Raw genomic sequence first — 55,536 nt, 5'->3', positions numbered from 1 at the left:
CGCTGTCGCTGATGTTCGCCCAGGGCCGCAACCGCTTCGACGCCACCATGCTGAATGCCTTCATCCGCATGATGGGCGTCTACCCGCCGGGCTCCACGGTGCAGCTCACGGATGACCGCTATGCGCTGGTCGTGTCCGTCAACTCGGCACGGCCGCTCAAGCCCCGCGTCATGGTGCATGACCCCAAGGTGCCCAAGGAAGAGGCACTCATCCTCAATCTGGAAGAGATGCCCGACCTCGGCATCCGCCGCAGCCTGAAGCCGCAGTTCCTGCCCCGTGCCGCGCTGGACTACCTCAGCCCGCGTGCGCGCATCGCCTACTTCTTCGACGCCGTCAGCACCGGCCCCGGGGAGCTGACCGCGTGAATGCCAGCCGCGAGGCGAACCCGGCCTTGCCTCGCGTCCCCGAGGCGCCGTCCCTGATCGGCGCGCTGCTCGAAGGCTTGCCCGAACCCGCCTGGCTCGTCGACGGCGCCAGCCTGACCGTCTGCGCGATCAACCGCGCCGCGCTGCGCCTGCTGGGCCTCAAGCCAGAGCGCGCGCTGGGCCAGGCGCCCGCGCTGCTGTGCGGTTCGCTGGAGGATGAAGCCTTCTGGCAGGGGGCCGCGCGCGACCCCTTCGCCCGTATCCGCTCCGACACCGTGCTGACGCACAGCGACGGCCAGCCGCGCTGGGTGAGCCGCGCCATCAGCCCCATCCACACGCCCGAGGGCGACCGCTACTGGCTGGTGCTGCTGCACGACCAGACGCGCCGCCGCCGCGCCGAGGCCGAGCGCGAGACGCTGCTGGCCGAGCTGCGCGCCACGCTCGAATCCACCGCCGACGGCATCCTCGTCGTCGACCTTGCTGGCCGCGTGCGCAGCTTCAACCGCCGCTTCGCCAAGCTGTGGGGCCTGCCCGGTGGCCTGCTGCACGAACCGGGCGACGCTGGCCTGTGGCTGAGCCTGCAGCGTGTCATGCGCGATGGCGAGCAGTACCGGCTGCGCATCGAGGCGCTGCTGGACGCACCGCTGATGCGCTCCAGCGACATGCTGCGCCTGGCCGACGGCCGCGTGCTGGAGCAGGTCTCGCTGCCGCAGATGAGCCGTGGCGAGCCCATCGGCCGCGTGTTCTCGTTCCGCGACCTGTCCGAGAAGCTCGCCGCCCACCAGCGCATCGAGGAACTGGGCCGCTCCGACGCATTGACCGGCGCGCCCAACCGCCGCGCGCTGGCCGACCGCATCGTGCAGCAGATGGCCGTCGTCGGCGGCGGCGAACCGCAGCCCTCGTTCGCGCTGCTGCACCTGGATCTGGACCGCTTCAAGCAGATCAACGACACGCTGGGCAACAGCTACGGCGACCGCGTGCTGCGCGAGGTCGTCGAGCGGCTGCGTGGTGCCGTCGGTGCCAACGACACCCTGGCCCGTGTCGGCGGCGACGAGTTTGCGCTGCTCATCGACGGCGCCCAGATGTTCGAGGCCGAGGCCGCCGCGCGCCGCGTGCAGCAGCTGCTGGCCCAGCCGTTCAGCTTCGACACGCTGAGCTTCACCGTCACGGCCAGCTGCGGCATCGCGCTGTACCCCGGCGACGGCGGCACGCCCGACGAGCTGCTGGCCAGCGCCGAGCGCGCCATGCACTGGGTCAAGGAGAGCGGCCGTGCGGGCTTCCGCTTCCACGTGCCACGCAAGGAAGTCGACCTGCTGTCGCGCATGCGGCTGGACCATGCCATGCGCCAGGCGCTGGCCGAAGGGCGCTTCCGGCTGCACTACCAGCCGCAGGTCGAGTTGGGCAGCGACCGCGTCATCGGCGCCGAGGCGCTGATCCGCTGGCGCGACCCGCAGCGCGGCGACATCTCGCCAGCCGAATTCATTCCGCTGGCCGAGGAGAGCGGCTTCGTCGTCGCCATCGGCGAGTGGGTGCTGCGCGAGGCCATCGACCAGGCGGCCCACTGGCTCAGCCGCGGCCTGCGCATGCCGGTGGCCGTCAACGTGTCGGCGCTGCAGTTCCAGCAGGCCCACTTCGTCGACAGCGTCGCCGCTGCATTGCGCGACGCCGCGCTGCCCGCCAGCATGCTGGAGCTGGAACTCACCGAAGGCGTGCTGCTGGGCGACGCCGACGAAGGCCTCAAGCGCATGCAGGCGCTGGCGGCGCTGGGCGTCACGCTGTCCATCGACGACTTCGGCACCGGCTACTCGTCGCTGGGCTATCTGAAGCGCTTCCCCATCCAGCGCCTCAAGATCGACCGCAGCTTCGTGCAGGGCCTGCCCAACGACCCCAGTGACGTCGGCATCGCCAACGCCATCGTGCAGATGGGGCGGGCGCTGGGCCTGCAGGTCATCGCCGAGGGCGTCGAGACCGAGGCGCAGCGCGACTTCCTGGCCCAGGCCGGCTGCCACGAGTTCCAGGGCTATCTGTTCGCACCGGCGCTGCGGCCCGAAGAATTCGAGCAGCGCGTGCGCCCGCGCCGCCACGTCGTCGATGCTGCGGTGTCCGGCTGGCTGGGTCTGGCCAGCACCGGCTGAGTCGGACGGGCGCGCACAATGCGCCCATGCTCTACCGCTTCAAATCCAAGGCCGGCGCCGACGTCGTCATGCTGGGCGATTCCGGCAACGACGTGCTGCGCCTGCTGGGCCGCGCGCCCGCGCCGCAAGGCATCCTCGAATCGGCCCAGCTGCCCGCGCTGATCCAGGCGCTGGAGGCCGGGGTCGCGGCTGACGAGGCCCAGTTCCAGCAGGCCGTCGACGCCGCCAAGGCCGCAGGCGACGCCGTGCCGCGCCGCCAGGGCGTGTCGCTGCGCCAGCGCGCCTGGCCGCTGCGCGAGCTGATGGTGCGCAGCCAGAAGGAAGGCGCCGACGTCGTCTGGGGCGTCTGATGCTGGAAGAGGCGACGCGCGTCATCCTCATCCGCCACGGCGAGACCGCCTGGAACCGCGCGACGCGCATCCAGGGCCACACGGACATCCCGCTCAGCCCGCTGGGCCTGGCCCAGGCGCACCGCCTGGCCGAGGCGCTGGCCGATGAACCGCTGGCCGCCATCTACGCCAGCGACCTCAGCCGCGCCCGCCAGACCGCCGAGGCGCTGGCCGGTGTGCACAGGCTGCCCGTGCAACTGGACGGCGGCCTGCGCGAACGCGCCTTCGGCCGCTTCGAGGGGCTGAGCTGGGAGGAGATCGCGCAGGCCTATCCCGACGACGCCACCCGCTGGCGCCGCCGCGAACCGGACTTCCCGGTGGGCGGCGGCGAGAGCCTGACCGTCTTCAGCGCCCGCTGCCTGCAGGCGGCCACCCGCGCCGTGGCGGCCCATCCGGGGCAGAGCATCGCCCTCGTCGCCCATGGTGGCGTTCTGGACTGCCTCTACCGCGCCGCCACCCGCACCGCGCTGGACGCGCCGCGCAGCTGGCAACTCGGCAACGCCACCATCAACCGCCTGCTGGCCAGCTCCGAGGGCTTCACGCTGGTGGGCTGGAACGACGACCGCCACCTCGCAGGGCTGGCTGCCGACGACGTTGCCGCTTGACCGGACCCCTAGGCCAACTGTTGCATCGGCACATCGCCGGTGTCGGTTGTGCCAAAAGTCGCTCCTATACTCGTTTCCACTTGTTCTCCAAGGTAGGTCCCCCGACCCGCCGCAACTCAATTGCAAAGGCTCACGATGAAGAAGATCGCCCTCGTTGCCGCCCTGGCCGCCGTCACGGCTGCTCCGGCTTTCGCCCAAAGCTCCGTCACGCTGTGGGGCCGCATCAACACCACCGTTGAAAGCCAGAAGGTGGGCAACCAGGACCGCAAGGTCGCCGTCGAGAACAACAATTCGCGTCTGGGCTTCCGTGGCACGGAAGACCTGGGTGGTGGCCTGAAGGCGTCGTTCAATCTGGAGCACGGCCTGCAGTCCGACACCGGCGCCGCTTCCGGTGGCACGCAATTCTGGAACCGCCAGGCCAACGTCGAGCTGTCCGGTTCGTTCGGTACCGTCCGTCTGGGCACCTGGTTCCCGGATTCGTACTTCTCCACCGTTGATCGCGTCAGCAACCACAACCACGACACCGGCACGTCTTCCGACGCGCTGTTCTCGTCGTTCGCCTTCGGCTTCCGCTCCAACAAGGTCGGCTACTTCTCGCCGAACATGGACGGCTTCAGCTTCATCGCCAGCGCACACGCCGGCGAAGGCGCTGCTGGTGACGCCCGTGCATTCGACCTGTCGGGCAACTACGAAGCCAACGGCCTGCACATCGGCGTGACCTACGCCCAGGCTGACACCGTCGCCAAGCGCAAGAACTACACCGTCGAAGCCGACTACGCCTTCGGCCCGTTCCTGCTGGCCGGCTACTACCAGCGCGAAGAGATCAGCGGCGCCCGCTCGCGTGACATCGGCCGCGTGTCGGCCATGTACACGATGGGCCAGTCGGAGTTCCACTTCAACATCGGCGGCACCAAGTCCGGTGGCGACGGCACGTTCAAGAACGCCGGCGCTTCGCAGTGGACGCTGGGCTACAACTACAACCTGAGCAAGCGCACCAAGCTCTACGGTTTCTACACCCAGATCGACCAGAAGCTGTCCAACAAGGTGGGCGACTTCAACTCGCTGGCCGCTGGCATTCGCCACAACTTCTGATCCTGCGGGACCAGAAACAAGAAAGCGCCCCTCGGGGCGCTTTTTTCATTCTCCGAACAGATCGGGCGAGCCCTTGCTGCCCGGCGGTGGCGCGACGCCCAGATGACGGTAGGCAGCCAGCGTCGCGACACGGCCGCGCGGCGTGCGCTGCAGAAAGCCCTGCTGGATCAGGTAGGGCTCGATGACGTCCTCGATGGTGCCGGCCTCCTCACCGATGGCGGCCGCGACGTTCTCCAGGCCCACGGGCCCGCCGTCGAAGCGGTGCACGACGGCTTCCAGGAACTTGCGGTCCATCAGGTCGAAGCCTTGCGGGTCGACGTCCAGCATGGCCAGCGCCTTGTCGGCGACGCCGGCGACGATGCGGCCGTCACTTTTCACCTCGGCGTAGTCGCGCACGCGGCGCAGCAGGCGGTTGGCGATGCGCGGGGTGCCGCGCGAGCGGCGGGCGATCTCCAGCGCGCCGTCGGCATCGATGGGCGCGTTGAGCAGCCCGGCGGAGCGCGTCACGATGCGCTGCAGCTCGGCGGGCGTGTAGAACTCCAGCCGCGCGACGATGCCGAAACGATCACGAAGAGGATTGGTCAGCATGCCGGCGCGGGTCGTCGCGCCGACCAGCGTGAACGGCTGCAGGTCCAGCTTGATGGAGCGGGCGGCCGGGCCCTCGCCGATCATGATGTCGATCTGGTAGTCCTCCAGCGCCGGATACAGGATTTCCTCGACGACCGGGCTGAGCCGGTGGATCTCGTCGATGAAGAGGACGTCGTTCTTCTCCAGTCCGGTGAGGATGGCCGCGAGGTCCTTGGGTTTCTCCAGTACCGGCCCGGACGTCTGCCGCAGGTTGACGCCCAGCTCGGCCGCGATGATGTGCGAGAGCGTCGTCTTGCCCAGGCCCGGCGGGCCGAACAGCAGCACGTGGTCCAGCGCTTCGCGGCGCTTGCGGGCCGCGCCGATGAAGATCTCCAACTGCTCGCGGGCCTTGCTCTGGCCGACGTAGTCGTCCAGCAGCTTGGGCCGCAGCGCACGCTCCAGCGCTTCCTCGCGGCTGGACTCGGGCGCCGCGCTAACGATGCGTGGCGCCGGGGCGAAATCGTCGGTCTGGATGCTCATGACCGACCTTTCGCCGGGCCGCCCCAAGAAAGGCGGACGCCCCCTCGGGGGGCAGCGAACGAAGTGAGCGTGGGGGCGAACGTCATGAGAGTTTCTTGAGGGCCAGCTTGATGCCGTCGCTGACGCCCACGTCAGGCGGCAGCGCCTTCAGCGCGGCGCTGGCGTCCTTCTCGCTGTAGCCCAGCGCGACCAGCGCCTGCAGGATGTCGGCCTGGTTGTCGTTGGCGACGGTGGCGGGCAGTGCCAGGTCGGGGCCCAGCTTGCCCTTGAGCTCCAGCAGCAGCCGCTCGGCGGTCTTCTTGCCGATGCCGGGCACCTTGGTCAGCCGGCCGACTTCCTGGCGGGAGACGGCCTGCGCCAGCTCCGGCACGGACAGCCCGGACAGCAGGCCCAGTGCCATCTTGGGGCCGACGCCGCTGATCTTGATGAGCTGGCGGAAGGTGGCGCGCTCCTCGTGCGTGAGGAAGCCGAACAGCTGATGCGCGTCCTCGCGCACGGTCAGGTGGGTCAGCAGCACGGCACGCTCGCCGAGGCCGCCCAGGTTGAAGAACGTGCTCATCGGCACGTCCACTTCGTAGCCCACGCCCGCGACGTCGATGACGACCTGCGGGGGCGTCTTTTCGGCGATGACGCCGGTCAGTCTTCCAATCATGCCCGGATTATCCGGGCCACCTCGGCCTCAGTTGCGACCGAACAAACCCAGGCGCTGCGCTTCCAGCGCGGCCTCGGCGCGCGAGCTCACGTTGAGCTTGCGGTAGATCTGCTTCACGTAGTCGGCAATGGTGTGGCGCGACAGGCCCAGCTGCACGCCGATCTCCGGCAGCGTGAAGCCCTTGGCCACGCGCAGCAGCACCTCGGTCTCGCGGTCGGTCAGCGACACCTCGTGCAGCAGCGAGGCGGCCGGCTTCTTCACCTGGGCGGCGAAGTACGCGATGACCTTGCGCGCGATCGAAGGCGACAGCGGTGGCTCGCCCTGGCTCATGCGCTGCAGCTGCTCCACCAGCAGCTCGCGCGATTGTTCCTTCAGCAGGTAGCCGAAGGCGCCGGCCTGCAGCGCGGGGAAGAGATGTTCGTCGTCGTCGTGGATGGTGACGATGACGGACTGCACCTCCGGCTGCTTCTCGCGCAGCGCGGCGATCACTTCCACGCCCGAGCCGTCCGGCAGCCCCAGGTCCAGCAGCGCCAGCGTGAAGCGCTGGCCGTTGACCAGCGACAGCGCATCCTGCACGCGCGAGCACTCGGTGATCTGCGCGTTGGCGAAGACCTGTTTGACCAGGGCCTTCAGCCAGGCGCGTATCTCCGGGATGTCTTCGAGCAGCAGGATGTGATTCATGGGAGCCTCGGGAGAGCGAAAACTAGAGCGGGATCGTCAGACGGATGACGGTACCCCAGCCAGGGCCGGATTCCACCAGGCATTGGCCGTGCATTTGCTTGGCGCGTGATTTCATGCTCGCCATGCCGTGGCCGCGGTCCAGGCGGCCGTCCAATTCGGTGGGGATGCCCTGGCCGTTGTCCTGGATGGTCAGGATGAAGTCGCCGTCCTGCACGGCGCTGGAGATCGTCGCGTTGGTGGCGCCGCTGTGCTTGATGATGTTGCTGACCGACTCGCGCAGGATGCGCGTCGTCTGCACGTAGGAGCGGGCCTGGAAGGTGTGTTCGATGTCCTCCGCGGGGCTCTTCCACTCGGCCAGGATGTTGGCCTGACCCAGCCGCGAGACGACCTCGGCCCGCCAGTCGCCCAGCGCGTCGATGAGGTGCACCGGCTTGCCGGTCAGGCCGCGCACGGACAGCCGCATCTCTTCCAGCGCCTCGCGGGCCAGCGTCGAGATGCGGTCCGACTCGCTGGTGTGCACGATGGTCAGCAGCTTGGCGCCCAGGTCATCGTGCAGGTCGGCCGCGATGCGCTTGCGCTCGCGCTCGGTCACCTGCTCCAGCTTCTGCTCGGCCAGTTGGCTGTGGGTGCGCTCCACGTCGGCGATGCGGTCGGCCATGCGCTGTTCCACGGCAGCAACCCGCTTCTCGGCGTCCACGCGCGCATGCGCGACGTTGTTCACCACCTGCAGGCCCAGGCCCAGCATCAGCACCGGCAGTGCCAGGCTCAGCCAGGGCGAGGCGGTCAGCCACAGTGATTCGCTGACGGGGGCCAGCGCCAGCTCGGCCAGCAACGCCAGCATGGTGGGCAGCAGCAGCAGCGTCATCAGGCGGAACTCGCGCGCCTGCGCCTCGTCGGGGCCGGCCTGCAGGCGCAGCCGGCGCAGCCACAGCGCCCATCCCATTGCCACCACCAACTCCAGGCTCAGCACGACGTTCCACACGGCCGGCAGCACGCCCACCTGACCGCCCGTCAGCAGCAGGCTGGCCGGCACGATGAGGCACTGGATCAGCAGCGCGTGGTCTATCCAGCTGCGCTTCCAGTTCATCTGGCGCAGCAGGTACTGCACGCCGCACAGCACCAGCAGTGTCATCAGCAGTGGCCGCAGCCCGGCGGCGGCCGGCGCGCCGGCGGCGCGCAGCACTACCCAGCTCAGCATCATGCCGACGAGGAAGTTGGCCGCACGCTCGCGGTGGTGCAGGCCGGCCACGAGGCCGACGATGGTGGCCATCAGCGCCAGCATGGCGGCGACCCAGCCGCGCAGGATGGCGGCCCAATCCGGGCCGGCCAGGGTCTGGGCGTGGGCCACGGCGGGCCAGCACAGCGCCGCGGCGAGGAACAGGGCAGGGGGCAGGCGACGAGGCTGGCGGACCCTCGACGCGGTGAAGGCAATCATGGGCCGGCATTGTGAGGGAGGCCCGGTGCCTGCCGCGCCGGGGAATGCACCAGCGACAATCCGCGTTCACTTCTTTCTGCCGTCACCTTGTGATCCTGCGCTTCGCCTTCGAACCCGTCGACAACACCCGCCTGGCCCGCGTCTGCGGCAGCCTGGACTCGCATCTGCGGGACATCGAGGCCGCGCTGGGCGTGAAGATCACGCGCCGCGACGCCGAGTTCCGCGTCAACGGCGTCAAGGCCGCCGCCGAGCGGACGCAATCGCTGCTGGAGGCGCTGTACGAGCGCGCCCGCCGGCCGTTGACCGCCGAGACGCTGCAGCTGGCGCTGGTGGAGGCCCAGGCGCCCGAGCCTGCCAAGTCGGGTGCCGATGGCCAACTGGTGCTGCGCACGCGCCGTGCCGACCTGTCCGCCCGCACGCCGCGCCAGCACCAGTACCTGCAGCAGATCCTGTCGCACGACATCACCTTCGGCCTCGGCCCGGCGGGCACCGGCAAGACGTTCCTGGCCGTGGCCTGTGCGGTGGACGCGCTCGAGCGCGCCGCGGTGCAGCGCATCATCCTGACCCGCCCGGCTGTGGAAGCCGGCGAGCGCCTGGGCTTCCTGCCGGGTGACCTGACGCAGAAGGTCGACCCCTACCTGCGCCCGCTGTACGACGCGCTGTACGACCTGCTGGGCTTCGACCGCGTGACCAAGGCCTTCGAGAAGGGCCAGCTCGAAGTGGCGCCGCTGGCCTTCATGCGCGGCCGCACGCTGAACCACGCGTTCGTCATCCTCGACGAGGCGCAGAACACCACGCCCGAGCAGATGAAGATGTTCCTGACCCGCATCGGCTTCGGCAGCCGCTGCGTCGTCACCGGCGACACCAGCCAGATCGACCTGCCGCGCGGCGTCATGTCGGGCCTCATCGACGCGGAGCGTGTGCTGGCCAAGGTCAAGGGCATCGCGATGACGCGCTTCACCAGCGCGGACGTCGTGCGTCACCCGCTGGTGGCCCGCATCGTCGAGGCCTATGAAGCGCGCGCCAAGCGCGAAGCGAGAGAAGCATGAGCCCCCGTCCCGAACTGAGCCTGTCCCTGCAATTCGCCGATCCGCGCCACCGCGCGCTGCTGCCGCGCCACAAGGTGCAGCGCTTCATCCGCGCGGCGCTGGAGCTGCCGGGCGAGATCGCCGTGCGCATCGTCGACGCCGAGGAAGGCCGCGCGCTGAACCGCGAGTACCGCGGCAAGGACTACGCGACCAACGTGCTGACCTTCGACTACGCGCACGAGCCCGTCGTCGGCGCGGACCTCGTCATCTGCGCCGAGGTGGTGGAGAAGGAAGCCGCCGAGATGGGCATCCCGCTGCTGGACCACTACGCCCACCTGCTGGTGCACGGCACGCTGCATGCGCAGGGCTATGACCATGAGGAAGACGACGAGGCCGCGTGCATGGAGGCGCGCGAGACCGAGATCCTCGCCGGCCTGGGCGTGGCCGACCCCTACCAGCGCTGATCGCCGGCTAGCGGCTGCTCAGGTAGCGCTTGCTGCGGAACAGCAGCCACAGCCCCATGGCCAGCGCGCCGATCAGCGCGATGGACTCCCAGAAGCCGTTCGGGTTCTTGATCAGCGGCATCCACTCGAAGTTCATGCCGAAGATGCCGGTGACGAGGTTCAGCGGCAGGAAGATGGCGGTCAGCACCGTCAGCGTGCGCATGATGCTGTTGGTGCGGTGGCCCAGCGCGCTGAAGTGCATCTGCACGGCCGATTCGGCCGACGACTCCAGCCGCCGCACATGCGTCAGCACACGCTCCACATGCTCCAGCACGTCGCGCGAGCGCACGCGCAGCAGCTCGCGTTCGCGCGTGACCTGCGGGTCGCCGTCGACGGGCCATTCGTCCAGCGCGTCTATCCATTCCTGGATGGCGCTGCGCTGGTCCTCGCAGGTGTCTTCCAGCCGGTGCAGCGCGTCGCGGCTCTCCAGCAGCAGCGGCCAGTCGTCGAACTCGCTGCTCTGGTCCAGCAGCACGCGCTGCAGCGTGCCGAGCTGCCGCGTCAGCAGCCGGCGCAGCTCCAGGTAGCTGTCCACCATGTGGTTGACCATGCGCAGCATCAGGTCGGCCGGGCTGGCGGGCAGCCGGGCGCTGCCACGCGCTGGCGCCTTGTCGCGGCCTTCGACGAGGCGGTCCAGCTTCTGCGCGAAGAACTCGCGCACCTGGCAGTCGGTGGGGTGCACGGTCACCAGCACGCGGTCGAAGACGGCGAAGCCCACCGGGCTGGTGTCGATGGCGCGCAGCGCGCGCTGCGCCGACGCCAGCGTGCCGTGCTCGTCGTCGACGAACAGGTCCTGGCTGCCCGGCGCCGCGGCCAGGCGGCGGAACACCAGCATGTCGTACCAGGACGTGTAGTCGAAGTGCGAGGGCAGCTGGTTGTTGATCAGGTCGGACACATGCAGGTCGACGATGTTGCCGCAGCCCCAGCGCGACAGCGCCTGCTGCACCGCGGCCTCGCCCACCTCGAACTCGCGCCGCCCGTAGCCCAGCCACAGGAAGCCGCGCTCGGGCAGCGTGTCGGGCAGCGCCGGCAGCTCCGTGAAGCTGTCGGCCTGGATGTGGAACACCCGCATGGGGCTCAGGCCTGCTTCAGCAGCCGGGCCGCGTCCAGCGCGAAATAGGTCAGCACGCCGTCGGCGCCGGCCCGCTTGAAGGCCAGCAGCGACTCCATCATCACGGTGTCGTGGTCCAGCCAGCCGTTGGCTGCGGCGGCCTTCAGCATCGCGTATTCGCCGCTGACCTGGTAGGCGAAGGTCGGCACGCCGAACTCGTCCTTCACGCGGCGCACGACGTCCAGGTACGGCATGCCGGGCTTGACCATCACCATGTCCGCGCCCTCGGCCAGGTCGGCCGCCACTTCGCGCAGCGCCTCGTTGCTGTTGCCGGGGTCGACGTAGTAGGTCTTCTTGTCGGCCTTGCCCAGCGCGCTCTTGGAGCCGACCGCGTCGCGGAACGGGCCGTAGAAGCCGCTGGCGTACTTCACGCTGTAGGCCATGATGCGCGTGTGGATGTGCCCGGCGCGCTCGAAGGCCTGGCGGATGGCGCCGATGCGGCCGTCCATCATGTCGCTGGGGCCCACCATGTCGGCGCCGGCCTCGGCCTGGGTCAGCGCCTGGCGCACCAGCAGCTCGACGGTCGCGTCGTTCATCAGGTAGCCGCTCTCGTCGGGCAGACCGTCCTGGCCGTGGCTGGTGTAGGGGTCCAGCGCCACGTCGGTCAGCACGCCCAGCTGCGGGAAGCGCGACTTCAGCGCCCGCACGGCGCGCGGAATCAGGCCGTCAGGGTTGAAGGCTTCCGAGCCGTCCACGGTCTTCAGATGCGGCTCGATGGCCGGAAACAGCGCGATGACCGGGATGCCCAGCCGCACGGCTTCGTCGGCGGTGCGCAGCAGCAGGTCCAGGCTCAGGCGCGACACGCCCGGCATCGACGTGATGGGCGCGGCCACGTTGTCGCCCTCGTGCACGAACACCGGCAGGATCAGGTCGCTGGCCTGCAGCGAATGCTCGCGGACCAGTGCGCGGGTGAAGGCGTCGCGGCGCAGGCGGCGGGGCCGGGCGGCGGGGAAGGCGGCGGGTGTCAGAAGTGAGCGGGCCAAGGCGGATCCTCAAACGGCGGGGGATGCGGCCCGGTGCGTGATGGACAACACATCCCGGCATCATTTATTCGTGACGCCACCGCTCAAGCGCGCTAAACTTGCCCGCGAATGATAGCCGCAAGGTCGTCGTTCCCTGCTTTTCCTCCCTGAGCAGGAGCCTTAGCGTGATGACAGCGATAAGGCTTTCTCGGCCCCGGTTTCTACCGGGGCCTTTTTTATTGCCGGCGCCTTTTCGGTGGCTCGGCATGGGCAGTGGAAACCCTGCCCATAATCGCCGCCATGCTCTGGGTCAAAGCCTTTCACATCGTCTTTGTCGCCGCGTGGTTTGCGGGCCTGTTCTACCTGCCGCGCATCTTCGTGAACCTGGCCATGGTGCCGGCCGACAGCCATGCCGAGCGCGAGCGCCTGCTGCTGATGGCGCACAAGCTGCACCGCTTCAGCAGCATCCTGATGGGCGTGGCGCTGCTGCTGGGTGTCTGGGTGCTGGTGGGCTGGGGCGCCAGCCGCTTCGCCGGCGGCTACTGGCTGCACGCCAAGATGCTGCTGGTGCTCGGCGCCATCGGCTACCACCACATGAACCGCCGCCTGCTGCGGGGCTTCGAGGAACTGGCCAACCGGCGCAGCCACAAGTGGTTCCGCGTCTACAACGAGACGGCGGTGCTGCTGTTCGCCGCCATCGTCGTGCTGGTGACGGTCAAACCTTTCTGACCCCCCGATGCCGCGACGGCAGAGTTCCGCCACCTGGCTGCTGCTGGCCCACATCGGGCTGGTTGTCTACGCCAGCCTCTACCCGTTCTTCCCGTGGCGCTGGCCGCCGGGCATGGGGTGGCCGTGGCTGTTCAGCCTGCCGTGGCCGCGGCGGTTCTTTGCGTACGACCTTGAAGCCAACCTGATCGGCTACATCCCGCTGGGCCTGCTGGGTTTCGCGGCGGCGATGCGCTCGGGCTGGGGGCTGCGGGGCGGGCTGCTGCTGGGTTTCCTGCCCGGGCCGCTGCTGTCGCTGGCGATGGAGACGCTGCAGTTCTTCCTGCCGGGGCGCGTGCCGTCGCTGTCAGACTGGGCGCTGAATTCGGCGGGCAGCAGCGCGGGCGCCGTGCTGGGGCTGCTGCTGCACGCGGTGGGCGGCCTGCGGCGCTGGGAGGACATGCGCGACCACTGGTTCGGCAGCAGCAGCGCACCGGCGCTGGCCCTGCTGGCGCTGTGGCCGGTGGCGCTGCTGTACCCCACGCCGCTGCCGTTCGGCCTGGGGCAGTGGCTGCCCTGGTGGCGCGAGACGCTGCTGGAGGCGCTGGACGGCACGCCCTGGGCGCTGGATTGGGGCGACGCGGTCACGGTGGAGCATGAACTGCCGCCGGGCCTGCAGGCGCTGGCCATCGGGCTGGGGCTGGTGGCGCCGGTGCTGCTGATGATCGCGGTCGCGCACCCCGGGCTGCGCCGCGTGGTGCTGGCCGGCGGCGCGGTGTTGCTGGGGCTGCTGGCCACCGCCACCGCCACGGCGATGGCCTTCGGGCCCGATCACGCCTGGGCCTGGCTCAGCGACGCCACCCGGCCCGGCGTGGGCCTGGGGCTGGTGCTGTCGGTGCTGGCCTGCCTGCTGCCGTCGCGCGTTGCGGCGGCGCTGGGGCTGTTCGTGCTGTGCGCGCTGGTGGGCCTCATCAGCGTGGCGCCCAGTGACCCCTACCTGGCGCTGAACCTGCAGGCCTGGGAGCATGGCCGCTTCGTCAACCTGTACGGGCTGACGCGCTGGGTGGCCTGGACCTGGCCCTTCGTCGCCCTGATCTGGCTCGCCGCGCGGCTCGTGCAGAAATCACAGTGAGAGAGAATCGATCGCGATGAGTTACTACCAGCGCCACGTCTTCTTCTGCCTGAACCAGCGCGCCAATGGCGAGGCCAGCTGTGCCGACCATGACGCGCAAGGCGCCTTCGACCACTGCAAGTCCCGCGTGAAGCAACTGGGCCTGGCCGGCAAGGACGGCGTCCGCGTCAACAAGGCCGGCTGCCTGGACCGCTGTGCGGGCGGCCCCGTCGCCGTCGTGTATCCCGAGGCCGTCTGGTACTCGTGGGTGGACCAGAGCGACATCGACGAGATCGTCGAGAGCCATCTGCGCGACGGCAAGGTCGTCGAGCGCCTGGTGCTGCCGGAATCCGTCGGCCGATGAACGCGCAGACCGAGAAACGCCTCGTGCCCGGCCCGGCCGGCCAGATCGAGGTCGCCATCGACCTGCCGCCGGGCGGCGCCGCGCCGCTGGGCACCGCGCTGATCTGCCACCCCAACCCGACGCAGGGCGGCACGATGGACAACAAGGTCGTGCAGACGCTGGCCCGTGCCTTTCTGCAGCTGGGCTGGCGTGCCGTGCGCTTCAACTTCCGTGGCATCGGCAAGTCGGAAGGCGGCTGGGACGAGGGCCGTGGCGAGGTGGACGATGCGCTGGCCGTGCTGGCCGCCGTGCATGCGCCCGGCGACGCACTGATCCTGTCGGGCTTCTCCTTCGGCGGCTTTGTCGCGTCGCGCGCCGCGCAGCGCGTGGAGCCGGCCGCGCAGCGGCTCGTGCTGGTGGGCCCCGCCACCAGTCGCTTCGACACCGCGCCCGTGCCGGCCGACACCGTGGTCATCCACGGCGAGGTCGACGACGTGGTGCCGCTGTCGTCCGTGCTCGACTGGGCGCGGCCGCAGAGCCTGCCCGTCACCGTCGTCCCCGGCGTGGGCCATTTCTTCCATGGGCAGCTGCCGCTGCTCAAGTCCCTGGTGGTGCGCGCGTTCGACCCGGCGCGTGCCTGAACTGAATTGATGAAACGACTGCTGGCTTCCTTTCTCGCCGCGGTGCTGGCGACGTCCTCGCTGACCGTTTGGGCCCAAGCCCCGCAACCCCCCGAGATCGCCGCGCGCAACTACGTGCTGATCGATCTCTCGGCCCACAAGACACTGGCCGAGCGCGATGCCGACACGCCGCAGGACCCGGCGTCGCTGACCAAGCTGATGACGGCCTATGTCGTCTTCAACGCGCTGCGCGACAAGAAGCTCACGCTGGACCAGACGCTGCCCGTCTCCAAGCGCGCCTGGGACGAGCGCAAGGGCGATCCGTCGCTGATGTTCATCGACACGACGATGACGCCCAAGGTCGATGAGCTGCTGCGCGGCCTGATCATCCAGAGCGGCAACGATGCTGCCGTGGCGCTGGCGGAGGGCGTGGCCGGCAGCGTCGAGGGCTTCGTGCAGCTGATGAACCGCCAGGCCCAGGCCTGGGGCCTGAAGAACACCGAGTTCAAGAACGTGACCGGCATGAGCGAGCCGGGCCACAAGTCCAGTGCGCGCGACATCGCCACCATCGCCGCCCGCATCATTGCGGACTTCCCCGAGCACTACGGCTACTACTCGCAGCGCGACTACACCTTCAACAAGATCCGCCAGGACAACCGCAACCTGCTGCTGCGCCGCGACCCCACCGTGGACGGCATGAAGACCGGCTACACCGAAGCCGCCGGCTACTGCCTGGTGGCCAGCGCCAACCGCGAGTTCCCGAACGGCAAGCGCCGGCTGCTGAGCGTCGTCATGGGCACCAGCTCCAAGGACGCGCGCGCCAGCGAAAGCCAGAAGCTGCTGAACTGGGGCTACACCGCCTACGACGCCGTCAAGATCTTCGATGCCGGCAAAGCCATCAAGACCGTGCCGGTCTGGAAGGGCGAGTCCAAGGAGGTCAAGCTGGGCGCTGCTGATGCCGTCTTCGTCGCCGTGCCGCGCGGCGATGGCAGCAAGCTGCAGACCCAGGTCGAGCACACCGACCCGCTGGTCGCGCCGCTGAACAAGGGCCAGCGCGTGGGCACGCTGCGCGTGACGACGACGGCCGGCGCGCCGGTGGCCGAGGTGCCGCTGATCGTGCAGGAGGCCGTGCCCGTGTCCGGCCTCTTCGGCCGCGCGTTCGATTCCATCCGCCTGTGGATCAAGTGAGGCCCAGGAACGGCGGTTGACCGCTTGCCAGCGCATGCAACAACTTCATTCATCCGCTGTTCGCCCCACGGCATCGTTCACCACCGGTGTGAGAACGCTGCACGCCCGCCTGGCCTGCGATGGCGCACGCTGGCGGCGTTGCTCCTCCTCGCGGGCACGAGCCCGCAGCGTCGTCGCGCCTTGCCAGCGCACGCCATCGCAGCCCCTGCGGCCGCGCTCAACCACCGTTCCTAGGCCCGAGCCATGAACCTGCCCCCCGACATCCCGCCCGAGCAGTCGCTCATCGAGTACCCGTCGCAGTTCCCCATCAAGGTGATGGGCGCGCACGTCGAGGGGTTCATCGAGGCCATCACCCACGTCGCGCGCCAGTTCGACCCCGGCTTCGACGCGGCCACCATCGAGCAGCGCCCCAGCAAGGGCGGCAACTACCTGGGCCTGACCATCACCATCACCGCTACCAGCCGCGAGCAGCTGGACGAGATCTACCGGACGCTGACGACGCATCCGATGGTCAAGGTGGTGCTCTGATCAGCTGGCCGCGTCGGCGTCCTGCAGCGCCTTGAGCTTGGCCTTGGCGGCCACATCCCCGTTCTTCGCCGCCACCTCGTACCAGTAGCGCGCCAGCCGCGCGTCCGCGTCCACGCCCAGCCCGGTCTCGAACATCGACGCGACGAGGTACTGCGCGCCGACGTCACCGGCCTTGGCGGCGTCCAGGTACCAGCGATGCGCTTGGGTCATGTCCTGCGGCCGGCCGCGGCCCAGGTAGAAGCAGGTGGCGATGTCCTGGGCGGCGTCGGCATGGCCATGCCCGGCGGCGCGCTCGAACCAGTCGCACGCCGCCGCGGTGTCGGGCTTGCCATGGCGGCCCTGCTCGATCATTTCGCCGAGCGCGTTCTCGGCCAGTGCGAACTTCTGCGCCGCGGCGCGCTGCAGCCAGCGCCAGGCCTGCGCATCGGTCGCGCCGGGCAGCTCGCGGCGCAGATGCATCATGGCCAGGTTGAACTGGCCCAGCGCCTCGCCGCGCCGGGCGGCTGCGGTGAAGCCCTTCGCGGCGACGCTCAACCGGCCGTCTTCATACGCGGCGATGGCGTCGTCGATCGGCGCGGCCTGGGCCAGCGAGGTGGTGAGCAGCAGGGCAATCAGCGGGATCTTCATCGGCGTGAGTCGGCCAGCGACGGCAAAGGCTTACGGGGCGTCCCTATGATGCCGCGCATGATCGTCAAGACCCTGGGGCCGGTGGAATACCTGCCCACGCTGGAGGCCATGCGCGCCTTCACGGCGACGCGGAATGCGGACACGCCGGATGAACTCTGGCTCTGCGAGCACCCGCCCACCTTCACGCAAGGCATCGCGGGCAGGCCCGAGCACCTGCTGCTGCCGGGCGACATCCCGGTCGTGCCCACCGAGCGCGGGGGCCAGGTCACGTACCACGGCCCCGGCCAGGTGACGGCCTACCCGCTCATCGACCTGCGGCGGCTGGGCATCTACGTGAAGGAGTACGTGTTCCGCCTGGAGACCGCGCTGATCCAGGTGCTGGACAGCTACGGCGTGACCGGCCTGCGTGTGGCCGGCGCGCCGGGCATCTACGTGCGCCCGGCCGACCCCGGCGGCCATGCCGCGCCGGCCGGTCCGGTGGACCCGGCGAACGCGTTCGAGGGGCTGGCCAAGATTGCCGCTTTGGGCATCAAGGTCAACCGCCACTGCACGTTTCACGGCCTGGCGCTGAACGTCGCGATGGACCTGGAACCCTTCCAGCGCATCAACCCTTGCGGCTACCCCGGCCTGGAAACCACATCCCTCGATAAAATCGGGGTTTTCACGGACTGGCCCACCGCGGCCGGCCGGCTCGCCGAGCGCCTCTCGGCCCAGTTGACTCCCTGACCATGACGGACACGACCTACGACCCGAGCGTGAAGCAAAAAGCCGAGGCCAAGACTTCGCGCATCCCGATCAAGATCGTGCCGGCCGAGGTGCTGAAGAAGCCCGACTGGATCCGGGTGAAGGCCGGCTCGCCCAGCACCCGCTTCTACGAGATCAAGCAGATCCTGCGCGAGCACAAGTTGCACACGGTCTGCGAGGAAGCCTCCTGCCCCAACATCGGCGAGTGCTTCGGCAAGGGCACGGCCACGTTCATGATCATGGGCGACAAGTGCACGCGCCGCTGCCCGTTCTGCGACGTGGGCCACGGCCGCCCGGACCCGCTGGACGTGAACGAGCCGCTGAACCTGGCCAAGACCATCGCGGCGCTGAAGCTGAAGTACGTCGTCATCACCAGCGTCGACCGTGACGACCTCAAGGACGGCGGCGCGGCGCACTTCGCCGAGTGCATCACCAAGACGCGCGAGCTGAGCCCGACGACGCAGATCGAGGTGCTGGTGCCCGACTTCCGCGGCCGCGCCGACCGCGCGCTGAACATCCTGAAGGCCGCGCCGCCGGACGTGATGAACCACAACCTGGAAACCGCGCCGCGCCTGTACAAGGAAGCGCGCCCGGGCTCCGACTACGAGTTCAGCCTGAACCTGCTGAAGCGCTTCAAGGAAGAAGTGCCGGGCGTGCCGACCAAGAGCGGCATCATGGTGGGCCTGGGCGAGACCGACGACGAGATCCGCCAGGTGATGCGCGACATGCGCGCGCACAACATCGACATGATCACCATCGGCCAGTACCTGGCCCCGTCGGGCCACCACCTGCCGGTGCGCCGCTACGTGACGCCCGACGCCTTCAAGCAGTTCGAGAAGGAAGCCTACGAGCTGGGCTTCACGCACGCCGCCGTGGGTGCCATGGTGCGTTCCAGCTACCACGCGGACCAGCAGGCCCACGGCGTGCTGAACCCGACGGCGGCCTAAGCCTCGTTCAGCAGCTGCTCGATCAAGCCGTGCAACGCGGCGAAATCGGGCTCGCCGACGTAGCGCTTGACGATCTCGCCGCGCTTGTTGATGAGGAAGGTCGTCGGCGTCATCTGCACCGGGCCGAAGGCGTTGGCCACGGCGCCGGTGTTGTCGATGGCGACGCCGAACGGCAGCTTGCGCGTCTCGGCGAAGCGGGCGACGAAGGCCGGCGGGTCGTAGCTCATGGCGACCGCCAGCGTGTCGAAGCCGCGGTCCTTGAACTTGCCGTGCGTGGCGATGATCTGCGGCATCTCCTTCACGCAGGTCGCACAGCTGGTGGCCCAGAAGTTCACCAGCATGACCTTGCCGGCCCACTGCTGCGAGCTGGCCTTGCTGCCGTCCAGCAGCACGTAGTTCACGGTGGGCGCCGGCTCCTTGGCGCAGCCGGCCAGCGCGGCAAAGCAGAGGGCGGCGAGGAGGCGGCGGGTCAGCATCGCCGCATTCTAAGAAGGCCGGTCAATTCCGACGCGACAGCTCGAACATCAGCAGCGACGGCAGCGCGTCGGCCAGGTGGCGGCGCGAGATGCGGGCCACGCCGTCGCTGGTGGCGGTGGACAGCTGGGTGCGGTGCTCGCCGTCGAACATCTCGACGAAGGCGAAGTCCGGCGCGTCGCGGCTGATGCCGGCGATGAGCTGCAGCAGCGCCTCGTCCATCAGCGCCGCGTCGAACAGCAGCACATGAGGCAGGCCTTCGCGGCAGAACTGCTCGGCCTCGGCCACGCTGCCGACGGCGTCCACCAGCATGCCCATGTGGCGCAGCGACGCCTGCGCCTCGGCGCGCAGCTCGCGGTGCGCGGCCAGGATCAGCACCTGGCAGCCGGCCAGCGGCCGCGAGTTGCCGCCCAGCCGCTCGGCCTCGGCTTCCAGCTTGGCGTGGGTGCTGTCGGGCGGCGGCGCCTCTTCGGGGGCGAGCTGGTTGAACTCCAGCGTCAGCAGCGTGATGCCGGCCTCCTGCTCGCGCAGCGGCAGCACGCCCAGCGTGAGGGCGGTCTGCTCCAGCAGCCTCCAGGCCAATGAATCCAACCCCGTCGACGCGGCCTGCGGCTCGGGCGCCTCGCCCAGCAGCTCCAGCGAGCGGTGGGCGAAGCGGCAGGACAGGCGCGCCTTCACGGGCCAGGGCGTCAGGTCCAGCCGCAGGTCGACGGAGGAGTGCGTGTTGGCCAGCGCCCAGTCCATCAGTGCGTTCAGCAGCGCGAACAGCAGCGCACCGTCGGCCCAGATTTCCACCGGCTTCAGCGCCTGACGCACCTGCACGCCGCGCGCCTGCGTCTCGCGGCTGCGCTGGGCCAGCACGCTGCGCAGCATCTGCGACAGGTGCTGGCGCTCGCGGTTCAGGCGCAGCCGGCCGGAGGCCAGCCGGGCCAGCTGCTGGCCCAGCATGCCGGCGGTGCGCGCGTCGTCGACGCTGCGGCGCAGCAGGCGCAGGCCGCGGCGGTCGATCTGGCCGGTGGCGGCGAGGTTCTGGATCTGCTCCAGCGCCGCGCTCAGCGGGCCGGCGATCTCGGCGCCCAGTTGCTGGACGATGTCGGCCCACTGCACTGGCGTGGGCTCAGGCATGACATCGTTGGCGGCGCTGACTGGCGCTGAAGAAGGCGGTGTGGACATGACCCCGGGAATACAGATCCGCGGCAGATGGTTCTAGGTTGTAGGCCCACCGCGGTATGAAAGCGCATGCTGGGGACTGGGCGCCCCTTTCTCCATCCCCCAGCCGGGTGGAAACCCTTGGTTCAGGGGTGGGCTTACCCTCGCAACAGCCATGCCCGCACTCAGGCGATGACGCCGGCGGCCCGCCAGGCGGCGATGTCGTCGGCGCTGCAGCCGGCCTCGCGCAGCAGTTCGTCGCTGTGCTGGCCCAGCAGCGGCGGCGCGTGCCGGTACTGCACCGGCGTGGCCGACAGCTTCATGGGACTGGCCACCAGGCGCAGACCGGGCGTCAGCGGGTGCTCCAGCCCGACGACGGCGCCGCGCGCCTGCGCCTGAGGGTCGGCCAGCGCCTCGGCGATGGAGTTGATGGAGCCGCAGGGCACCTTGGCCGCCTCCAGCGCGGCCAGCCAGTCGTTGCGCGGGCGCTGGCGGATGGCGTCCTCCAGCAGCGGCACCAGCACGGCGCGGTGGCGCACCCGTTCGGCGTTGGTGGCGAAGCGCGGGTCCGTCGCCCAGGCTGGGTGGCCGGCGATGTCGCAGAACTTGGCGAACTGGCGGTCGTTGCCGACGGCCAGGATCAGGTGGCCGTCGCTGGCCTCGAACACCTGGTAGGGCACGATGTTCTGGTGCGCATTGCCCATGCGGCCGGGCGCCTTGCCGCTGCACAGGTAGTTGCTGCCCAGGTTGGCGAGCATCGCCAGCTGCGTGTCGAACAAGGCCATGTCGATGACCTGGCCCTGGCCGGTGGCGTCGCGGTGGCGCAGCGCGGCCAGGATGGCGACGGTGGCGTACATGCCGGTGAACAGGTCGGCCACGGCCACGCCGACCTTCTGCGGGCCGCCGCCGGGCAGGTCGTCGCGCTCGCCGGTCACGCTCATCAGCCCGCCCATGCCCTGCACGGCGTAGTCGTAGCCGGCGCGCTCGGCATAGGGGCCCGTCTGGCCGAAGCCGGTGATGGAGCAGATCACCAGGCCGGGGTGCTCGGCCAGCAGGCTTGGCGCGTCCAGCCCGTAGCGGGCCAGGTCGCCCACCTTGAAGTTCTCCACCAGCACGTCCACCTGGCCGGCCAGCTTGCGCACGATGGCCTGACCCTCGGGCGTGGCCAGGTCCACCGCCAGCGAGCGCTTGTTGCGGTTGGCGCCGAGGAAGTAGGCGGCCTCGGACGTGTCCTGGCCGTCGGCGTCCTTCAGATAGGGCGGCCCCCAGGCGCGCGTGTCGTCCCCGCTGCCGGGGCGTTCGATCTTGATGACGTCGGCGCCGAGGTCGGCCAGCGTCTGGGTGCACCAGGGGCCGGCCAGCACGCGTGAGAGGTCCAGCACGCGCACGCCCGCCAGCGCTTGTGGAGTTGGCAGTTTTTGCATCACGGAATTGTCAGGGGGCGGCTGTCGATAATTCGGCGATGCCTCATCGCTTCGTCGCCGGATTTGCCCTAATGCTCGGCCTGCTGGCCGCCTGCCAGCCGGCGTTGAACTGGCGCGAGGTGCGGCCGGCGCAGTCGGGTGCGGTGGCGCTGTTCCCGTGCAAGCCCGACGTCGAGCAGCGCGCCGGCATGGGGCTGGTGCAGTGCGAGGCGGCCGGCAGCCGCTTTGCGCTGTCGTGGGCCGACACGCCGGACGCCGCGCAGGCCGGCGCCGCGCTGAAGGCCATGGCGCAGGCGCTGGCCGCCAAGCTGGGCCAGCCGCTGCCACCGGCGCAGCCGCTGCAGGTGGCCGGCATGACGCCGCTGCCCGAGGCGGGCCAGCACCGCCTGGGCGGCGACGGCGCGGCCACCCGCGTGGCGGTGTTTGCGCATGGCGGCCGGGTCTACCAGGCGGTGATGTCGGGCGCGCGGGACGACGCGCCGGCATGGGAAGCGTTCATCGCCGGGCTGCGCGTCGAGCCCGCCCGCTAACATCGCGCCCCATGCCCAACCTGCTCGTGATCGCCCACGCGCCGCTGGCCTCCGCGCTGCGGCAGGTGGCCGAGCACACCTTTCCCGACTGCGCGCCGACGTTGGCGGTGCTGGACGTGCATCCCGGCCAGTGCGCCGAGGATGTCGAAGCGGCCGCCCGTGCGCTGATGGCCCAGGCCGGCCAGCCCGAGTGGCTGGTGCTGACCGACGTCTTCGGCGCCACGCCCTGCAACGGCGCCCAGCGCCTGGCGGGCGAGCGGGTGCAGGTGCTCACCGGCGTCAGCGTGCCCATGCTGTGGCGCACGCTGTGCTACGCCAGCCAGAAGCCCTTGACCGAGCTGGCCCGCCGGGCCATGCAGGGCGCGGTCACCGGCATCGTCGCCACGCCCCCCTTGCCCCCCGACGAATGATCACCTCCACCCTCACCATCAGCAACAAGCTGGGTCTCCACGCGCGCGCCTCGGCCAAGCTGACCAAGCTGGCCGGCAGCTTCAAGTGCGACGTCTTCATGAGCCGCAACGGCCGGCGCGTGAACGCCAAGAGCATCATGGGCGTCATGATGCTGGCCGCCGGGCTGGGCGCCACGGTGGAGCTGGAGACCGATGGCGAGGACGAGCAGGCCGCGCAGGACGCGATCACCGCCCTGGTCAACGACAAGTTCGGCGAGGGGCAGTGAGCCTGGTCAGGCTCAGCCCGCCAGCCGCCTGAAACGGGCCGGCAGGTCCGCCGTGCGCAGCAGCAGCGGCAGGTCGGCGGTGTTGAAGTCGGGGTCCCACGCGGGCTCGCCCATCAGCCTGGCGCCGCAGCGCAGGTAGCCGCGGATCAGCGCCGGCGGCTCCACCACCAGGTCCTGGCGCAGGTGGGCGATGGGCAGCGGCAGGCGCGGGCGCACCTGGCAGTCGATGGGCGCGAGGTGGGTCGCGGCGATCTGCTTCCACAGGCTGGCCGCGAAATGGCCGCCATCGCGCATGCTGACGCTGGCGCAGCCGATGACGGTGTCCAGACCGTTGCGGGCCATGAACTCGGCCAGTGCGCCCCACAGCGCAATGATGGCGCCGCCGCTGCGGTGGTCGGCGTGCACGCAGGAGCGGCCGATCTCGGCGACGCGTGAGCGCAGGTTGCGCAGCCGGGTCAGGTCGAATTCGGTGTCGCTGTACAGGCCGCCGGCGCGCTTGGCCGCCGCCGGCGTCAGCACGCGGTAGGTGCCGACGACGGGGCCGGGCTCGCCGTCCTCACCGGCCGCGCGCACCAGCAGGTGCTCGCAGTAGGCGTCGAACAGGTCCACGTCCAGCCCGGCCGGCGCATGGCGAGGCGTCGGCAGGCGGGCGCCCATCTCGACGGCGAAGACCTGGTAGCGCAGTGCCTGCGCCTCGCGGACCTCGGACTCGCTGGCGGCCCAGCTCACGGTGAGGCGGGTGGGCGTGGCGCGCTCGGCGCGGTGCAGGGCGGGGGCGTGCGTCAGCGCCTGCGTGACGATTTGGCTGCGGTTCATGCCGCCATGCTGGGCGGCCGGCTTGACGCAGCGGTGAAGGTCCTATGAAAAAACCATGACGCCCGGCGCCGGCGCGAGCGGCTACATTGGCCGCTCGATCTGCGAAAGGGCGCTGCTGATGAGTTTCCAGGTGTTCGGCATTGCGGTCTCGCGTGGCGTGGCCATCGGCCGCGCGGTGCTGGTGGCGTCCAGCCGTGTCGACGTGGCGCACTATTTCGTTGCGCCGGATCAGATCCAGTCCGAGATCGCCCGCCTGCTGCGTGGCCGTGATGCCGTCGCGCGCGAGCTGCAGACGCTGAAGGACGAACTGCCCGACGACGCGCCGCACGAGCTGGCCGCGCTGCTGGACGTGCACCTGATGCTGCTGCACGACGAGGCGCTGACCGGCAGCGCCGCGCAGTGGATCGTCGATCGCCACTACAACGCCGAGTGGGCGCTGTCGGCCCAGCTGGAGGTGCTGGCGCGCCAGTTCGACGAGATGGAGGACGACTACCTGCGTGAGCGCAAGGCCGACCTGGAGCAGGTCGTCGAGCGCGTGCTGGGGGCGCTGACGCACGAGGAGGGCGGCGGCGCCGTGCCCGTCACCGCGCGCGACTTCGGCGGCGAGGACCCGCTGCTGCTGGTGGCCGCCGACATCTCGCCGGCCGACATGATCCAGTTCAAGCGCAGCGTGTTCCGCGGCTTCATCACCGACATCGGCGGCAAGACCTCGCACACGGCCATCGTCGCCCGCAGCATGGACATCCCGGCGGTGGTCGGCACCCGCGAGGCGTCGCGCCTCATCATGCAGGACGACTGGGTCATCATCGACGGTGACGCCGGCACCGTCATCGTCAACCCGTCGCCCATCGTGCTGGAGGAGTACCGCTTCCGCCAGCGCCAGAGCGAGCTGGAGCGCGCCCGCCTGGCGCGGCTGCGGCACACGCCGGCCGTCACGCTGGACGGCGAGCACATCGAGCTGCACGCCAACATCGAGCTGCCGGCCGACGCCGAGGCCGCCGTCGGCGCCGGTGCCACCGGCGTGGGGCTGTTCCGCAGCGAGTTCCTGTTCATGAACCGCGACGGCGAGCTGCCCAGCGAGGAGGAGCAGTTCGTCGCCTACAAGGCTGCCGTCGAGGCGATGAAGGGCATGCCGGTGACGATACGCACCGTCGATATCGGCGCCGACAAGCCGCTGGACCGTCTCAGCGTCTCCGAGCTGCGCCACGAGCATGTGCTGAACCCGGCCATGGGCCTGCGCGCCATCCGCTGGAGCCTGGCCGAGCCCAGCATGTTCCGCCAGCAGCTGCGCGCCATCTACCGGGCCAGCGCCTTCGGCAAGGTGCGGCTGCTGATCCCGATGGTGGCCCACCTGGCCGAGGTGCGGCAGATCATCGAGACGCTGCGCAAGGTGCAGCAGCAGCTGACCGACGCCGGCCACGCGTACACGCGCGTGGAGCTGGGCGTCATGATCGAGATCCCCGCCGCCGCCGTCATGCTGCCGCTGCTGCTGCGCCACGTGGACTTTGTCTCCATCGGCACCAACGACCTGATCCAGTACACGTTGGCCATCGACCGCGCCGACGAGGCCGTGGCCCACCTCTACGACCCCTGGCACCCGGCCGTGCTGCAGCTGATCTCGCAGTCCATCGCGCAGGCCCGCGCGGCGGGCAAGGGCGTCAGCGTCTGCGGCGAGATGGCCGGCGACCCCGACTTCACCGAGCTGCTGCTCGCGATGGGGCTGCGCAGCTTCTCCATGCACCCGTCCCAGATTCCGGCCGTGAAGCAGCGCGTGCTGCGCTCGGACGCGCAGCGCCTGGCGCTGGCGCTGCCGCGCGTGCTCGACAGCGATGACCCGCGTGCGGCGGCCGAGAAGGAGCTCGCCGCCGCGCGCGGCGGCAGCGCGGCCGTTCACTGACGCGGGCGGCGCGCGTCAGCGGCGCGAGCGCCGGTCCAGGCCGATCAGCGCCAGGATGGCCGCCGCCACCAGCACGCCCAGCCCGCTCAGCGTCACGCCGATCGGCACGCCTGCGGCCTCGCAGCCCGCGTAGACGGCCAGCATCGCCAGCACGCTGAGGTTCTCGTTGAAGCCCTGCACGGCGATGGAGCGCCCCGCGCTCAGCAGCGTGGCGCCGCGGTGCTGCAGCAGCGCGTTCAGCGGCACCACCATCGCGCCGCCCACGGCGCCCACCAGGCCCAGCACGGCGGCGGCCAGCGCGACGTCGTGGATCTGCGCGACCACCGGCATCAGCAGCCCCAGCGCCACGCCGGCCCACAGCCCGTGCCGCGCCTGGTGCAGCGCCAGCCAGCGGCCGGCCGCGCCGGCACCGGCGATGACGCCCACCGCCACCGCCGCCTGCAGGTAGGCCGCCTGGCTCAGCGGCAGCGCCAGCGCCTCGCCGGCCCAGCGCAGCACGGCGAACTGCAGCGTCGCGCCCACGCCCCAGAACAGCGTCGTCGCGGCCAGCGACAGGCCGCCCTCGCGGTCGCGCCACAGCGTGCGGTTGGCGGCGCGGAATTCGCGCAGCAGCGCCGCGGCGTCGTGCGACGCGCTGCGCTGGCGCCGGCCGCTGTCGGGAATGCCGGCGTTCAGCGCGCTGCTCAGCGCATAGATCAGCAGCAGCGCGGCCAGCGAGCCGGTCAGCTTGTCGGCCGGCAGGTTCCAGCCGTCGCAGTGGAAGGCCAGCGGCGAGCCCAGCCACAGCGGGCTCACCAGCAGACCGCCCAGCACCGCGCCCAGCAGCGCGGCCGACACGACGGTGATCTCGATCCAGCCATTGGCCTTCACCAGCGCCTCGGGCGCGGCCAGCTCGGTGATGAGACCGTACTTGGCCGGCGCATAGGCCGCCGCGCCCAGGCCCACGACGGCCAGCGCGGCCACCGGGTGCAGGCCCAGCACCATCAGCGCCAGACCGGCGATCTTGACGAGGTTCATGGCCGCCATCACGCGGCCCTTGGCGAAGGCGTCGGCCAGCGGCCCCACCCACGGTGCCAGCACCACGTAGGCGGCCATGAAGCCCACCTTCAGCAGCGGCGCCCACCAGGGCGCGAAGCCCTGCTCGATCAGCAGCGCGATGGCGACGATGAGCAGCGCGTTGTCGGCCAGCGCCGATGCGAACTGTGCGCCGATGACGAGGCCGAAGCCCGGTGGCAGCGCGGCGGCGCGGCCAGGCGCGGCGGTGGGGGAGGTCGTGGCATGCACGGGCGCCGCACTGTGGCGGCGCCGCGTGAAAGGCCGATGACGACGGGGCCGTCAGGGCAGCGGGTGGATGCGCTCCTCGCGGTCCCACTGCCGCGTGGCGGCCGCCGCGACGAAGGCCTGCGCCTTGCCGTCCAGTGCGCAGACGCTGTCGTCCGCCACGAGGTGCAGCGCCTCCACGAGCATCTGGCCGCCGTCGTCGTGGCCGATGGCCTTCAGGTGGGCATAGGCCTGGCGCACGAAGGTGGCTGCGGTGTCGTCCTGCGCGAGCTGCTGCGCGGCCGCGGACGACAGCACCAGCGCGACCGCGTCGAACGCCGCCGCCGGGCTGCCGGCCAGCCGGGCGTCGGCCGGCTGGTGCGTGCCGTCGCTGAGCGTGGCGCCGCCGATGCGCGGCGCCAGCTTCTGCACCTTGGCGCCGGCCTTGCGCAGCGCCTTGTCCACGGCGGCCAGGCGGCGCGCGTCGGAGTCGTCGCTGTAGACGATGGCGACGCAGCGGTCCTGCAGCGAGGGCGGCGTCTTGTCGATCAGGCCCAGCGCCGGCGAGGGCGGCAGATCCTGCACCGGCACGGCGGGCCTGGCGGCCGGCGGCAGCGCGGTCAGGCCCAGCCCGGTGGCGACGCGCCGCGCCAGGTCGGCATCCACCACGCGCAGATGGCCCACCATGCGCTCGCGCACCGCGGGCGTCTCCACCTTGCTCAGCTCGAACACCAGCGCGGCGGCAATGTGGGCCTGCTCCAGCGCGTTCTGGCTGTGGAAGAACTGGCGCGCCTGGCTGTAGTGGTCGGCAAAGCTCTCCGGCCGCACGCGGCCCTTGGCGTCCGGTTCGCCGGGCGCCGCCACGCTCGCAAAGCCGCGCGGCGCCTCGTAAGGCGCGTCGGGCTGCAGGCTGCTGGGCTCGTAGGCCACGCGGCCGGTGGGCACGCGGGTCTGCATGTGGCCGTCGCGGGTCTGCGTGTGGAACGGGCACTTGGGCGCGTTGATGGGCAGCTGGTCGAAGTTGGGCGTGCCCAGTCGCGACAGCTGCGTGTCCAGGTAGCTGAAGAGGCGGCCCTGCAGCAGCGGGTCGTTGGAGAAGTCCACGCCCGGCGGCAGGTTGGCGGGGCAGTAGGCGACCTGCTCGTTCTCGGCGAAATGGTTGGCCGGGTTGCGGTTCAGCGTCATGCGGCCGATGACCTGCAGCGGCACCAGGTCCTCGGGGATGAGCTTGGTGGGGTCCAGGTGGTCGAACGGGAAGGCTGCGGCGTCGGCCTCGGTGAACAGCTGCACGGCCAGGTCCCAGGCGGGGAAGCGGCCGTCCTCGATGGCCGTCCACAGGTCGCGGCGGTGCGCGTCGGGGTCGGCGCCGGCCAGCTGCACGGCCTCGTCCCACAGCGTGCTCTGCAGGCCCAGCACCGGGCGCCAGTGGAACTTGACGAAGCTGCTGCGGCCCCGCGCGTCCACGAGCCGGAAGCTGTGGATGCCGAAGCCCTCCATGAAGCGCAGCGAGCGTGGCAGCGTGCGGTCGCTCATGGCCCACATCACCATGTGCAGGCTCTCGGGCATCAGCGAGATGAAGTCCCAGAACGTGTCGTGCGCCGAGGCGGCCTGCGGGAAGCCGCGGTCCGGCTCCATCTTCACGGCGTGGATGAGGTCGGGGAACTTCATCGCGTCCTGGATGAAGAACACCGGGATGTTGTTGCCCACCAGGTCCCAGTTGCCCTCGGGCGTGTAGAACTTGACCGCGAAGCCGCGCACGTCGCGCGGCGTGTCCACCGAGCCGGCACCGCCGGCCACCGTCGAGAAGCGGGTGAACACCGGCGTCTTCACGCCCACCTCGGTCAGCACGCGCGCGGTCGTGACCTTGGCCAGCGACGTGTGCAGCTCGAACACGCCATGCGCCGCCGAGCCGCGCGCATGCACGATGCGTTCGGGAATGCGCTCGTGGTCGAAGTGCGTGATCTTCTCGCGCAGGATGAAGTCTTCCAGCAGCGTCGGGCCGCGCGCGCCGGCCTTCAGCGAGGTCTGGTTGTTCGTGACCGGCAGGCCCTGGTTGGTCGTCAGCGGCGGGTGCGTGCCGCCCGCCGTGTGGTGCAGTTCGCCGCCGGTGCCGGGGCGGGCCGGGGGCGGGAGGTCGGGGGAGGGGCGCTTGGGCATGGGAACTCCTGGCTCGCCGGATTCGGCAGTTGGCGTCGCACTCTAGGAAGCCGGCCCGACCCGGGGCGTAGGACGGCGCGCCGGATACACCTTGGGTCATCTCGCGGTGCTGTATGCAATTACAGTATCCGCATGGAAGTTCAGGACAAGCTCGCCATCCTGGCCGACGCGGCCAAATACGACGCCTCCTGCGCGAGCAGCGGCACCGAGAAGCGCAACTCCCGCGACGGCAAGAGCCTGGGATCCACCAGCAACGGCATCTGCCACGCCTACACGCCGGACGGGCGCTGCGTGTCGCTGCTCAAGGTGCTGCTGACGAACTGGTGCGTCTACGACTGCCTGTACTGCATCAACCGCAAGAGCAGCGACGTGAAGCGCGCGCGCTTCAGCATCGACGAGGTGGTGCAGCTGACGCTGTCGTTCTACCGGCGCAACGTCATCGAGGGGCTGTTCCTGTCCAGCGGCATCATCCGCACGCCCGACTACACGATGGAGCAGGTCATCGAGGTGGCCCGCCGGCTGCGCGAGGACGAGCATTTCAAGGGCTACATCCACCTGAAGACCATTCCCGACGCATCGCCCGAGCTGGTGGAGCGCGCCGGGCGCTACGCGGACCGGCTGTCCATCAACGTCGAGCTGCCCAGCGCGCAGAGCCTGCAACAGCTGGCGCCGGAGAAGGACGCTGCGGGCATCGAGCGCACGATGTCGCGCATCCACCTGCGGCTGCAGGCTGCGCGCGAGGCGAAGCGCGAGGCCCAGGCGGTGCGCGCGCTGCCCGGCGCGGCCGCGCGCACCGCGCCGCCGCCGCGCTTCGCGCCGGCCGGGCAGAGCACGCAGCTCATCGTCGGCGCCGACGCGTCCGACGACCGCACCGTGCTGCAGCTGTCCAGCCGGCTCTACACGGGCCAGGGGCTGCGGCGCGTCTACTACTCGGCCTACAGCCCCATCCCGCACGCCAGCCGAGCGCTGCCGGCCCAGGCCGCGCCGCTGCTGCGCGAGCACCGGCTCTACCAGGCCGACTGGCTGCTGCGCTTCTACGGCTTCCGGGCCGACGAGATCGTCACCGACGCGGGCTTCCTGTCGCTGCAGCACGACCCCAAGCTGGCCTGGGCGCTGGCCCACCCGGCGCAGTTCCCGCTGGACGTGGACCACGCGCCGCGCGAGCAGCTGCTGCGCGTGCCGGGGCTGGGCGTGGGCTCGGTGGACAAGCTGCTGGCCGCCCGCCAGCACCGCCGGCTGCGCCGTGCCGACCTGCTGTCGCTGGGCCCGCTGGCGCGCAAGGCGCTGCCCTTCGTCGTCGCGGTGGACCACCGCCCCCGCCCCGCCGACCTGCAGGCGCTGGCGCGGCCCGCGGCGGCGCCGCAACAGGCGGCGCTGTTCTGATGCAGCTGCCGCTGCGCTACCCGGCGGACTGGGACGGTTTTGCCGCGCAGCTGCCCGCGCTGCTCGCGGGTGACGACGCCGGCTGGACGCATGACGTGGGCATGCAGGCCGGCCTGTTCGGCGAGTGGGCCGCGACGGAGGCCGGCGAGGCCACCGCATGGCGCCCGCCCGCCGGCTGGGACGCCCTGGGCCGGGCGGTGGCCATGCATGCCGACGACGACCGCTACGCGCGCCTGCTGGCCTTTGCGCGCCGCCTGCAGCACGAGCAAGGGCTGTGGGCCGACGTGCTGGACGCCGACCGCCGCCGGCTGCAGTCCATGGCCCGCCAGGTGGGCCGCGAGATCCACAAGATGCATGCCTTCGTGCGCTTCCGCGAGGTGGCCGACGCGCAGGCGCCGGGCGGCCGGCGGCACGTGGCCTGGTTCGAGCCGGTGCACCACGTGCTGCGGGCGGCGGCGCCGTTCTTCGTGGACCGCTTCGCGCAGCACGCCTGGGCCATCCTGACGCCGCTGGGCTGCCTGCACTGGGACGGCCAGCGCCTCACCGGCGCCGGCCCCGCGAGCCGCGAGGACGCGCCACCCGAAGACGCCGGCGAGGCGCTGTGGCTGACCTACTACCGCAGCATCTTCAACCCGGCCCGCGTCAAGGTGGCGGCAATGAAGAAGGAGATGCCGGTGCGCTACTGGGCGCAGATGCCGGAGACGCAGCTGATCAGCGAACTCATCAAGGATGCGCCGCGGCGCGAGGGGCGCATGCGCGGCGTGTGAGGTACGCCGTCGAGCATGTTCGGGCCGAGCGCCGGGCCGCCCCAAGCCGGCCCGTCGGGCGATGTTGACCGGGCTCGATGGCCGGTCAATCGCCGTCCCCTCGGGGGCTTCGGCCGGACACATTAAGCCCAGTGGGCTCGATGTGCCTGCCGAAGCGCAGCGGCCGCTGGCCGCTGCGCGGTCCCGACCAGACGCGCTCGCGTTCAGCGATGCGCGGCTGGGCGAGGGGCTCGTCAGCCTTTTTCGAATAACAAGGCGAGCTGGCTCGCGATCAGCAGCTCCTGCCGCGTCCACGCGCGCGTGGCGCGGGCGTCCACCAGCCACAGCGCGCCGGCCAACTGGGCGCCGTCGTACAGCGGCACCTCGATGCGCGCCTCGGCGGCGCCGGCCAGGCCGGCCAGTTCGGCGTGGCAGGGGTGCAGCGCGGCGTCGGGCAGTGCCAGCGGGGCGCCGTGGCGGGTCAGCAGGTCCAGGTAGCGCGGTTGGGCCTCCGGGGTGAGGCCGCCAGGGCCCAGCGGCCAGCGGATGACGCTGGCCAGGCCCAGGATGCGGGCGCTCGCCGCCTTCAGCTCGGCCAGCGCCTCCGTGGGCGGCAGCGTGGCCAGGCGCTGGCGCTGGCCGCACAGGTGCAGCAGCAACTCCTCGGGCGTCAGCGGGGCGCCGCCTTCCTCGGCCGGCGGCGCCGCCAGCGTGGTGCGCGCGGGCAGGGAGAGCCGCTCGATCTCGGACTGCAGGGCCAGGTGTTGCCAGAGGTGGTCCAGCGCGCCGGGCGCGTCGCCCTCGGCCTGCAGCAGCTGGGCCAGTTGCAGGTGGGCCTGGCGGGCCTGGGCGCGGGCCTGGATGCGCTGCGCCAGCGCCAGGCCGTGGCGCGTGGAGCGCACGGCGGCGGCGTTGTCGCCGCGGGCCAGCGCAATCTCGGTCCAGGTGCGGCTGGCGGCCGCTTCGAGCCAGGGGTAGCCCTGGCGCGCCGCGATGTCCAGCGCCAGGCGGCAGTCGGCCACGGCCCAATCCATGCGCTGGCGGGCCAGCGCGGCGCGGGCCAGGTGCCAGTGCGCCTCGGCCTCGAACACGCGGTGCTGACCGCGCCGCGCCGCGGCCAGGCCGTGGCTGAAGTGGCGCTCCGCGGCCGGCAGGTCGCCGGTCTCGAAGCTGCCGACGCCGATGTTCAGGGCCAGCTTGGCGGCGAGGTAGCTGTCATCCGTGCCGGCCAGATGCTCGGCGGCGTCGCGCATCTGGCGCAGGCCGCGGGCCCAGTCGGCCTGCGCGTAGTGGATCTGGCCCAGGCCGATGCGCGCGGCGACGCCGGTCTGCAGGTGGCCGCTGACCTCGGCGAGGTCCAGCGCCCGCGACCATTGCTCGCTGGCAAGCTGGTACTCGCCCTGTTGATAGGCGATGCGGCCCAGCGCCTCGCACACGCGCGCGGCCTGCACGGGAAAGTGCCCCGCCGCGGCCAGCGCGCCGGCCTGCTCCAGTGCCGGCAGCAGCTCCAGCGCGCGGCCGCGCGGCTCCAGCAGGCCAAAGCGGGCGTACAGCGCGTCGGCGCCGACAGCGGTGTCGCCGGCCGCGAACGACTGGGCGCTCAGGCGCTCCAGCAGCCGGTCGGCCAGCGCGGGGTGGCGATGCGCCACACGGGCGATGCGGCCCAGCAGGTCGGCCAGCGCATCACTGGCGGCAGGTTGTAGCGTGAACACGGCGGCGGCGTCTGGTTGGTTTCTCACTGGTATTCTTGTTCATCCGGGCGCTTGCCAAACCCGTCCTGGGGCCGGTCCGTAGCCTACTTGAGTGGCCGCAGACCAGTTTAAAACCAATTGACGACCCCTGTCGTTGGTATTAGAGTGGTATCGACTGATTCCCGTCGACCATGCCGCTTGCCCTCGATCCCTCACTTGTGACTTTCCGCGACTCCGGTCGGCCCGCACGCTGGTGGGTCGGCATCGACGGTGGCGGTACCAGCACGCGTGCGCTGGTGGCGGATGCCGATGGCCGGGTGCTGGGCCGCGGCGAGTCCGGCGCGTCGGCGCTGAACCAGGGCGTGGAACAGGCCTGGCGGCATATCGCCGAGGCCATCGCACGTGCCGGCGTGCCGGGTTTGCAGCTGCGGGATTGTGCGCTCGGCCTGGGTTTGTCGGGCACCGGCGTGCCGGCGCAGCTGCAGGGTTTCGTGGCGGCCGATCCGGGTGTGGCGAGGCTGGCGCTCGTCACCGACGGTTTTGCCGGCCTGCTGGGCGCGCACGGCGGCCGGCCGGGCGGGCTGCTGATCTCGGGCACCGGCTCGGTGGCCGAGGCGCTGCTGGAAGACGGCTCGCACCGCATGACCGGCGGCTGGGGCTGGCAGATCGGCGATGAAGGCAGCGGCGCCTGGCTGGGCCAGCAGGCCATGAAGGTGGCGCAGGCCGCCTATGACAACCGTGCGCCGCGCGGCACGCTGGCTGACAGCGTTTACGCCGTGACGGGCCCCACCCGCGAAGAACTGCTGGCCTACTGCGCCCAGGCCGGGCAGGGTGGCTATGCCAGCCTGGCCCGGCTGGTGTTTGAGAGCGAGGCCAGTGACCCCGCCGCGGCGGCCCTGCTCGATGCCGGCGCCCGTGCGCTGGACCAACTGGCACTGTCCCTGCATCCCACCCTGCCGCTGGCGCTGGCCGGCAGCATCGCGTTGCGCCTGGCGCCACGCTTGAGCGCGGCCTTGCAGTCCCGCCGTGTCGAACCCCAGGGCGATGCCGTTGCCGGCGCGCTCTGGCTGATTCAACAACAAAGAACCATCACCGCATGAGCGCAGTTTTCGACTTCAAGGCTGATCCCAACGCGGCCTCGCCGCTGTACATGCAGCTGGCGCAGAGCCTGGCCACGGCCATCCGTGACGGCGTGTTCCATGCCGACGAGGCACTGCCCAGCGAGCGCGTGCTGGCCGAGCAGCTGGAGTTGTCGCGCGTGACCGCGCGCAAGGCCATCGACCGGCTCGTGGAGCAGGGCCTCATCATCCGCAAGCGCGGCTCGGGCAACTACATCGCGCCCAAGCTGGAGCAGCCGCTGACGCGCCTGACCAGCTTCTCCGAAGAGCTGCACCAGCGCGGCTTCGTGCCGGGCTCGCGCTGGCTGCTGCGCGGCTTCACGCCGGCGGCGCCGGACGAGCAGCTGTCGCTGGAACTGAAGAGCGGCGAGCGCGTCGCGCGGCTGGAACGGCTGCGGCTGGCGGACTCTGTCGTCATGGCCTACGAGGTGAGCGTGCTGCCGCAGAGCGTGCTGCCCGATCCGCAGAAGGTCGAGGCGTCGCTGTACACCCACCTGGGCGACCGCGCCCCGGTGCGCGCGCTGCAGCACATCCGCGCGCTGAATGCGGACGCGAAGCTGGCCGGTCTGCTGGAAGTGCCGTTAGGCGCCGCCGTGCTGTTCATCACCCGCGTGGGTTACCTGTCCTCGGGCCAGGCCGTCGAGCTGACGCATTCCTACTGCCGCAGCGACTACTACGACTTCGTCGCCGAGATGCGCAGGGACTGACGTGACACGACTCGAAGGCGACATCGTCACGCCGCAGGGCGTGATCGCCGGCCACCTGGACCTTGCGAACGGCCGCATCCAGGCCGTGCACGGCACGCCCATCGCGGCAGAACGGGCGGGCGAGCGCGGCCGGCCCGTGCTGCTGCCCGGCTTCATCGACATCCATGTGCACGGCGGCGGCGGCCGCGACACGATGGAGGGCGGTGACGCGATCGATGCCATCGCGCGCCGCCATGTGCGGCATGGCACGACCGGCCTGCTGGCGACGACGATGACGGCGCCGCTGGCCGACATCGAGTCGGCGCTGCGCGCGCTGGGGCCGGTGTGCCGCGAGCGCGGCGCGCAGTCGGCGCGCGTGCTGGGCGTGCACCTTGAAGGGCCCTACATCAGCCCGGGGCGGCTGGGCGCGCAGCCCGCCTACGCCATCCCGGCCACGCTGGACGAGGTGTTGCGGCTGAACGCGCTGGCCCCCATCAAGGTGCTGACCCTCGCGCCGGAGATGGAAGGGCACCTGGCCCTTATCGGCCCGTTGCGCGACGCCGGCATCCGCGTGCAGATCGGCCACAGCAACGGCAGCTACGACGACGGCGTGGCCGCGCTGAACGCCGGCGCGTCGGGCTTCACCCACCTCTTCAACGCCATGACGGGCCTGCATCACCGCGAGCCCGGCATGGTGGGCGCGGCACTGGCCCATGGCCAGCATGCCGAGCTCATTCCCGACCTGCTGCACGTGCACCCTGGCGCCATCCGCGCCGCGCTGCGCTGCATTCCCCACCTGTTCTGCGTGACCGACTCGACGGCCGCGGCCGGCATGCCCGATGGCGAGTACCGCCTGGGCGAGCACATGGTGCAGAAGTGCCTGGGCGGCGTGCGCCTGCCCGACGGCACGCTGGCCGGCAGCGCGCTGACGATGGACCAGGCGCTGCGCAACCTCGTGCACAAGCTGGACCTGCGGCTGCCCGACGCCGTGCGGCGCGTGGCGACCGCTGCGGCGGATTACCTGGGCCTCGCGGACCGAGGCCGGCTGGCCGTGGGTGCGTGGGCGGATGTGGTCGTGATGGATGCCGGGCTCGCGCTGCGGCGCGTGTTTGTGGAAGGTGAGGAGATCGATGTCGTCGCTGATGCTTGAGGAGGCGCTGAGTGCGCCGGACGTGGTGGCCCGCCAGCTGGCCGCCGACCCGCTGAGTTACGCCCGCCTGGGCCAGGCGCTGCAGGAGGTGCCGCCCACCAGCGTGCTGACCATCGCGCGCGGCAGCTCCGACCACGCCGCCCACTACCTGGCGTATCTCGTCATGGCGCGGCTGGGCCGGCTGGTCACGTCGCTGCCCATGTCGCTGATCACGCTGTACCAGAGCCGCATCCACTGCGAGAGCCTGCTGTCGCTGGCGTTCTCGCAGTCGGGCCAGAGCCCCGACCTGATCGCGCCGACGCAGTTCTTCCGCGCCGGCGGTGCGCGCACGGTGGCCTTCGTCAACGCCAGCGGCTCGCCGCTGGCGGCCGCGGCCGAGCATGTGTTCGAGCTGCATGCCGGCCCCGAGAAGAGCGTGGCCGCCACGAAGAGCTACATCGCGCAACTGGTGGCCGGCGCGCGCGTCGTGGCCGCGTGGCAGCAGGACGACGCGCTGCGTGCCGCGCTGAACGTGCTGCCCATCGCGCTGGAGCAGGCGGCCAAGCAGGACTGGAGCGCTGCGCTGCCGGTGCTGAAGGAAGAGAACCGCCTGTTCGTGCTGGGCCGCGGCACGGGCCTGGCCGTCGCGATGGAAGCGGCGCTGAAGCTGAAGGAAACCTGCGGCATCCAGGCCGAGGCGTTCTCGGGCGCCGAGGTCAAGCACGGCCCGATGGCGCTGGTGCGCGACGGCTACCCGCTGCTGGTGTTCGCGCCGCGCGGCCCGGCGCAGGCCGGCCTGCTGGCCATTGCCGACGAGATGCGCCAGCGCGGCGGCCGCGTGCTGCTGGCGGCCCCCATCGGCACGCCGGGCGCCGAGCTGCCCCTGGTCACGACCGGCAACGAAGACCTCGACCCCATCGCGCTGGTGCAGAGCTTCTACCCGATGGTGGAAGCGCTGGCGCGGGCCCGCGGCTTCAACCCTGACGTGCCGCCCAACCTGGCCAAGGTCACCAAGACTCACTGAGGACTGCCATGAGCAACTTCGATCCCGGCCGCCTCGTGATGGTCGACATCCCGGGCCAGAGCCTCGACGCCGAGACCGCCGCCTTCCTGCGCGAGCAGAAGATCCGTTCGGTCTGCCTGTTCCGCAAGAACCTCGGCACCGAGGACGAGGTGAGGGCGCTGGTCAGCGACCTCATCGACGTGCTGGGCCCCGAGGCGCTCATCGGCATCGACCAGGAAGGCGGCGCCGTCGTGCGCGCCACGTTCCTGCCGCAGCCGCCGTCGGCCATGGCGCTGGGCGCCAGCGGCGACGCCGCGCGGGCCGAGGCCGTGGGCGCGGCCGTCGCGCGCGGGCTGAAGTCGCTGGGCATCAACTGGAACTTCGCGCCGGTGCTGGACGTCAACAACAACCCGGCCAACCCGGTCATCGGCGAGCGCAGCTTCTCCAATGACCCGGCGGAGGTCAGCTGCCTGGCCGCGGCGTGGATGCGCGGCTCGCTGTCGGCCGGCGTGGCCTGCTGCGTGAAGCACTTCCCCGGGCACGGCGACACGCATGTGGACTCGCACCACGCGCTGCCCACGGTGGACAAGAGCCGCGCCGAGCTGGACGCGCTGGAGCTGGCGCCGTTCAAGGCGCTGGCCGGTCAGGCGCCGGCCATGATGACGGCGCACATCGTCTACCCGCAGATCGACCCCGAGCGGCCGGCCACGCTGTCGCCCGAGCTGCTGGGCGGCATCCTGCGCCGCGACTGGGGCTACGACGGTGTCGTCATCACCGACGCCCTGATGATGAAGGCCGTGGCCGAGCGCTTCGGCTACGCCAAGAGCGCCGTGATGGCCATTGAGGCCGGCGCTGACATGGTGCTGGCGCAGGGCTCGCTGGCCGAGCAGCTGGTGGCCATCAACGCGCTGCGCGATGCCTTCGCCAGCGGCCGGCTGACGGCGCAGCAGGGCGAGGTCGCCAACGCGCGGCTGGACAAGCTGGCCGCGGCCTACCCGGCCCGCGTGGTGGGCGATGCCGCCGCGCGTGCGTCCGACCACGCGCTGATGGCCGAGGCCTGGGCCGCCGGCCTGACCGCGCTGCGTGGCGCCAGGCCGCCGGCGCTGTCTGCGCCCATCCGCGTCATCGTGCAGGGCGACGTGCCCACCGACATGGTCTCCGAGGCCGGCCCCACGGGCCGCCAGGCGGTCGCACTGTTCGACGCGTTCACCGACGCCCAGGTGCAGATGGTGGACGACATCGCGCTGCTGGACTGGCGCCGCGTGCCGCAGGACGGTCGCGTCAACGTGCTGGTGTCCACGCGCCGCGCGCGCTACGGCCTCACGGCTGCCGAGTGGCGGCCCGACCTGCACCTGTCGCTGTGGAACCCCTACCAGGCGCTGGACGTCGCCGGCCCCACGGTGCTGAGCTGGGGCTTCGCACCGGGCGCGCTGGCCGCGCTCAAGGCGTGGCTGGAGGGCCGCACGCAGGCCACCGGGCACGCGCCGCAAGGGCTGCAGTGATGGAGCAGGTCAAGACACCCATGCGGTGGATCCCGACCCTGTACTTCGTGCAGGGCATGCAGTTCTTCGTCGTCATGCTCATCGCGGGCCTGATGTTCAAGAACCTGGGTGTGGCCAACGACCAGATCGCGCGCTGGACGGCGGTGCTGGGCCTGGCCTGGGCCATCAAGCCGCTGTGGAGCCCGTTCCTGGAACTGCTGCGCAGCAAGAAGCTCATCGTCGTCGCCGCGCAGTACGTGGGTGCCGCCGGCCTGGGCCTGATGGCGTTGGCGCTGCACCTGCCGCACTGGTTCGGCGCGGCCATCATCGTGCTGTTCCTGATCGCCTACGCGTCGGCCACGCACGACATCGCCTGCGACGGCCTCTACATGGCGTCGCTGGACAGCAAGCGCCAGGCCAGCTACGCGGGCTGGCAGGGTGCGTTCTTCAACGGTGCGCGCTTCTTCATCACGGGCGTGGTGCTGAAGCTGGCGGGCTATCTGGAAGGCCAGGTCGGCGCGTTCAACGCGTGGTCCAGCGTGTTCCTGCTGTTGTGCGTGCTGGTGACCGTGCTGGCCACCTACAACGCCAAGTTCCTGCCCGGCACGCTGAGCACCGAGCACAGCGACCTGACGGCCTCAGGCGTCGCGGCCATGCTGAAGGATGTCGTCAGCGACTTCTTCAGCAAGCCCGGCATCTGGCTGGCCGTGCTGTTCATCATCCTGTTCCGCCTCGCCGAAGGCCAGGTGCAGACCATCGGCCCGCTGTTCCTGCTGGAAGCCCGCGACAAGGGCGGCCTGGGCCTGACGACGGGGCAGGTCGCGGACGTCTATGGCTGGGTGGGCACGGGAGCCTTCCTCGTCGGCTCGGTGCTGGGCGGCTACCTGACCAGCGCGCTGGGCCTGAAGCGCGCGATGCCGCTGCTGCTCATCGCGATGATGGTGCCCAACGCGACGTTCTACTACCTGGCCAGCGCGCTGCCGCAGGACATGATCCACATCGGCGCGGCCGTCGGCATCGAGATGCTGGGCTACGGCTTCGGCTTCGTCGGCATGATCCTGTACATCATGCAGGCCGTGGCGCCGGGCCGCTACCAGACGGCCCACTACGCGCTGGGCTCGGGCGTCATGCAGCTGGGCTTCATCTTCGCCAAGTTCATCAGCGGCGACATCCAGGTCAGCGTGGGCTACGAGCATTTCTTCGCGTGGACCATCGCCTGCGGCGTGCTGCCGCTGCTGCTGCTGCTGTGGGTGCCTATGCCGCGTGGCGACAAGGTGCAGGCCGAGGCGGTGCCGGCATGAGGGCCGCTGTCCTGACCACCGGCCTGCTGCTGGCCGCGGCGCCGGCGCTGGCGACGTCGACCTGGGGCGAGTACTTCGACGACTTCTCGCAGAAGGATCTCGACGCGCTGCGCGCCAGCGGCTGGGTGCTGCGCGACGGCACGGGCCACCCGGGCCTGCCGGGCTCGCGCTTCTCCCCGGCTCAGCTCGCGCTGGACGGCGGCCTGCTCAGGCTCAAGCTGACGACCGACGGCACGCCGGCCAACACCACGCTGGCGCAGCTGTGCGCGGCGCGCAAGTTCCTCATCGGCACGACGACGGCTCGCGTGCGGCTGCGCGACACGGCCGGCTCGCGCGACCCCATCGTGCAGGCCTTCTACCTGGCCAGCCCTCTGCGCCACGACTACGACCCCGACTTCAGCGAGGTCGACTTCGAGTACCTGCCGCACGGCGGCTGGGGCAGCCCCGACACGCGGCTGTACGGCGTCAGCTGGCAGACCGTACGCGTGGACCCCTGGCAGTCGTTCAACCAGGCGTCGCAGCTGCCCGGTTCCTTTGACGGCTGGCAGCTGCTGACGGTGCAGGTGGAGGCCACGCGCACGCGCCACTACGTCAACGGCCGGCTGCTGGGCGAACACACCGGCCGCAACGTGCCGGCCAAGCCCATGGCCATCAGCTTCAACCACTGGCTGGCCGCGGGCGCCGTGGCCGGTGCGCCGCGTGAGTACCAGTTCGACGTCGACTGGGTGCTGCACCAGGCCGGCAAGTCCGTCGAGCCCGACGCGATGCAGGCGCGTGCCGAGCAACTGCGCAAGCAGGGCGTGGCGCGCCAGGACACCGTGCCCGATGCGGGGCTGAAGAGCGAGTGCAACCTATGAGGAAGATCCTGATCGCCGCGCTGGCGCTGGCTGCCGCCGTCACCGTGCAGGCGCAGGCCCAGCCTGTCGTCGGCACCTACATCCTGGCCGAGCGCGGCGTGGGCGTCGTCGAGCAGTTGAAGCCCGGCCGCGTGTCGCACATCCTGTACGCCTTCCTGCTGATCTGCGGCGAAGGCCAGCGCAAGGAGGAGGCCGCCGCCTGCGCGGGCAAGCCCGGCTTCAGCATCGCGCCGCATGCCGATCAGGACACGTTCTCCGCAGCGTTCCAGCGCCTGAAGCAACGCGACCCGGCGGTGCAGGTGCTGGCCTCGGTGGGCGGCTGGGGCGGGTCGGACCCGTTCTTCCACCTCGCCGCCACGGCCGCTGGCCGCGCGGCCTTCGTGAAGCACGCAACCGACTGGCTGCGCGCACACCCGGGCTTCGACGGGCTGGACATCGACTGGGAGCACCCCGGCAACAACGGCGCGTCCAACGGCGTGCAGCTGGGCAGCCCGGCCGACGGCGAACACTTCGTGGCGCTGCTGCAGGACCTGCGCACAGGCCTGGACACGCTGGGCCGCGACACCGGCCGGCGCTACGCGCTGACGGTGGCCATCAACTCGTCCCGCGAGCAGCTGGCCCGCATGCCCATGGGCCGCGCGGCGGCGTCGCTGGACCTCGTCTTCATGATGACCTACGACTTCACCGGCCCGTGGACCAAGCACGCCGGCAACCACACCGCGCTGCGCAGCGCCCGGCCCGGCAGCGACGCCAGCCTGGAGGCGCAGGTGGCCGGCCTGAAGGCCGCCGGCGTGCCCGCCGCCAAGATGGTGGCCGGCGTGGCGATGTACGGCCGCGGCTTTGACGGCGTGAAGGCCGACGGCAGCTACGACAAGCCCTGGCCCAATGCTGACGGGTCCGTCGCGTTCAAGGACATCGACGCGCTGAAGGCGCAGGGCATGAAGCCGCGCTTCGACAAGGCCACGCAGTCCTGGGCCATGGTGGGCAACGGCCGGTTCGTCGGCTACGACGACCCGCGTGCCGTGCGCGCCAAGGTCGCGTTCGCGAAGCGGGCCGGCCTGGCCGGCGTGTTCGCGTGGGAGCTGACGCAGGACGACGGCCGGTTGCTGGACGCGATGAATCTGATGGCGAGGTGATGCCCGTCGCCCAGTCTTGCCGCGCTGAACGCGGGCAAACCTGGTCGGTCTTGCAGACCGCGCTGCGGCCTGGGCCGCAGCCCTTCGGCAGGCACGGCGCGCCCGCCGGGCGCACCATGTCCGGCCTCAGCCCCCAAGGGGACGAGGCCACCGACGGCATTGAGCCGTCAGCGGCCTCAGGCGGGCCGGCTTGGGGCGGCCCGGCGCTCGGCCCGGAATACATCCTGTTGAAGGGTCTTCGATGAACTCTGCTCGTCGCATCGCCTCGGTCGACGCGCTGCGCGGCCTGGCCGTGGCGGCCATGCTGCTGGTCAACAACCCGGGCGACTGGGGGCATGTCTACGCGCCGCTGGAGCATTCCGCCTGGCATGGCTGCACGCCCACCGACCTGATCTTCCCGTTCTTCCTGTTCATCGTCGGCGTGTCCACCGCGCTGGCACTGGGGCCGCGCGTGGACGCCGGGGCCGACGTGGCGAGGCTGCGGGCCGGCGTCGTGCAGCGCGGGCTGCGCATCGTCGCGCTGGGTCTCGTGCTGCACCTGCTGGCCTGGTGGCTGATGCACAAGCCCGAGTTCCGTGCGCTGGGGGTGCTGCAGCGCATCGGCCTGTGCTTCATCGCCGTGGGCCTGGTGGCGATCCAGCTGCGCGTGCGCGGGCAATGGCTGCTGCTGGCGGCGCTGCTGGCCGGCTACGCCGCGCTGCTGCAGTGGGGCGGCCCGCTGGAGAAGGCGGGCAGCCTCGCGCAGCGCGTGGACACGGCCGTGCTGGGCCGCTTCGCCTATGAATGGAATGCGCAGACCGGCATCGCGTTCGACCCCGAGGGCGTGCTGTCCACGCTGGGCGCGCTGGCGACGACGGTGTTCGGGCTGCTGTGCGGCGGGCTGCTGCGGCGCGGGCAGCCGCGCGCACTGCTGCTGACCGGCGTGGCGGCGGCCGCGGTGGGCTGGTGGTGGTCGACTTGGCTGCCGTGGAACAAGCCGCTGTGGACGCCGTCCTTCGTGCTGTGGACCGGCGGCCTGGCCTCCATCGCGCTGGCTGCCGCGCATGGCTGGATGGACCGCCTGGGCCACCGCCCCTGGGGCCGCGCGTTCGGGCTGAACGCCATCGGCGCCTATGCCGGGGCCTGGATGTGCACCGTGCTGCTGGCGGCCACGGGCTGGATGGCGCCGCTGTACCGCGGCGTGTTCGCGCCGGTGGGCGCACGGCTGGGGCCCGAGGCGCAGTCGCTGTCGTTCGCGCTGGCCTTCGTGGCCGTCTGGGCCGTCATCGTCTGGGTGCTGGACCGGCGCGGCTGGTACTGGAAGATCTGAGGCCATGGCGGGCGATCCTTTCGCCATCCGCATGCCGCCGGACATCCGCTCCGTGCGGGTGGGCGAGCACCAGGTCGTCTTCATCGACGACTTCCTCGACGACCCGCAGGCGCTTGTCGACGCCGCCTGCCAGGCCGCGTTTCAGCCCTGCCCGGGCGCCGACGAGCGCCGCGGCTACCCCGGCGTGCGCGCGCCGGCGCCGCGGGCCTACACCGAGAGCCTGACGGCGCTGATGGACCCGCTGATCCGCGTCAACTTCGGCGTGCCCGAGGCGCTGCCGCTGAAGAAGACGCCCTGCGCGTTCTCGCTGACGACGGTGGCGCCGCACGACCTGGGCCTCTTGCAGCGCGTGCCGCATTTCGACGCCAGCACGCCGCACTACATGGCCGTGCTGCTGTACCTGTGCGACGAGAAGCATGGGGGCACGGCGTTCTACCGCCACCGCGCCAGTGGCCTGCAGCAGATCACGGCCGGCAACCGCGAGGCCTACGGCGAGCAGGTCTACGCCGAGGTCGACGGCCGCGCGCCGCCGCCGCGCTACTTCGGCGACTCGGATGACCGCTTCGAGCTGCTGGGCATGCTGCCCGCGCGCTTCAACCGGCTGGCCATCTACCGCGGCAGCCTGCTGCACTCGGCCATCGTCCGCCCGGCCGCCGGGCTGGCCAGCGACCCGCGCCAGGGCCGGCTGACGGTCAACACCTTCTACGACTTCTGAGTCGTTGCGGCGCAGAGCGAGAGAAGGCTCTTGGCGCGTTGTCCGGTGATGCCTGCCGGATCAGGTTGGGCGGGAGGCTGGGCATGCCTGCCCAGCCGCTCGCTGCCTTGCGTCCCGCCTTCGTCGAGACAAGCCGTGGTGGCGTCGCTGGGGCGTACAGGCGCGCAATTGCGCAGGTAAAGGAGGAGGTCCGCGTAGCGGGCCGGGGGACACGGAGCAATTGCGCGCCTGTGCGCCCCAGCCCATCCCAAACCAGTCGGAATTCAGGGCGCCGCCGTGTGGTCACCAGCCAAGGCGCGACGAGCCAAAAAAAAAGCCCGGCGGCTGCCGGGCTTGAAGGAGACAAGCGGTCAGGGATCAGAACTTGGCGGTCAGGCCCAGCTTGTAGGTCGTCTCGCCCTGGAAGGACCAGGCCGGGAAGCCGGCGCGCAGCGGCGTCTTGATGGCCGTGTTGCTGGCCGCCGCGGCGCCGTACTGCACATCGTCGTCCTTCAGCAGGTTGACGATGTCCAGGCTCAGCTTGAGCGACTTGTTGATGTTCCAGCCGAAGGAGGCGTCCAGCGACCCGAACGCGTCGTGCATGCGGTTGCCATACCAGAAGGCGCCTTCGCGGATCATGTACTTGGAGCGCCAGTTGTAGGCCAGCCGGGCGGTGTAGCTGGCGTCCTCGTAGTAGCCGACCAGGTTGACGTTGTGCTTGGAGGCCTGCGTGAACACGCCCAGCGCGTCCAGGTAGCTGCTGGCCGGCGCCTTGCCTTCGGTGAAGGTGTAGTTGCCGCTGACGCCGAAGCCGTTGCTGAAGCCGTGGTTGGCCTGCAGCTCGATGCCGCGGATGGTGGCGCCGCCGGCGTTCACGTAGCGCTGCACCGTCCAGTTGTCCTTCTTGGTGACCGGGTCCACCAGGCCCATCTGCTGGTCGGGCGTGATCAGCGCCGTCACGAAGTTGGAGATGTCCTTCAGGAAGTACGTCGCCGACACGAGGTTGCCCTTGCCGTAGTAGTACTCCACGCCGATGTCGGCCTGGCTGGACTTCATGGGCTTGAGGCCCACGTCGCCGAAGGTCCAGGTCTCGTTGTTGGACCGGTCGTCATTGAAGCCCGACAGCGTGATCGGGAACATGTTCGCGAAGTTGGGGCGCGTGATGGCCTGCGAGGCCGTCGCGCGCAGCACCAGGTCCTTGCGCAGGTCGAACGCGACGTTCAGGCTGGGCAGCACGTCGTTGTAGGTGGTGCTGACGCTGGACAGCGTCTTGGCGAAGCCGACGTTGCTGTCATACCCGTCCTTGGGCGAGGTGCCGGTCTTGTCGACCGCGTAGCCCAGGCCCTTGACCGTCGTGGAGATGTAGCGCAGGCCGAAGTTACCGCGCAGGCCCTCGGTGTCGAACTCGAACATGCCGTAGGCCGAGCGGTTCTTCTCGTTGAGCTCGCCGTAGCCGGAGCGGTCTTCCGTCCAGGCGGTGATGCTCTTGCGCGTGTTGTTCAGCATCGCGCTCACGTCCGCGCGCGGGATGGACCAGCTCGCCACGTCCACCGAGCCGCTGAACAGCGAGCTGGTGGGCGCCGAGGCGATGGTGCCGGCCCAGATGGGGCGGAAGCTGCGCTTCTCGAACGTGTGGTCGGCCAGGCGCACGCCGGCCTTGAACGCGCTGATGACGCCCCAGTCCACGTTGAAGGTCGCATCCAGCTGGCCGAACTTCTCCTTGTCCTTGTTCGGGCCGGCCGACGTGGCCCAGCTTTCCGGCGTCATGCTCGCCGGCAGCGAGCTCAGGCCCCAGGACTGGTTGGACGTCGGGTTGATGCTGATCTGGTGGCCGGTGGCGTCGATGGTGCCCTGCCAGTTGGGGCGCGTGAACGGGCCGGCGGCGCCGTCGAAGGCGGCCGTCTGGTAGTTGGTCGTCAGCGACGTGCCGCCCTTGGCCTGGGTGTTGCCCAGCACCAGGTCGAACTTGGCGTTGTCGATCTTGTAGTGCGCGTCGGCGACGACGCTGTTGGAGTCCATGCTGGCGCCGCGGGCCCAGACCTGGAAGAACTTGTGCGGCAGCGGCTTGGCGGCCGTCGTCGTGCTGTGCAGGCACATGTCGATGCTGCTGCGCTTGTCGCAGTTCGCGTCGTGCATCAGGTAGTCGCTGGAGTTGGACGCGTCGGCGTCCAGCTTCATCTTCAGCACGTTCAGGCCCAGCTCCAGGCCGTCCACCGGGCGCGCCTGCAGCGCCACGTTGATGGCGGTGCGCTTGCGGTCCTGCACGAAGGCGGTGGGCGCCACGTCGCTGTTCCAGCGGCTGTCGGCCTCCACGCCGTTGCGGATGTAGTTGCCCTTGGAGATGCCGCCGGCGATGAGCGCGCCGAAGCGGCGGTCAGCCGTGCGCCAGCTGTAGAGGCCGGAGACTTCCTTCTCGGGGTCGCTGATGGTGCTGCGGCTGTAGCGCGTGCTCAGGAACACCGTGTTCGGGTCCAGGTCCAGCGGCTTGCGGGTCTTGACGATGACCGTGCCGCCGATGCCGCCTTCGGTCAGGTTGGCCTGCGAGGACTTGTAGACCTCCATGCCGCCGATCAGCTCGGCCGGCAGCAGCGAGTAGTTGAACGAGCGGTCGATGTCCATCTGGTCGTACCAGCCGGTGGACGCGACGGTCTGGCCGTTCAGCGTGGTGTAGGTCATCTGCGGGTCGGAGCCGCGGATGGACACCGAGGCGCCCTGGCCGAACGCGCGGCCCACGGACACGCCGGGGATGCGGCCCAGCGCCTGGCCCACGTCGGAGTCGGGCAGCTTGCCCACGTCCTCGGCCGACACGGCGTCGACGACGGCGGACGCGTTCTTCTTGATCGTGGCGGCGCTCTGCAGCGAGGCGCGGATGCCGGTGACGACGACTTGTTCGAGCTGCGTGGACGCCGCCGGTGCGGCCTCCTGCGCCTGCACGGCGAGCGCGCTGCTCAGCAGCGTCAGCGACACGGCGGTCGCGATGGGGGTCAGCTTGACCTTCATGAACTGGTTCCTTGTTGTGGTCAGAGGGCGGGTGGCGGCGGCGCCGACCGCTGGGTCGAGTACCACCATGAGTCCGGTTGCAGCGGGGCTCTCGTCTGAGCGAGATGCGACCAGTGCGAGACCACTATAGGGAGTGACAAATCCACTTTGCTACCAATTAAGACATGGTAGTTACCCGGGTGGCTCATGGGAGGGGGATGCCAAAAGTTCGGCCTTCTCACGAAGATTCAGGCGCCGGCAGGCAAACTGGTATCTAAGTGGTTGAGTTGTTCGGGTGCACCCATGTTGTGCGCTGGCGACGAAAATCGGCGCCGCCGAACCTGGGTTGCGCTATCAGTTTTTGCCCATCGTGAAGGTGGACTGTTTTTGGTCTGGCTTTCCAGGGTTTTGGCCGTGGCCGGGCCGGCCGGCCGCCGGGACAATGGCGGCTCGCCCCATGAACGACCCGATGACCCCTTGCCTCCCAGGCCCGCGCCACGCCGCCGGCCGGCCCGCATGACGCCCGTTGCCACCTGGCCGGTGGCCGACCTGCCGACGCTGCGGCAGCGCCTGGAGCAGTGCGCCGAGCCGGTGCTGCTGCCGGGCCTCGTGCGCGACTGGCCGGCGGTGCGTGCCTGCCGCTCGGCGCCGCTGGGCATCTGCGACTACCTGGCCCGCCTGGACCGCGGCGTGCCGGTGTTCGCCACCAAGACGCGCGCCGCGGCGCAGGGCGTCATGGGCTACAACGACGACCTGACCGACTTCGCGTTCGTGAAGGCGCGCATGACGCTGGCCGAGTTCATGGCCAACCTGGCGGCCTACCTGCCGCTGGACGGCGCGCCGGCCATTGCCGCGCAATGCGCCAAGGTCAGCGACGTCATCCCCGGCTTCCTGGACGAGAACCCGCTGCCGGCGCTGCCCGGCGTGGTGCCCAACTTCTGGCTGGGCAATGCGCTGACGGTGCCCGTGCACCACGACCACCCGTACAACCTGGCCTGCGTCGTGGCCGGCCGGCGCCGCTTCACGCTGTTCGCGCCAGAGCAGGTCGGCAACCTGTACATCGGGCCGCTGGAGCACACGCCGTCCGGCGCGCCGATCTCGGTGGTGCACCCCAAGGCGCCGGACTTCGCGCGCTACCCGCGCTGGCGCGACGCGCTGGCGGCGGCGCGCGTGGTGGAGATGGCGCCCGGCGACGCGCTCTACATCCCGCCGCTGTGGTTCCACCAGGTGGAGGCGCTGGAGAAGGTCAACCTGCTCGTCAACTACTGGTGGCCCGTGGAGGGCGACCGGCGTCTGCCCAGCCCGGCGGCCACCTTCATGCAGGCCGTGCAGGTGCTGAACGCGCTGCCGCCGGCGCAGCGCGACGCCTGGGCCGCGATGTTCGGCCACTACGTGGTGCAGCGCGAGCAGGACCCCGGCGCCCATGTGCCCGCGGCCTGGCAGGGCGCACTGGCGCGCCGCCAGTGAGGGGCGCGGCATGCGGGCGATGAAGGAACTCCACGGCGTCACGCGCGAGCGCTTCGAGCGCGACGTGGTGCCGGCCTACGAGCCCGTGGTGCTGCGCGGCGTGGCGGGCGACTGGCCGTTGGTGGCGCAGGGCCGGGCGGGCCTGGCGCCCTGCCTGCAGTACCTGATGAGCTTCGACGGCGGCCAGCCCGTGGATGCCGTGCTGGCCCGGCCCGACGCCACGCGGGCCTTCACGTACAAGCCCGCGCTGGACGGCTTCAACTTCACGCGCGACAGGCGGCCCTACGCGGCGCTGTTCGAGCAGCTGTGGCGCTACAGCCATTTCCCCGAGCCGCCGGCGCTGGCCGCGCAGAGCGCGCTGGTGGCCGAGGCGCTGCCGGGCCTGGAGCTCGCCAACGTGCTGCCGCTGCTGGACGCGTCCGCCGCGCCGCGCATCTGGATCGGCAACCGCGCGACCGTGCCGGCGCACTTCGACGACTCGCACAACCTCGCCGTCGTCGCCGCCGGCACGCGCCGCTTCACGCTGCTGCCGCCGGCCTGCGCGCCGCTGCTGTACCTGGGCCCGCCCGACTACGCGCCCACGCCGGCGCCCATGTCCGTCGTGCCCGACCTGCACCGCGCCGACGCGGCGCAGTTTCCGCTGGTGGCCGAGGCGCTGCAGCAGGCCGTCGTCGCCGAGCTGGCGCCGGGTGACGCGATCTACATCCCGCCGCTGTGGTTCCACCAGGTCGAGGCGCTGGCGCCGCACCTGAACATCCTCGTGAACTACTGGTGGCGGCCCGAGGCCGCGCCGGGCCGGCCCGACGACCTGCACCTGGCCGCGATGCGGCTGGCCATGCTGGCGCTGCGCCACCTGCCCGATGCCGAACGCGAGGGCTGGCGGGCGCTGTTCGGGCACTACGTGTTTGGCGCGCGTGGCGACGGCCTGGCGCACATCCCCGAGGGGCAGCGCCACCTGTTTGGTGACGTCGATGCAGCCGCCGACGCTGCCATGCGGCAGGACATCGCCCGCCGGCTCGATCACCAGAGGTAGAGCTGCAGCGTGCGGTCGCCCACGCGCGGCGGGATGTCGGCCAGTAGCGTGCGGTGGTCGGGGAAGTTCAGCGCGCTGCGGGCAACGAAATCGTCCACCGCGTCCAGCCGGTGGCGCGCCTGGTGCGGCGTGGGCGGCTGCAGGTCGTCCGGGAACAGGCCCATGCCGGCCAGCAGCGCGTACCAGGACACGATGGGATAGCCCTGGCCGAAGCGGCCCTGCTTCAGCCCCGCGGCCAGCGGCTTGCGCGACATCCACGTCATCAGCACGCCCTGCAGCGACTCCGACAGGTGCATGTTCTCGGCGTTGGCGCGCCAGTAGTCGGTGTCCGTGCGCGAGTTGGTCTTGTAGTGCGCCACGATGTAGTCGCGCGTGTTCTCGAAGCGTGCGCGCATGAACTCGTTGAACCGGTCCTGCGCGGCCGGGCCGACGTCGCCCTGCTCCAGCGCCTCGACCAGCGCCGCGGCCGTGCGCTGCACGAACAGCAGCGCCGTGGCCTCCAGCGGTTCGATGAAGCCCTGCGACAGGCCCACGGCCACGCAGTTGCGGTTCCACTGTCGGGCCATGCGGCCCACGCGCATCGTCAGGTGGCGGGCCGGCACGTCGGCGTCCAGCAGGCCCAGGTGCTGGCGCAGCTCCGTCTCGGCCTCGTCGGCGGAGCAGTGCGCGCGGCTGTAGACGTAGCCGTTGCCGCGCCGGTTCGTCAGCGGGATCTTCCATGCCCAGCCGTGGCGCAGCGCTGTTGCGGTGGTCTGCGATTCGATGGGGCCGTCCAGCGGCGTCGGCATCGCGATGGCCGCGTCGTTGAACAGGTTCTCGGCGTAGGAGATGAAGGGCGTCTTCAGCGCCTGGCCGATCAGCAGCGACGAGAAGCCGGTGCAGTCGACGAAGAAGTCGGCCGCCAGCGTATCACCGTCGTCGAGGCGAAGCCGGGCGATATTGCCTTGTTCATCCAGCTGCACCTCGGCGACGTGGCGCTGCAGGTGCGTGACGCCACGCGCCACGGCCTGGCGGCCGAGGAACTGCCCCAGCAGCGTCGCGTCGAAGTGATACCCGTACCAGATGTCGAACGGGAAGTTGTGGTTCGCGCGCGGCCCGCGGCCCTGGCGGGCCAGCGCGGCGGCGACGAAGAAGCGGTCCGGGTGCGCATGCACGTCGGCACCGTCCAGCCGTGCATGCACGTTGTCGACGAACTGATGCATGGTCATGTTGTCCAGCATCGACGCGAACGGGTGGAAGTAGCGCTCGAAGCCCGGCCGCGTGGACCAGCCCTCGAACGTGATGCCGCTCTTGTAGGTGGCGTTGCAGGCCGGCATCCATTCGGATTCCTCGATGCCCAGCCCGTCGAAGAACCCGCGCAGCCACGGCGTGGAGCCCTCGCCCACGCCGATGATGCCCACCTGCGGCGACTCCAGCACCGTCACCTTCAGTCGCGGGCCGTAGGCCGACGTGGCCAGCATCAGCGCCGTCATCCAGCCCGCGGTGCCGCCGCCGACGACACAGATGTGCTGCACCGGCGGCGGCCTGTCCGTGCTGCCGCCCGCCGGGCGCGCGGCGATGTGCTGGTTGAAGACGGTGGCGGTGTCGGTCATGGGCGGCAGAAGGAAGAAGGGGAGCGTGCTTGCGCACGCTCCCCTTGGATTGTTGGTAGCGCCGGGCGCAGCCGGAACCCGAGGATTCCGCGCTGCGCTGACTTCATCAGTACTTGACGCGGGCGGTCAGGTAGAACTGGCGGCCGTTCTTGTAGATGGCACGCGGCTCCGACTTGAAGTCGCCGTAGTACTTCAGCGTCGGGTCGTTCAGGTTCTGAGCATCCAGGCTGACGGCGAAGTTCTCGTTGAGCTTGTAGCCCAGCGAAGCCGACAGCACGGCGCTGCCGCGCTGGTAGTAGTCCGTGCCACGGTCGCGGCCCAGGAAGTTGTCCGAGTTGTAGCCGTAGTTCACGCGGGCCGAGAACTGGTCGTTCTCGAAGAAGCCACCGAGGTTGGCAGTGTGCTTCACCGAGCCGCGCAGCACGTGACCGCTGGCGTCGTGGCCGTCGGCATACGTGTAGTTCGCACTGACGCCGAAATTGTTGAAGATCGGCGTTTCGAACGCGAACTCCAGGCCCGTGACGCTGGCTTTCTTGTTGATCTGCGTGGTCAGGTCAAACGGCGCATTCACGAAGGTGCCCGTCGGGGCGTTCGTGACTTCGGTGCGCAGCGTGGCGCGCTTGATGCCGTCGATGATGTAGCTGCCCATGTTCATATGGAAAGCACCCATCGAGACGAAGGCGCGCGGCGCGAAGTACCACTCGATATTGGCGTCAAAGTTGGTCGAGCGGATCGGCGTCAGCTCGGGGTTGCCGCTGGTGCCGGTGCCGACTGCCTGGCCGGTGATGTCGCGGTAGGAACCGGTGGCCTGGCTGGCCGACAGCGCCGTGTAGTCCGGACGCGTGATGGTGCGCGACAGGGCCATGCGGGCGACGACCTTGGGCGTCACGTCGATGCGGATGCTCGCGCTGGGCAGCACGTCCGTGTAGTTGTTGTTGCGGAACGTCTGGTAGCAGCCGCCGCCATCACACCACGGCGAGATGGCGTAGCCCGGCGCTGCGGTGTCCTTGGTGGGCACCCAGACCAGCGACGTGGTCTTGGTGTTCACCAGGCGCACGCCGACGTTGCCGTTCCAGCCTTCGCCTTCCAGGTTGCCCTGCAGGTAGCCGGCGGTGACCTTTTCCTTCACGGAGTACTCGGCGGCCACGCGGCGGCGCTCGATCGGGCGCACGGCCGCGGTCTTGGCGTATTCGGCCAGCGTCGCAGCATCCGGGAAGCGGATGTTCGTCGGGAACCCGCTGCCCAGGCCTTCACCGAAGTTGCCCGGGTAGGCTTGGTTGTACTGTGCGTTGGTCAGGCCGATGGACAGACCGCTGACGGAGTTCTTTACCGGGGCGCCCCAGTTCGGGCCCTGGCCGATGATGGGGCCGTCGGTGTAGCGCTTGTGCTGGGCGCTGCGGGCGCCGAACTTCAGGCTCTTCAGGATGCCGGCGTCGAGAGCGTATTCGGCGTCCACCTGGGCCCAGGTTTCCTTGTCCTGCACGACGACGTTCTGGTCGCCGAAGATCCAGTCCAGGCCGAACGGCGTGCCCGTTTCGCCAGCCGGCGGGGTCAGGCCGGTGAAGTTGAACGCGGGCGCTTCGCCGCTGCCCTTGAGCTCGTAGCTGCCGCCCGTGGCGCGGATGTCGCCCTCGAAGACGTCCTGCGAGAGCGTTTTGCCCTTGCCCGTGGACGTGCCCACGTTGCCCGACAGCTTCAGCGCACTGCTGACCTGCCACGAACCCTCCAGGTTCACGAAGTTGGTCTCGGCCGAGGCCTTGCGCGAGATCAGGTCATACACGCCGATGTTGGTCGGCGTGGCGAACGTGAAGCTGGCCTTGGTCAGGATGTTGGTCGACGGATCGACGGCCGTGCCCGACAGCACCGGCGTGCGGCTCAGCGCCCACCAGTTGGACAGCATGTAGTTGCGGTTGTAGTTGTCCGCATCCATCTTGGACGACATGCCCGTCAGCGTCATCTCGACGTCCTTGGACGGCTTGATCTGGGCACTGATGACGCCGCCCTTGCGCTCACGTTCCTGCGTGAAGTAGGCCGCGCCGATCAGGTTGGGGAACAACACGCCCTTCAGCGCCGGGTTCTGGGCGATGACGTCGGGGTTGTTGTCGGTGCTGATCGGGGTCAGCGACAACAGGCCGTCGTGGGCGAAAGTCTCCACGCCATCGCGGCGCAGGTGACGCTTCTCGTTGAAGGCCTGCACCAGCACGCCGAAGGTTTTGGATTCGTTCTTCCAGGCCAGCAGCGCGCTCAGCTGCGGGTCGGTCTTCTTGGCTAGGTCGGCGTAGACGGCGCCGATGCCGGCCTCAAACGTCAGCGCCTTGGCGAAGTCCAGCGGCTTGCGGGTGACGATGTTCACCGAGCCGGCTGTCCCGCCTTCGATGTCGGACGCCGAGGCATTCTTGTGCACTTCGACGCGGCTCACCAGTTCGGACGGCAGCAGCGAGAAGCTGACCGAGCGGCCGACGCCGGCGCCGGTCTGGTCCAGCACGAACCAGTCGCCGTTGGCGACGGCGTGGCGGTCCAGCAGCGTCTGCGTCAGGCTGGGGTTGGTGCCGCGCAGGCCCACACGGTCGCGCTCGTCAAAGCCGCCGGAGCCGCCCGACGGGCTGTTCAGGATGGTCACGCCGGGAATGCGGGCCAGCGAGTCGGCCACGTTCTTGTCCGGCATCTTGCCGATGTCCTCGGCCGAGATGACGTCGATGTGCGTGTCGGCGTTGCGCTTGACGCTCAGCGACTTCTCCTGCGAAGCCCGGATGCCGGTGACGGTGACGGTTTCCAGCTGTTGCGTGGCCGGCGCCTGCTGCGCCATGGCGTAACTGCTGGCGCCGAGCAGGGCGACGAACACCGCCTGCGAGATGGGGGTCTGCTTGACCTTCATGAACTGTTCCTCGTTGTGGCCAATGAAATCGGGCGAGTGGTGGCTCATGCATGGATGCATACCACCTTCAGTCCGGTTGAGGCTTGCTGACTGTTGCGCAAGCTCACGACCAGTGCAACGCCACTTTAACAATTGATAACGCCACTTTGCTACCAGTCAACAGCAGGGGGTTTCCCGAGTGGCTGTCGACTTTGCCCCGCCCGTATTGAGAACGGCGCCTCCGTGGCGCCCCTGGATGCGGATGCTATTGGTATTCGAGTGGCATCTTTTTGGGGCTGCTGATGTTGCTTGCTGACGACGGTGTGGGGCAGTGTTCTGTTGCTACTGCGCGTCGTTCTGTGAGTGGACTGGTCCTGATCTGGTGCTGGATTGGTTGCTGTGTGGTTGCAAACCAGTTGCTGGCATGCGGCCGTAGCTGCGTGCGGGGTGGTTTGCTGCGGCCTGCGGCGGCACTCTTCTTGAGGGCGGGTCTGTCGCTCGTCGGGCGCCGGCGCCGGCTTGTGCGGCCTGGTTTTGACGTTTTGCGGGAGGACTGTTGCGCCTCGTCAACTCTGTGCTATAGTTGCGGGCTTGCCTCAGGAGGGGTGGCCGAGTGGTTAAAGGCAGCAGACTGTAAATCTGCCCGCATTGCGTACGCTGGTTCGAATCCAGCCTCCTCCACCAAAGCATGCATTGGCATGCCGAGGACGTCTGACGGCGAGAAGGCTCCCAGGGCGGGAGTAGTTCAATGGTAGAACCTTAGCCTTCCAAGCTAATGACACGGGTTCGATTCCCGTTTCCCGCTCCACTCGAGAGCGGCTTGGTCGGCCAGCGTCGACACCGGTTTGCCGGTCAGTTCATCTGGCGTCAAACCCGTGCCGATGCCCTTGTGGCTCAGTGGTAGAGCACTCCCTTGGTAAGGGAGAGGTCACGCGTTCGATCCGCGTCAAGGGCACCACAACTTCTTTCTTTTTTCTACTCGTCCCAACGGGTTCGCCTCAGGAGCGCAAGATGGCAAAAGGCAAGTTTGAACGGACCAAGCCGCACGTGAACGTGGGCACGATCGGTCACGTCGACCACGGCAAGACCACGCTGACGGCTGCAATCGCGACCGTGCTGTCCAAGAAGTTCGGTGGCGAGGCCAAGGCCTACGACCAGATCGACGCAGCGCCCGAAGAAAAGGCCCGCGGCATCACGATCAACACCGCGCACGTCGAGTACGAGACCGCCAACCGCCACTACGCGCACGTGGACTGCCCCGGTCACGCCGACTACGTCAAGAACATGATCACCGGTGCTGCCCAGATGGACGGCGCCATCCTGGTGTGCTCGGCCGCTGACGGCCCGATGCCCCAGACCCGCGAGCACATCCTGCTGGCCCGTCAGGTCGGCGTGAAGTACATCATCGTCTTCCTGAACAAGTGCGACATGGTCGACGACGCCGAACTGCTCGAGCTGGTCGAAATGGAAGTTCGCGAACTCCTGTCCAAGTACGACTTCCCCGGCGACGACACCCCCATCGTCAAGGGTTCGGCCAAGCTGGCCCTGGAAGGCGACACGGGCGACCTGGGCGAGCAAGCCATCATGCGCCTGGCCGAAGCCCTGGACACCTACATCCCCCAGCCGGACCGTGCCGTTGACGGCGCCTTCCTGCTGCCGGTGGAAGACGTGTTCTCGATCTCGGGTCGCGGCACCGTGGTGACCGGTCGCGTCGAGCGCGGCATCATCAAGGTCGGCGAAGAAATCGAAATCGTCGGTATCCGCGAAGTCCAGAAGACCACGGTCACGGGCGTCGAAATGTTCCGCAAGCTGCTGG

General features: G+C 70.1%; 51 protein-coding genes and 3 tRNA genes (1 of these 54 only partly in view). 37 read left to right on the top strand and 17 right to left on the bottom strand.

Annotation, left to right across the window (positions count from 1 at the left end; genetic code table 11):
• The 5 genes from ACG04Q_RS21360 to ACG04Q_RS21340 form a co-directional block, all read left to right on the top strand.
• Positions 1-365 carry the final stretch of an HD-GYP domain-containing protein gene (locus ACG04Q_RS21360; protein ID WP_394513430.1) on the top strand. The gene continues 931 nt to the left of window position 1, outside the view, so only the last 365 of its 1,296 coding nucleotides appear in the window; its start codon lies beyond the left edge, outside the window; the stop codon is at positions 363-365.
• The gene (locus tag ACG04Q_RS21355) at positions 362-2,500 is read left to right on the top strand and encodes a putative bifunctional diguanylate cyclase/phosphodiesterase (RefSeq protein ID WP_394513428.1); all 2,139 of its coding nucleotides are present in this window, start codon (positions 362-364) and stop codon (positions 2,498-2,500) included. The genes ACG04Q_RS21360 and ACG04Q_RS21355 overlap by 4 nt, the downstream gene beginning before the upstream one ends.
• A gap of 26 nt (positions 2,501-2,526) precedes the next feature.
• On the top strand, positions 2,527-2,850 hold the full coding sequence (locus ACG04Q_RS21350; RefSeq protein ID WP_394513426.1) for a DUF1840 domain-containing protein: 324 nt from the start codon (positions 2,527-2,529) through the stop codon (positions 2,848-2,850).
• Positions 2,850-3,494, top strand: coding sequence for a histidine phosphatase family protein (locus ACG04Q_RS21345; protein WP_394513425.1), 645 nt, complete (start codon positions 2,850-2,852; stop codon positions 3,492-3,494). Before ACG04Q_RS21350 ends, ACG04Q_RS21345 begins: the two co-directional genes overlap by 1 nt.
• Positions 3,495-3,629: 135 nt before the next feature.
• The gene (locus ACG04Q_RS21340) at positions 3,630-4,586 is read left to right on the top strand and encodes a porin (protein ID WP_394513423.1); all 957 of its coding nucleotides are present in this window, start codon (positions 3,630-3,632) and stop codon (positions 4,584-4,586) included.
• A 45-nt stretch (positions 4,587-4,631) separates the two neighbouring features.
• Here the strand turns inward: ACG04Q_RS21340 and ruvB are convergent, their stop codons facing one another.
• The 4 genes from ruvB to ACG04Q_RS21320 all read right to left on the bottom strand — a co-directional run bounded on the left by ruvB (position 4,632) and on the right by ACG04Q_RS21320 (position 8,461).
• The gene (gene ruvB / locus ACG04Q_RS21335; protein ID WP_394513421.1) at positions 4,632-5,693 is read right to left on the bottom strand and encodes a Holliday junction branch migration DNA helicase RuvB; all 1,062 of its coding nucleotides are present in this window, start codon (positions 5,691-5,693) and stop codon (positions 4,632-4,634) included.
• Positions 5,694-5,775: 82 nt separating this feature from the next.
• Positions 5,776-6,345, bottom strand: a complete 570-nt coding sequence (gene ruvA, locus ACG04Q_RS21330) for a Holliday junction branch migration protein RuvA (protein WP_394513420.1) — start codon at positions 6,343-6,345, stop codon at positions 5,776-5,778.
• A 27-nt stretch (positions 6,346-6,372) separates the two neighbouring features.
• Positions 6,373-7,026 (bottom strand): response regulator, encoded by a 654-nt coding sequence (locus ACG04Q_RS21325; protein ID WP_394513418.1) that lies wholly within the window; start codon positions 7,024-7,026, stop codon positions 6,373-6,375.
• Between the two features lie 22 nt (positions 7,027-7,048).
• A complete protein-coding gene (locus ACG04Q_RS21320; RefSeq protein WP_394513416.1) occupies positions 7,049-8,461 on the bottom strand; it encodes a sensor histidine kinase in 1,413 nt (470 codons plus the stop codon).
• Between the two features lie 89 nt (positions 8,462-8,550).
• On the opposite strand from ACG04Q_RS21320, the gene ACG04Q_RS21315 reads away from it, so the two are divergent.
• Both ACG04Q_RS21315 and ybeY read left to right on the top strand, forming a co-directional pair.
• Positions 8,551-9,510: a PhoH family protein gene (locus ACG04Q_RS21315; RefSeq protein WP_394513414.1), complete on the top strand. Its 960-nt coding sequence runs from the start codon at positions 8,551-8,553 to the stop codon at positions 9,508-9,510.
• Positions 9,507-9,953 carry an rRNA maturation RNase YbeY gene (gene ybeY / locus ACG04Q_RS21310; RefSeq protein WP_394513412.1) on the top strand — a complete coding sequence of 149 codons (447 nt, stop codon included), beginning with the start codon at positions 9,507-9,509 and terminating at the stop codon, positions 9,951-9,953. The genes ACG04Q_RS21315 and ybeY overlap by 4 nt, the downstream gene beginning before the upstream one ends.
• 7 nt (positions 9,954-9,960) lie before the next feature.
• Here the strand turns inward: ybeY and ACG04Q_RS21305 are convergent, their stop codons facing one another.
• Positions 9,961-11,064 carry a magnesium transporter CorA family protein gene (locus ACG04Q_RS21305; protein ID WP_394513410.1) on the bottom strand — a complete coding sequence of 368 codons (1,104 nt, stop codon included), beginning with the start codon at positions 11,062-11,064 and terminating at the stop codon, positions 9,961-9,963.
• Between the two features lie 5 nt (positions 11,065-11,069).
• Positions 11,070-12,086, bottom strand: coding sequence for a porphobilinogen synthase (gene hemB / locus ACG04Q_RS21300; protein WP_394513409.1), 1,017 nt, complete (start codon positions 12,084-12,086; stop codon positions 11,070-11,072).
• 279 nt (positions 12,087-12,365) lie between these two features.
• On the opposite strand from hemB, the gene ACG04Q_RS21295 reads away from it, so the two are divergent.
• From ACG04Q_RS21295 to ACG04Q_RS21270, 6 genes are all read left to right on the top strand, one after another.
• Positions 12,366-12,794 (top strand): CopD family protein, encoded by a 429-nt coding sequence (locus ACG04Q_RS21295; RefSeq protein ID WP_394513407.1) that lies wholly within the window; start codon positions 12,366-12,368, stop codon positions 12,792-12,794.
• 7 nt (positions 12,795-12,801) lie between these two features.
• Entirely contained in the window at positions 12,802-13,902 is a 1,101-nt protein-coding gene (locus ACG04Q_RS21290; protein WP_394513406.1) for a VanZ family protein, read from the top strand.
• A 16-nt stretch (positions 13,903-13,918) separates the two neighbouring features.
• Positions 13,919-14,245: a (2Fe-2S) ferredoxin domain-containing protein gene (locus tag ACG04Q_RS21285; RefSeq protein WP_268168033.1), complete on the top strand. Its 327-nt coding sequence runs from the start codon at positions 13,919-13,921 to the stop codon at positions 14,243-14,245.
• On the top strand, positions 14,242-14,865 hold the full coding sequence (locus tag ACG04Q_RS21280; protein WP_394513404.1) for an alpha/beta hydrolase: 624 nt from the start codon (positions 14,242-14,244) through the stop codon (positions 14,863-14,865). The genes ACG04Q_RS21285 and ACG04Q_RS21280 overlap by 4 nt, the downstream gene beginning before the upstream one ends.
• A 9-nt stretch (positions 14,866-14,874) precedes the next feature.
• Entirely contained in the window at positions 14,875-16,032 is a 1,158-nt protein-coding gene (locus tag ACG04Q_RS21275; protein ID WP_394513402.1) for a D-alanyl-D-alanine carboxypeptidase family protein, read from the top strand.
• Between the two features lie 243 nt (positions 16,033-16,275).
• On the top strand, positions 16,276-16,560 hold the full coding sequence (locus tag ACG04Q_RS21270) for a DUF493 family protein (RefSeq protein ID WP_394513400.1): 285 nt from the start codon (positions 16,276-16,278) through the stop codon (positions 16,558-16,560).
• On the opposite strand, the gene ACG04Q_RS21265 is transcribed toward ACG04Q_RS21270, so the two are convergent.
• Positions 16,561-17,187, bottom strand: a complete 627-nt coding sequence (locus tag ACG04Q_RS21265) for a tetratricopeptide repeat protein (protein WP_394513398.1) — start codon at positions 17,185-17,187, stop codon at positions 16,561-16,563.
• A 57-nt stretch (positions 17,188-17,244) separates the two neighbouring features.
• Here ACG04Q_RS21265 and lipB point away from each other — a divergent pair, with 57 nt between their 5' ends.
• A complete protein-coding gene (lipB, locus tag ACG04Q_RS21260; RefSeq protein WP_394513397.1) occupies positions 17,245-17,913 on the top strand; it encodes a lipoyl(octanoyl) transferase LipB in 669 nt (222 codons plus the stop codon).
• 2 nt (positions 17,914-17,915) lie between these two features.
• Complete coding sequence (gene lipA / locus ACG04Q_RS21255) at positions 17,916-18,878, top strand: lipoyl synthase (protein ID WP_394513395.1); 963 nt, start codon at positions 17,916-17,918, stop codon at positions 18,876-18,878.
• Here lipA and ACG04Q_RS21250 read toward each other — a convergent pair.
• The 3 genes from ACG04Q_RS21250 to ACG04Q_RS21240 all read right to left on the bottom strand — a co-directional run bounded on the left by ACG04Q_RS21250 (position 18,875) and on the right by ACG04Q_RS21240 (position 21,925).
• Positions 18,875-19,354 carry a TlpA disulfide reductase family protein gene (locus ACG04Q_RS21250; RefSeq protein ID WP_394513394.1) on the bottom strand — a complete coding sequence of 160 codons (480 nt, stop codon included), beginning with the start codon at positions 19,352-19,354 and terminating at the stop codon, positions 18,875-18,877. The two genes, lipA and ACG04Q_RS21250, sit on opposite strands and share 4 nt — an antisense overlap.
• A gap of 22 nt (positions 19,355-19,376) precedes the next feature.
• Positions 19,377-20,477, bottom strand: coding sequence for a hypothetical protein (locus tag ACG04Q_RS21245; RefSeq protein ID WP_394513393.1), 1,101 nt, complete (start codon positions 20,475-20,477; stop codon positions 19,377-19,379).
• A 209-nt stretch (positions 20,478-20,686) separates the two neighbouring features.
• A complete protein-coding gene (locus tag ACG04Q_RS21240; protein ID WP_394513391.1) occupies positions 20,687-21,925 on the bottom strand; it encodes a CaiB/BaiF CoA transferase family protein in 1,239 nt (412 codons plus the stop codon).
• Between the two features lie 38 nt (positions 21,926-21,963).
• Here ACG04Q_RS21240 and ACG04Q_RS21235 point away from each other — a divergent pair, with 38 nt between their 5' ends.
• From ACG04Q_RS21235 to ACG04Q_RS21225, 3 genes are read left to right on the top strand one after another with little or no spacing between them, the layout of a single operon-like run.
• Positions 21,964-22,455, top strand: coding sequence for a hypothetical protein (locus tag ACG04Q_RS21235; protein ID WP_394513389.1), 492 nt, complete (start codon positions 21,964-21,966; stop codon positions 22,453-22,455).
• A gap of 11 nt (positions 22,456-22,466) precedes the next feature.
• Complete coding sequence (locus tag ACG04Q_RS21230; protein ID WP_394513387.1) at positions 22,467-22,865, top strand: PTS sugar transporter subunit IIA; 399 nt, start codon at positions 22,467-22,469, stop codon at positions 22,863-22,865.
• Complete coding sequence (locus ACG04Q_RS21225) at positions 22,862-23,131, top strand: HPr family phosphocarrier protein (protein WP_394513386.1); 270 nt, start codon at positions 22,862-22,864, stop codon at positions 23,129-23,131. Before ACG04Q_RS21230 ends, ACG04Q_RS21225 begins: the two co-directional genes overlap by 4 nt.
• A 12-nt stretch (positions 23,132-23,143) precedes the next feature.
• Here the strand turns inward: ACG04Q_RS21225 and ACG04Q_RS21220 are convergent, their stop codons facing one another.
• Positions 23,144-23,947 carry a GNAT family N-acetyltransferase gene (locus ACG04Q_RS21220; RefSeq protein WP_394513384.1) on the bottom strand — a complete coding sequence of 268 codons (804 nt, stop codon included), beginning with the start codon at positions 23,945-23,947 and terminating at the stop codon, positions 23,144-23,146.
• 118 nt (positions 23,948-24,065) lie between these two features.
• Here ACG04Q_RS21220 and ptsP point away from each other — a divergent pair, with 118 nt between their 5' ends.
• The gene (gene ptsP / locus ACG04Q_RS21215; protein ID WP_394513729.1) at positions 24,066-25,844 is read left to right on the top strand and encodes a phosphoenolpyruvate--protein phosphotransferase; all 1,779 of its coding nucleotides are present in this window, start codon (positions 24,066-24,068) and stop codon (positions 25,842-25,844) included.
• A 15-nt stretch (positions 25,845-25,859) separates the two neighbouring features.
• Here the strand turns inward: ptsP and lplT are convergent, their stop codons facing one another.
• Both lplT and ACG04Q_RS21205 read right to left on the bottom strand, forming a co-directional pair.
• A complete protein-coding gene (gene lplT, locus ACG04Q_RS21210) occupies positions 25,860-27,128 on the bottom strand; it encodes a lysophospholipid transporter LplT (RefSeq protein ID WP_394513382.1) in 1,269 nt (422 codons plus the stop codon).
• Between the two features lie 51 nt (positions 27,129-27,179).
• Positions 27,180-29,261, bottom strand: coding sequence for a catalase (locus ACG04Q_RS21205; RefSeq protein ID WP_394513381.1), 2,082 nt, complete (start codon positions 29,259-29,261; stop codon positions 27,180-27,182).
• 132 nt (positions 29,262-29,393) lie between these two features.
• On the opposite strand from ACG04Q_RS21205, the gene ACG04Q_RS21200 reads away from it, so the two are divergent.
• Positions 29,394-30,644, top strand: a complete 1,251-nt coding sequence (locus ACG04Q_RS21200; RefSeq protein WP_394513379.1) for a putative DNA modification/repair radical SAM protein — start codon at positions 29,394-29,396, stop codon at positions 30,642-30,644.
• Complete coding sequence (locus tag ACG04Q_RS21195) at positions 30,644-31,411, top strand: TIGR03915 family putative DNA repair protein (protein ID WP_394513378.1); 768 nt, start codon at positions 30,644-30,646, stop codon at positions 31,409-31,411. Before ACG04Q_RS21200 ends, ACG04Q_RS21195 begins: the two co-directional genes overlap by 1 nt.
• 233 nt (positions 31,412-31,644) lie before the next feature.
• On the opposite strand, the gene ACG04Q_RS21190 is transcribed toward ACG04Q_RS21195, so the two are convergent.
• Complete coding sequence (locus tag ACG04Q_RS21190) at positions 31,645-33,129, bottom strand: ATP-binding protein (RefSeq protein WP_394513376.1); 1,485 nt, start codon at positions 33,127-33,129, stop codon at positions 31,645-31,647.
• 170 nt (positions 33,130-33,299) lie between these two features.
• Here ACG04Q_RS21190 and ACG04Q_RS21185 point away from each other — a divergent pair, with 170 nt between their 5' ends.
• The 10 genes from ACG04Q_RS21185 to ACG04Q_RS21140 all read left to right on the top strand — a co-directional run bounded on the left by ACG04Q_RS21185 (position 33,300) and on the right by ACG04Q_RS21140 (position 43,816).
• Positions 33,300-34,181 carry a glucosamine kinase nucleotide-binding domain-containing protein gene (locus tag ACG04Q_RS21185; RefSeq protein WP_394513375.1) on the top strand — a complete coding sequence of 294 codons (882 nt, stop codon included), beginning with the start codon at positions 33,300-33,302 and terminating at the stop codon, positions 34,179-34,181.
• On the top strand, positions 34,178-34,906 hold the full coding sequence (locus ACG04Q_RS21180) for a GntR family transcriptional regulator (RefSeq protein ID WP_394513374.1): 729 nt from the start codon (positions 34,178-34,180) through the stop codon (positions 34,904-34,906). Before ACG04Q_RS21185 ends, ACG04Q_RS21180 begins: the two co-directional genes overlap by 4 nt.
• A 1-nt stretch (position 34,907) precedes the next feature.
• Entirely contained in the window at positions 34,908-36,035 is a 1,128-nt protein-coding gene (nagA, locus tag ACG04Q_RS21175) for an N-acetylglucosamine-6-phosphate deacetylase (RefSeq protein WP_394513372.1), read from the top strand.
• Entirely contained in the window at positions 36,016-37,038 is a 1,023-nt protein-coding gene (locus ACG04Q_RS21170) for an SIS domain-containing protein (RefSeq protein WP_394513370.1), read from the top strand. Before nagA ends, ACG04Q_RS21170 begins: the two co-directional genes overlap by 20 nt.
• Before the next feature lie 8 nt (positions 37,039-37,046).
• Entirely contained in the window at positions 37,047-38,519 is a 1,473-nt protein-coding gene (nagZ, locus tag ACG04Q_RS21165; RefSeq protein ID WP_394513368.1) for a beta-N-acetylhexosaminidase, read from the top strand.
• A gap of 20 nt (positions 38,520-38,539) precedes the next feature.
• Entirely contained in the window at positions 38,540-39,799 is a 1,260-nt protein-coding gene (locus ACG04Q_RS21160; RefSeq protein WP_394513367.1) for an MFS transporter, read from the top strand.
• Positions 39,796-40,656: a glycoside hydrolase family 16 protein gene (locus ACG04Q_RS21155; RefSeq protein ID WP_394513366.1), complete on the top strand. Its 861-nt coding sequence runs from the start codon at positions 39,796-39,798 to the stop codon at positions 40,654-40,656. Before ACG04Q_RS21160 ends, ACG04Q_RS21155 begins: the two co-directional genes overlap by 4 nt.
• On the top strand, positions 40,653-41,792 hold the full coding sequence (locus ACG04Q_RS21150; RefSeq protein WP_394513364.1) for a glycoside hydrolase family 18 protein: 1,140 nt from the start codon (positions 40,653-40,655) through the stop codon (positions 41,790-41,792). Before ACG04Q_RS21155 ends, ACG04Q_RS21150 begins: the two co-directional genes overlap by 4 nt.
• Before the next feature lie 241 nt (positions 41,793-42,033).
• Positions 42,034-43,101 (top strand): acyltransferase family protein, encoded by a 1,068-nt coding sequence (locus ACG04Q_RS21145; RefSeq protein ID WP_394513362.1) that lies wholly within the window; start codon positions 42,034-42,036, stop codon positions 43,099-43,101.
• A 4-nt stretch (positions 43,102-43,105) separates the two neighbouring features.
• A complete protein-coding gene (locus tag ACG04Q_RS21140) occupies positions 43,106-43,816 on the top strand; it encodes a DUF6445 family protein (RefSeq protein WP_394513361.1) in 711 nt (236 codons plus the stop codon).
• A gap of 357 nt (positions 43,817-44,173) precedes the next feature.
• Here the strand turns inward: ACG04Q_RS21140 and ACG04Q_RS21135 are convergent, their stop codons facing one another.
• A complete protein-coding gene (locus ACG04Q_RS21135) occupies positions 44,174-46,795 on the bottom strand; it encodes a TonB-dependent receptor (protein ID WP_394513360.1) in 2,622 nt (873 codons plus the stop codon).
• Between the two features lie 495 nt (positions 46,796-47,290).
• Here ACG04Q_RS21135 and ACG04Q_RS21130 point away from each other — a divergent pair, with 495 nt between their 5' ends.
• Positions 47,291-48,241 carry a cupin-like domain-containing protein gene (locus ACG04Q_RS21130; RefSeq protein WP_394513359.1) on the top strand — a complete coding sequence of 317 codons (951 nt, stop codon included), beginning with the start codon at positions 47,291-47,293 and terminating at the stop codon, positions 48,239-48,241.
• A 19-nt stretch (positions 48,242-48,260) separates the two neighbouring features.
• Positions 48,261-49,274, top strand: a complete 1,014-nt coding sequence (locus tag ACG04Q_RS21125; protein ID WP_394513358.1) for a cupin-like domain-containing protein — start codon at positions 48,261-48,263, stop codon at positions 49,272-49,274.
• On the opposite strand, the gene ACG04Q_RS21120 is transcribed toward ACG04Q_RS21125, so the two are convergent.
• Together ACG04Q_RS21120 and ACG04Q_RS21115 are read right to left on the bottom strand one after the other, a co-directional pair.
• A complete protein-coding gene (locus ACG04Q_RS21120; protein ID WP_394513357.1) occupies positions 49,262-50,866 on the bottom strand; it encodes a tryptophan halogenase family protein in 1,605 nt (534 codons plus the stop codon). The two genes, ACG04Q_RS21125 and ACG04Q_RS21120, sit on opposite strands and share 13 nt — an antisense overlap.
• A 106-nt stretch (positions 50,867-50,972) precedes the next feature.
• A complete protein-coding gene (locus tag ACG04Q_RS21115) occupies positions 50,973-53,789 on the bottom strand; it encodes a TonB-dependent receptor (RefSeq protein ID WP_394513356.1) in 2,817 nt (938 codons plus the stop codon).
• A gap of 530 nt (positions 53,790-54,319) precedes the next feature.
• Between ACG04Q_RS21115 and ACG04Q_RS21110 the strand changes: the two genes are divergently transcribed.
• The 4 genes from ACG04Q_RS21110 to ACG04Q_RS21095 all read left to right on the top strand — a co-directional run.
• A tRNA-Tyr gene (locus ACG04Q_RS21110) sits at positions 54,320-54,404 on the top strand.
• Positions 54,405-54,454: 50 nt separating this feature from the next.
• Positions 54,455-54,528: transfer RNA gene (locus tag ACG04Q_RS21105), tRNA-Gly, on the top strand.
• Between the two features lie 75 nt (positions 54,529-54,603).
• A tRNA-Thr gene (locus ACG04Q_RS21100) sits at positions 54,604-54,678 on the top strand.
• Between the two features lie 53 nt (positions 54,679-54,731).
• The coding region (locus tag ACG04Q_RS21095; RefSeq protein WP_394513355.1) for an elongation factor Tu at positions 54,732-55,536 on the top strand (805 nt) is incomplete at its 3' end.

Source organism: Pelomonas lactea (genome assembly GCF_043555885.1).
GTDB classification, from domain to species: domain Bacteria; phylum Pseudomonadota; class Gammaproteobacteria; order Burkholderiales; family Burkholderiaceae_C; genus Pelomonas; species Pelomonas lactea.
Note: the sequence above shows the minus strand (reverse complement) of the source record. Positions and strands in the feature narration are given on the sequence as shown.

Bases quoted from the DNA above. Each gene is read 5' to 3' on its own strand.
- ACG04Q_RS21205 (WP_394513381.1), bottom strand. From the start codon at position 29,261: ATGCCCAAGCGCCCCTCCCCCGACCTCCCGCCCCCGGCCCGCCCCGGC.
- ACG04Q_RS21270 (WP_394513400.1), top strand. From the start codon at position 16,276: ATGAACCTGCCCCCCGACATCCCGCCCGAGCAGTCGCTCATCGAGTAC.
- ACG04Q_RS21265 (WP_394513398.1), bottom strand. From the start codon at position 17,187: ATGAAGATCCCGCTGATTGCCCTGCTGCTCACCACCTCGCTGGCCCAG.
- ACG04Q_RS21285 (WP_268168033.1), top strand. From the start codon at position 13,919: ATGAGTTACTACCAGCGCCACGTCTTCTTCTGCCTGAACCAGCGCGCC.
- ACG04Q_RS21345 (WP_394513425.1), top strand. From the start codon at position 2,850: ATGCTGGAAGAGGCGACGCGCGTCATCCTCATCCGCCACGGCGAGACC.
- ACG04Q_RS21145 (WP_394513362.1), top strand. From the start codon at position 42,034: ATGAACTCTGCTCGTCGCATCGCCTCGGTCGACGCGCTGCGCGGCCTG.
- ACG04Q_RS21240 (WP_394513391.1), bottom strand. From the start codon at position 21,925: ATGCAAAAACTGCCAACTCCACAAGCGCTGGCGGGCGTGCGCGTGCTG.
- ACG04Q_RS21280 (WP_394513404.1), top strand. From the start codon at position 14,242: ATGAACGCGCAGACCGAGAAACGCCTCGTGCCCGGCCCGGCCGGCCAG.
- ACG04Q_RS21150 (WP_394513364.1), top strand. From the start codon at position 40,653: ATGAGGAAGATCCTGATCGCCGCGCTGGCGCTGGCTGCCGCCGTCACC.
- ACG04Q_RS21135 (WP_394513360.1), bottom strand. From the start codon at position 46,795: ATGAAGGTCAAGCTGACCCCCATCGCGACCGCCGTGTCGCTGACGCTG.
- ACG04Q_RS21225 (WP_394513386.1), top strand. From the start codon at position 22,862: ATGATCACCTCCACCCTCACCATCAGCAACAAGCTGGGTCTCCACGCG.
- ACG04Q_RS21230 (WP_394513387.1), top strand. From the start codon at position 22,467: ATGCCCAACCTGCTCGTGATCGCCCACGCGCCGCTGGCCTCCGCGCTG.
- ACG04Q_RS21220 (WP_394513384.1), bottom strand. From the start codon at position 23,947: ATGAACCGCAGCCAAATCGTCACGCAGGCGCTGACGCACGCCCCCGCC.
- ACG04Q_RS21340 (WP_394513423.1), top strand. From the start codon at position 3,630: ATGAAGAAGATCGCCCTCGTTGCCGCCCTGGCCGCCGTCACGGCTGCT.
- nagZ (WP_394513368.1), top strand. From the start codon at position 37,047: ATGAGCAACTTCGATCCCGGCCGCCTCGTGATGGTCGACATCCCGGGC.
- ybeY (WP_394513412.1), top strand. From the start codon at position 9,507: ATGAGCCCCCGTCCCGAACTGAGCCTGTCCCTGCAATTCGCCGATCCG.
- ACG04Q_RS21130 (WP_394513359.1), top strand. From the start codon at position 47,291: ATGACGCCCGTTGCCACCTGGCCGGTGGCCGACCTGCCGACGCTGCGG.
- ACG04Q_RS21180 (WP_394513374.1), top strand. From the start codon at position 34,178: ATGAGCGCAGTTTTCGACTTCAAGGCTGATCCCAACGCGGCCTCGCCG.
- ACG04Q_RS21275 (WP_394513402.1), top strand. From the start codon at position 14,875: ATGAAACGACTGCTGGCTTCCTTTCTCGCCGCGGTGCTGGCGACGTCC.
- ACG04Q_RS21155 (WP_394513366.1), top strand. From the start codon at position 39,796: ATGAGGGCCGCTGTCCTGACCACCGGCCTGCTGCTGGCCGCGGCGCCG.
- ptsP (WP_394513729.1), top strand. From the start codon at position 24,066: ATGAGTTTCCAGGTGTTCGGCATTGCGGTCTCGCGTGGCGTGGCCATC.
- ACG04Q_RS21170 (WP_394513370.1), top strand. From the start codon at position 36,016: ATGTCGTCGCTGATGCTTGAGGAGGCGCTGAGTGCGCCGGACGTGGTG.
- ACG04Q_RS21140 (WP_394513361.1), top strand. From the start codon at position 43,106: ATGGCGGGCGATCCTTTCGCCATCCGCATGCCGCCGGACATCCGCTCC.
- ACG04Q_RS21245 (WP_394513393.1), bottom strand. From the start codon at position 20,477: ATGCCTGAGCCCACGCCAGTGCAGTGGGCCGACATCGTCCAGCAACTG.
- ACG04Q_RS21325 (WP_394513418.1), bottom strand. From the start codon at position 7,026: ATGAATCACATCCTGCTGCTCGAAGACATCCCGGAGATACGCGCCTGG.
- ACG04Q_RS21295 (WP_394513407.1), top strand. From the start codon at position 12,366: ATGCTCTGGGTCAAAGCCTTTCACATCGTCTTTGTCGCCGCGTGGTTT.
- ACG04Q_RS21115 (WP_394513356.1), bottom strand. From the start codon at position 53,789: ATGAGCCACCACTCGCCCGATTTCATTGGCCACAACGAGGAACAGTTC.
- ACG04Q_RS21200 (WP_394513379.1), top strand. From the start codon at position 29,394: ATGGAAGTTCAGGACAAGCTCGCCATCCTGGCCGACGCGGCCAAATAC.
- lipA (WP_394513395.1), top strand. From the start codon at position 17,916: ATGACGGACACGACCTACGACCCGAGCGTGAAGCAAAAAGCCGAGGCC.
- ACG04Q_RS21305 (WP_394513410.1), bottom strand. From the start codon at position 11,064: ATGCGGGTGTTCCACATCCAGGCCGACAGCTTCACGGAGCTGCCGGCG.
- ruvA (WP_394513420.1), bottom strand. From the start codon at position 6,345: ATGATTGGAAGACTGACCGGCGTCATCGCCGAAAAGACGCCCCCGCAG.
- ACG04Q_RS21320 (WP_394513416.1), bottom strand. From the start codon at position 8,461: ATGATTGCCTTCACCGCGTCGAGGGTCCGCCAGCCTCGTCGCCTGCCC.
- ACG04Q_RS21125 (WP_394513358.1), top strand. From the start codon at position 48,261: ATGAAGGAACTCCACGGCGTCACGCGCGAGCGCTTCGAGCGCGACGTG.
- ACG04Q_RS21235 (WP_394513389.1), top strand. From the start codon at position 21,964: ATGCCTCATCGCTTCGTCGCCGGATTTGCCCTAATGCTCGGCCTGCTG.
- ruvB (WP_394513421.1), bottom strand. From the start codon at position 5,693: ATGAGCATCCAGACCGACGATTTCGCCCCGGCGCCACGCATCGTTAGC.
- ACG04Q_RS21350 (WP_394513426.1), top strand. From the start codon at position 2,527: ATGCTCTACCGCTTCAAATCCAAGGCCGGCGCCGACGTCGTCATGCTG.
- ACG04Q_RS21250 (WP_394513394.1), bottom strand. From the start codon at position 19,354: ATGCTGACCCGCCGCCTCCTCGCCGCCCTCTGCTTTGCCGCGCTGGCC.
- ACG04Q_RS21160 (WP_394513367.1), top strand. From the start codon at position 38,540: ATGCGGTGGATCCCGACCCTGTACTTCGTGCAGGGCATGCAGTTCTTC.
- lipB (WP_394513397.1), top strand. From the start codon at position 17,245: ATGATCGTCAAGACCCTGGGGCCGGTGGAATACCTGCCCACGCTGGAG.
- ACG04Q_RS21195 (WP_394513378.1), top strand. From the start codon at position 30,644: ATGCAGCTGCCGCTGCGCTACCCGGCGGACTGGGACGGTTTTGCCGCG.
- ACG04Q_RS21290 (WP_394513406.1), top strand. From the start codon at position 12,802: ATGCCGCGACGGCAGAGTTCCGCCACCTGGCTGCTGCTGGCCCACATC.
- ACG04Q_RS21120 (WP_394513357.1), bottom strand. From the start codon at position 50,866: ATGACCGACACCGCCACCGTCTTCAACCAGCACATCGCCGCGCGCCCG.